General features: G+C 68.8%; 58 protein-coding genes and 1 tRNA gene (1 of these 59 cut by a window edge). 40 read left to right on the forward strand and 19 right to left on the reverse strand.

Features of this window, described 5'->3' with window-relative positions; all coding sequences use genetic code 11:
* Window positions 1–194: 194 nt before the first annotated feature.
* Window positions 195–734, reverse strand: a complete 540-nt coding sequence (locus ACFU9P_RS33105; protein WP_384088151.1) for a PH domain-containing protein — start codon at window positions 732–734, stop codon at window positions 195–197.
* A gap of 82 nt (window positions 735–816) precedes the next feature.
* On the opposite strand from ACFU9P_RS33105, the gene ACFU9P_RS33110 reads away from it, so the two are divergent.
* From ACFU9P_RS33110 to ACFU9P_RS33250, 29 genes are all read left to right on the forward strand, one after another.
* The gene (locus tag ACFU9P_RS33110) at window positions 817–1344 is read left to right on the forward strand and encodes a helix-turn-helix domain-containing protein (protein WP_384088154.1); all 528 of its coding nucleotides are present in this window, start codon (window positions 817–819) and stop codon (window positions 1342–1344) included.
* Between the two features lie 3 nt (window positions 1345–1347).
* Window positions 1348–2625 carry a PBSX family phage terminase large subunit gene (locus tag ACFU9P_RS33115; RefSeq protein ID WP_384088157.1) on the forward strand — a complete coding sequence of 426 codons (1278 nt, stop codon included), beginning with the start codon at window positions 1348–1350 and terminating at the stop codon, window positions 2623–2625.
* Entirely contained in the window at window positions 2622–2780 is a 159-nt protein-coding gene (locus ACFU9P_RS33120) for a hypothetical protein (protein WP_384088160.1), read from the forward strand. Before ACFU9P_RS33115 ends, ACFU9P_RS33120 begins: the two co-directional genes overlap by 4 nt.
* Window positions 2780–4294, forward strand: a complete 1515-nt coding sequence (locus tag ACFU9P_RS33125) for a phage portal protein (RefSeq protein WP_384088163.1) — start codon at window positions 2780–2782, stop codon at window positions 4292–4294. The genes ACFU9P_RS33120 and ACFU9P_RS33125 overlap by 1 nt, the downstream gene beginning before the upstream one ends.
* Window positions 4295–4307: 13 nt before the next feature.
* Complete coding sequence (locus tag ACFU9P_RS33130; RefSeq protein WP_384088166.1) at window positions 4308–5447, forward strand: phage minor capsid protein; 1140 nt, start codon at window positions 4308–4310, stop codon at window positions 5445–5447.
* 77 nt (window positions 5448–5524) lie between these two features.
* Window positions 5525–6310 (forward strand): hypothetical protein, encoded by a 786-nt coding sequence (locus ACFU9P_RS33135; protein ID WP_384088169.1) that lies wholly within the window; start codon window positions 5525–5527, stop codon window positions 6308–6310.
* Window positions 6311–6331: 21 nt separating this feature from the next.
* A complete protein-coding gene (locus ACFU9P_RS33140) occupies window positions 6332–7285 on the forward strand; it encodes a P22 phage major capsid protein family protein (RefSeq protein ID WP_384088171.1) in 954 nt (317 codons plus the stop codon).
* Between the two features lie 88 nt (window positions 7286–7373).
* Window positions 7374–7643 carry a hypothetical protein gene (locus ACFU9P_RS33145; protein ID WP_384088174.1) on the forward strand — a complete coding sequence of 90 codons (270 nt, stop codon included), beginning with the start codon at window positions 7374–7376 and terminating at the stop codon, window positions 7641–7643.
* Window positions 7644–7653: 10 nt separating this feature from the next.
* Window positions 7654–8067, forward strand: a complete 414-nt coding sequence (locus tag ACFU9P_RS33150) for a hypothetical protein (RefSeq protein WP_384088177.1) — start codon at window positions 7654–7656, stop codon at window positions 8065–8067.
* Window positions 8064–8381: a hypothetical protein gene (locus ACFU9P_RS33155; protein ID WP_384088179.1), complete on the forward strand. Its 318-nt coding sequence runs from the start codon at window positions 8064–8066 to the stop codon at window positions 8379–8381. Before ACFU9P_RS33150 ends, ACFU9P_RS33155 begins: the two co-directional genes overlap by 4 nt.
* Window positions 8378–8728 carry a hypothetical protein gene (locus ACFU9P_RS33160; protein ID WP_384088182.1) on the forward strand — a complete coding sequence of 117 codons (351 nt, stop codon included), beginning with the start codon at window positions 8378–8380 and terminating at the stop codon, window positions 8726–8728. The genes ACFU9P_RS33155 and ACFU9P_RS33160 overlap by 4 nt, the downstream gene beginning before the upstream one ends.
* A gap of 60 nt (window positions 8729–8788) precedes the next feature.
* Entirely contained in the window at window positions 8789–9220 is a 432-nt protein-coding gene (locus tag ACFU9P_RS33165; protein WP_384088185.1) for a minor capsid protein, read from the forward strand.
* An 8-nt stretch (window positions 9221–9228) separates the two neighbouring features.
* A complete protein-coding gene (locus ACFU9P_RS33170) occupies window positions 9229–9711 on the forward strand; it encodes a phage tail tube protein (protein ID WP_384088188.1) in 483 nt (160 codons plus the stop codon).
* Entirely contained in the window at window positions 9660–10226 is a 567-nt protein-coding gene (locus ACFU9P_RS33175; protein ID WP_384088191.1) for a hypothetical protein, read from the forward strand. The genes ACFU9P_RS33170 and ACFU9P_RS33175 overlap by 52 nt, the downstream gene beginning before the upstream one ends.
* 237 nt (window positions 10227–10463) lie before the next feature.
* Window positions 10464–13427 carry a hypothetical protein gene (locus ACFU9P_RS33180; RefSeq protein WP_384088194.1) on the forward strand — a complete coding sequence of 988 codons (2964 nt, stop codon included), beginning with the start codon at window positions 10464–10466 and terminating at the stop codon, window positions 13425–13427.
* Window positions 13428–14405 carry a phage tail protein gene (locus ACFU9P_RS33185; RefSeq protein ID WP_384088197.1) on the forward strand — a complete coding sequence of 326 codons (978 nt, stop codon included), beginning with the start codon at window positions 13428–13430 and terminating at the stop codon, window positions 14403–14405. It abuts the gene before it with no gap.
* 9 nt (window positions 14406–14414) lie between these two features.
* On the forward strand, window positions 14415–15569 hold the full coding sequence (locus ACFU9P_RS33190) for a siphovirus ReqiPepy6 Gp37-like family protein (protein WP_384088200.1): 1155 nt from the start codon (window positions 14415–14417) through the stop codon (window positions 15567–15569).
* 50 nt (window positions 15570–15619) lie between these two features.
* Window positions 15620–16516, forward strand: coding sequence for a hypothetical protein (locus ACFU9P_RS33195; RefSeq protein WP_384088203.1), 897 nt, complete (start codon window positions 15620–15622; stop codon window positions 16514–16516).
* On the forward strand, window positions 16516–18312 hold the full coding sequence (locus tag ACFU9P_RS33200; protein WP_384088205.1) for a glycosyl hydrolase family 28-related protein: 1797 nt from the start codon (window positions 16516–16518) through the stop codon (window positions 18310–18312). The genes ACFU9P_RS33195 and ACFU9P_RS33200 overlap by 1 nt, the downstream gene beginning before the upstream one ends.
* A 72-nt stretch (window positions 18313–18384) precedes the next feature.
* Complete coding sequence (locus tag ACFU9P_RS33205) at window positions 18385–18606, forward strand: hypothetical protein (protein ID WP_384088208.1); 222 nt, start codon at window positions 18385–18387, stop codon at window positions 18604–18606.
* Window positions 18606–18818 (forward strand): hypothetical protein, encoded by a 213-nt coding sequence (locus ACFU9P_RS33210; RefSeq protein ID WP_384088210.1) that lies wholly within the window; start codon window positions 18606–18608, stop codon window positions 18816–18818. The genes ACFU9P_RS33205 and ACFU9P_RS33210 overlap by 1 nt, the downstream gene beginning before the upstream one ends.
* Window positions 18796–19677, forward strand: a complete 882-nt coding sequence (locus ACFU9P_RS33215; protein WP_384088213.1) for a peptidoglycan-binding protein — start codon at window positions 18796–18798, stop codon at window positions 19675–19677. The genes ACFU9P_RS33210 and ACFU9P_RS33215 overlap by 23 nt, the downstream gene beginning before the upstream one ends.
* A 78-nt stretch (window positions 19678–19755) precedes the next feature.
* Window positions 19756–19977, forward strand: coding sequence for a holin (locus tag ACFU9P_RS33220; RefSeq protein WP_384088217.1), 222 nt, complete (start codon window positions 19756–19758; stop codon window positions 19975–19977).
* Window positions 19974–20225 (forward strand): hypothetical protein, encoded by a 252-nt coding sequence (locus tag ACFU9P_RS33225; protein ID WP_384088219.1) that lies wholly within the window; start codon window positions 19974–19976, stop codon window positions 20223–20225. The genes ACFU9P_RS33220 and ACFU9P_RS33225 overlap by 4 nt, the downstream gene beginning before the upstream one ends.
* A gap of 169 nt (window positions 20226–20394) precedes the next feature.
* The gene (locus tag ACFU9P_RS33230; RefSeq protein WP_384088222.1) at window positions 20395–21606 is read left to right on the forward strand and encodes a helix-turn-helix domain-containing protein; all 1212 of its coding nucleotides are present in this window, start codon (window positions 20395–20397) and stop codon (window positions 21604–21606) included.
* A 114-nt stretch (window positions 21607–21720) separates the two neighbouring features.
* Window positions 21721–22344 carry a hypothetical protein gene (locus ACFU9P_RS33235; protein WP_384088224.1) on the forward strand — a complete coding sequence of 208 codons (624 nt, stop codon included), beginning with the start codon at window positions 21721–21723 and terminating at the stop codon, window positions 22342–22344.
* Window positions 22345–22439: 95 nt separating this feature from the next.
* Window positions 22440–22592 (forward strand): hypothetical protein, encoded by a 153-nt coding sequence (locus tag ACFU9P_RS33240; RefSeq protein ID WP_384088227.1) that lies wholly within the window; start codon window positions 22440–22442, stop codon window positions 22590–22592.
* 177 nt (window positions 22593–22769) lie between these two features.
* Complete coding sequence (locus tag ACFU9P_RS33245) at window positions 22770–23501, forward strand: hypothetical protein (RefSeq protein ID WP_384088229.1); 732 nt, start codon at window positions 22770–22772, stop codon at window positions 23499–23501.
* 352 nt (window positions 23502–23853) lie between these two features.
* Entirely contained in the window at window positions 23854–24309 is a 456-nt protein-coding gene (locus tag ACFU9P_RS33250) for a hypothetical protein (protein ID WP_384088232.1), read from the forward strand.
* Window positions 24310–24312: 3 nt separating this feature from the next.
* Here the strand turns inward: ACFU9P_RS33250 and ACFU9P_RS33255 are convergent, their stop codons facing one another.
* Window positions 24313–24588, reverse strand: coding sequence for a helix-turn-helix domain-containing protein (locus ACFU9P_RS33255; RefSeq protein WP_384088235.1), 276 nt, complete (start codon window positions 24586–24588; stop codon window positions 24313–24315).
* Window positions 24589–24944: 356 nt separating this feature from the next.
* Window positions 24945–25895, reverse strand: a complete 951-nt coding sequence (locus ACFU9P_RS33260; protein ID WP_384088238.1) for a LuxR C-terminal-related transcriptional regulator — start codon at window positions 25893–25895, stop codon at window positions 24945–24947.
* Window positions 25896–26045: 150 nt separating this feature from the next.
* Here ACFU9P_RS33260 and ACFU9P_RS33265 point away from each other — a divergent pair, with 150 nt between their 5' ends.
* A complete protein-coding gene (locus ACFU9P_RS33265) occupies window positions 26046–26291 on the forward strand; it encodes a hypothetical protein (RefSeq protein ID WP_384088241.1) in 246 nt (81 codons plus the stop codon).
* Window positions 26292–26534: 243 nt separating this feature from the next.
* On the opposite strand, the gene ACFU9P_RS33270 is transcribed toward ACFU9P_RS33265, so the two are convergent.
* The 9 genes from ACFU9P_RS33270 to dnaA form a co-directional block, all read right to left on the reverse strand.
* Window positions 26535–26608 (reverse strand) — tRNA-Ile (locus tag ACFU9P_RS33270).
* A gap of 58 nt (window positions 26609–26666) precedes the next feature.
* On the reverse strand, window positions 26667–27299 hold the full coding sequence (locus ACFU9P_RS33275; RefSeq protein ID WP_384088244.1) for a DUF3566 domain-containing protein: 633 nt from the start codon (window positions 27297–27299) through the stop codon (window positions 26667–26669).
* An 87-nt stretch (window positions 27300–27386) separates the two neighbouring features.
* Entirely contained in the window at window positions 27387–30050 is a 2664-nt protein-coding gene (gene gyrA, locus ACFU9P_RS33280) for a DNA gyrase subunit A (protein WP_384088247.1), read from the reverse strand.
* An 86-nt stretch (window positions 30051–30136) separates the two neighbouring features.
* A complete protein-coding gene (gyrB, locus tag ACFU9P_RS33285; RefSeq protein WP_376383113.1) occupies window positions 30137–32215 on the reverse strand; it encodes a DNA topoisomerase (ATP-hydrolyzing) subunit B in 2079 nt (692 codons plus the stop codon).
* A gap of 532 nt (window positions 32216–32747) precedes the next feature.
* Window positions 32748–33326 (reverse strand): DUF721 domain-containing protein, encoded by a 579-nt coding sequence (locus ACFU9P_RS33290; RefSeq protein ID WP_384088250.1) that lies wholly within the window; start codon window positions 33324–33326, stop codon window positions 32748–32750.
* The gene (gene recF, locus ACFU9P_RS33295; RefSeq protein WP_384088253.1) at window positions 33323–34543 is read right to left on the reverse strand and encodes a DNA replication/repair protein RecF; all 1221 of its coding nucleotides are present in this window, start codon (window positions 34541–34543) and stop codon (window positions 33323–33325) included. Before recF ends, ACFU9P_RS33290 begins: the two co-directional genes overlap by 4 nt.
* 96 nt (window positions 34544–34639) lie before the next feature.
* A complete protein-coding gene (gene gnd / locus ACFU9P_RS33300; RefSeq protein WP_384088256.1) occupies window positions 34640–35527 on the reverse strand; it encodes a phosphogluconate dehydrogenase (NAD(+)-dependent, decarboxylating) in 888 nt (295 codons plus the stop codon).
* 78 nt (window positions 35528–35605) lie between these two features.
* Window positions 35606–36736 (reverse strand): DNA polymerase III subunit beta, encoded by a 1131-nt coding sequence (gene dnaN / locus ACFU9P_RS33305; RefSeq protein ID WP_046494338.1) that lies wholly within the window; start codon window positions 36734–36736, stop codon window positions 35606–35608.
* Window positions 36737–37610: 874 nt separating this feature from the next.
* On the reverse strand, window positions 37611–39371 hold the full coding sequence (dnaA, locus tag ACFU9P_RS33310; RefSeq protein WP_384088259.1) for a chromosomal replication initiator protein DnaA: 1761 nt from the start codon (window positions 39369–39371) through the stop codon (window positions 37611–37613).
* A gap of 360 nt (window positions 39372–39731) precedes the next feature.
* On the opposite strand from dnaA, the gene rpmH reads away from it, so the two are divergent.
* The 9 genes from rpmH to ACFU9P_RS33355 all read left to right on the forward strand — a co-directional run bounded on the left by rpmH (window position 39732) and on the right by ACFU9P_RS33355 (window position 46468).
* The gene (gene rpmH / locus ACFU9P_RS33315; RefSeq protein WP_003949374.1) at window positions 39732–39869 is read left to right on the forward strand and encodes a 50S ribosomal protein L34; all 138 of its coding nucleotides are present in this window, start codon (window positions 39732–39734) and stop codon (window positions 39867–39869) included.
* An 18-nt stretch (window positions 39870–39887) separates the two neighbouring features.
* Window positions 39888–40259, forward strand: coding sequence for a ribonuclease P protein component (rnpA, locus tag ACFU9P_RS33320; protein ID WP_376383122.1), 372 nt, complete (start codon window positions 39888–39890; stop codon window positions 40257–40259).
* Window positions 40256–40615, forward strand: a complete 360-nt coding sequence (gene yidD / locus ACFU9P_RS33325; protein ID WP_079022858.1) for a membrane protein insertion efficiency factor YidD — start codon at window positions 40256–40258, stop codon at window positions 40613–40615. The genes rnpA and yidD overlap by 4 nt, the downstream gene beginning before the upstream one ends.
* A 3-nt stretch (window positions 40616–40618) precedes the next feature.
* A complete protein-coding gene (gene yidC / locus ACFU9P_RS33330; RefSeq protein WP_376383124.1) occupies window positions 40619–41899 on the forward strand; it encodes a membrane protein insertase YidC in 1281 nt (426 codons plus the stop codon).
* Between the two features lie 14 nt (window positions 41900–41913).
* Window positions 41914–42423: a R3H domain-containing nucleic acid-binding protein gene (locus ACFU9P_RS33335; RefSeq protein ID WP_046494331.1), complete on the forward strand. Its 510-nt coding sequence runs from the start codon at window positions 41914–41916 to the stop codon at window positions 42421–42423.
* Window positions 42424–42528: 105 nt separating this feature from the next.
* On the forward strand, window positions 42529–43245 hold the full coding sequence (gene rsmG, locus ACFU9P_RS33340; RefSeq protein WP_384088264.1) for a 16S rRNA (guanine(527)-N(7))-methyltransferase RsmG: 717 nt from the start codon (window positions 42529–42531) through the stop codon (window positions 43243–43245).
* 264 nt (window positions 43246–43509) lie between these two features.
* Window positions 43510–44586, forward strand: a complete 1077-nt coding sequence (locus tag ACFU9P_RS33345; RefSeq protein ID WP_376383129.1) for a ParA family protein — start codon at window positions 43510–43512, stop codon at window positions 44584–44586.
* Window positions 44583–45686: a ParB/RepB/Spo0J family partition protein gene (locus ACFU9P_RS33350; RefSeq protein WP_384088267.1), complete on the forward strand. Its 1104-nt coding sequence runs from the start codon at window positions 44583–44585 to the stop codon at window positions 45684–45686. Before ACFU9P_RS33345 ends, ACFU9P_RS33350 begins: the two co-directional genes overlap by 4 nt.
* A 164-nt stretch (window positions 45687–45850) precedes the next feature.
* Complete coding sequence (locus ACFU9P_RS33355; protein ID WP_376383133.1) at window positions 45851–46468, forward strand: GNAT family N-acetyltransferase; 618 nt, start codon at window positions 45851–45853, stop codon at window positions 46466–46468.
* A gap of 130 nt (window positions 46469–46598) precedes the next feature.
* Here the strand turns inward: ACFU9P_RS33355 and trxA are convergent, their stop codons facing one another.
* The 7 genes from trxA to ACFU9P_RS33390 all read right to left on the reverse strand — a co-directional run bounded on the left by trxA (window position 46599) and on the right by ACFU9P_RS33390 (window position 56147).
* Window positions 46599–46931, reverse strand: a complete 333-nt coding sequence (gene trxA, locus ACFU9P_RS33360) for a thioredoxin (RefSeq protein WP_376383135.1) — start codon at window positions 46929–46931, stop codon at window positions 46599–46601.
* Window positions 46932–46973: 42 nt separating this feature from the next.
* Complete coding sequence (gene trxB / locus ACFU9P_RS33365; protein ID WP_046494327.1) at window positions 46974–47945, reverse strand: thioredoxin-disulfide reductase; 972 nt, start codon at window positions 47943–47945, stop codon at window positions 46974–46976.
* 118 nt (window positions 47946–48063) lie between these two features.
* Window positions 48064–49032, reverse strand: coding sequence for an anti-sigma factor family protein (locus ACFU9P_RS33370; protein WP_384088272.1), 969 nt, complete (start codon window positions 49030–49032; stop codon window positions 48064–48066).
* Window positions 49029–49733, reverse strand: coding sequence for an RNA polymerase sigma factor SigM (gene sigM, locus ACFU9P_RS33375; protein ID WP_376383140.1), 705 nt, complete (start codon window positions 49731–49733; stop codon window positions 49029–49031). Before sigM ends, ACFU9P_RS33370 begins: the two co-directional genes overlap by 4 nt.
* A 43-nt stretch (window positions 49734–49776) precedes the next feature.
* Window positions 49777–51489, reverse strand: coding sequence for a protein kinase family protein (locus ACFU9P_RS33380; RefSeq protein WP_376383142.1), 1713 nt, complete (start codon window positions 51487–51489; stop codon window positions 49777–49779).
* Between the two features lie 119 nt (window positions 51490–51608).
* Entirely contained in the window at window positions 51609–53777 is a 2169-nt protein-coding gene (gene murJ, locus ACFU9P_RS33385; RefSeq protein WP_384088275.1) for a murein biosynthesis integral membrane protein MurJ, read from the reverse strand.
* Window positions 53778–53822: 45 nt separating this feature from the next.
* Window positions 53823–56147, reverse strand: coding sequence for a DUF6049 family protein (locus ACFU9P_RS33390; protein ID WP_376383146.1), 2325 nt, complete (start codon window positions 56145–56147; stop codon window positions 53823–53825).
* A gap of 213 nt (window positions 56148–56360) precedes the next feature.
* Between ACFU9P_RS33390 and ACFU9P_RS33395 the strand changes: the two genes are divergently transcribed.
* Window positions 56361–57348, forward strand: partial view of a CCA tRNA nucleotidyltransferase gene (locus tag ACFU9P_RS33395; protein WP_384088278.1) — the 5' portion only. 479 nt of this gene lie beyond the right edge of the window; the window shows 988 of its 1467 coding nt (coding positions 1–988); its start codon is at window positions 56361–56363; its stop codon lies beyond the right edge, outside the window.

Below are 57348 nucleotides of genomic sequence, written 5' to 3' on the forward strand. Positions count from 1 at the left end.
CCGTCCGCTGTGCCGGGGGCGCCGGGGGGAGCTACCCCCGGGGGGGGCCCCGCGCCTGCCACCACCGCCATGTAGTTGCGCGATCGGCCCTTCGTGTCGCACTATGAGCCGACGGATCCGGGCTGCCCGGAAACGCCCACACACCACCGAAGGCCCCGACCACCAACGCTGGTCGGGGCCTTCGACGTGCCGCGTCAGATGCTGTTCAGGATCGCCGTACGACGCTCCTGGTACTCCTGGTCGCTGATCGCCCCGACCGCCCGAAGCTGGTCGAGTGTCGCCAGGCGGCTCGCCGGATCCTGCTGCTGTGGCACCGCTGCGGCGGCGGCAGGAACGCCCGGAGCAGCGCCGCCCCGCGCGAGCACCATGCGGAGCTTGTCTGCCAGAGCCTTACCGTTGTCCTTCGGCATGCTCTTGATCTCGGCTTTGTTCCCCGAGGCGAACACGGTCATCGTCCCCATGATCATGCCGCCCTGCCACTGGACCGAGCTGATCTTCGGGTACGGGAAGTCCTCCAGTTGCTGCCCCATGATCCCGTGCTTCAGGAAGATCAGGCGCATATTCGTCATCACGACCAGCCCGTTGCCCTTGCCGTAGATGCCCGTGGCGAGCATGTCGACAGTCTCGCCCTCCCACAGCACCTCGGGCAGCTTGGCGATCTCTCGCTTTGAGCCGAGCGTGCCGCTCAGCTTGGCCACAGCGGCGTCGATGTCCGGGCGCACATTGGTAGACATGGGTTCCCCTCCCTAGTGGTGTCCGGATCGTACCGATCGGGCCCGACGGAAGGCGTTCAAACGCCGAAGGGGGCGACGCCATATGGCCAAGGGCAACCCCGTCACCGAAGCCGAACGGAAACGCGTCCGCGAGCTGCACGCCGAGGGCATGGGCCGGAATCAGATCGCCAAGGAGCTGAAGCGCAGCGGCCGGACGATCAGCGACATCGCCACAGACCTCGGCATCAGCTTCGCCGCCCGCGCCGGCCAAGTCGCCGCCGCCACCGAGGTCAGGCAGATGGACCTCGCAGAACGCCGCGTACGCCTCGCCGAGAACTTCCAGGCGGACGCCGAGCGGCTCCGCGAGCAGATGTGGGAGCCCACCACCGTGTGGTCGTTCGGTGGCAAGGAGAACACCTACGAGGAGCACACCTTCCCCGAGGCGCCGGCCGACGTGAAGCGCACGCTCATGAGTGCTGCCGGTACCGCCATTGACCGGTCGCTCAAGTTGTCGCCACCGAAGGACGAGACCGGCACCGAGGAGGGCCTGGCGCTCATCACCAAGCTCATGTCCGGCCTGACCTCGGTCTACAAGGCCCAGCAGGACCAGGAGGCCGACGAGGGGGCATGACGCATGCTCCAGAACGTCGAGCTGCCGCTGAGCCGGAAGCAGATCGCATCCATCGTTGAGGCGACGGCCCGCATCAACATCTGGCACGGCGCGATCCGGTCCGGGAAGACGATCGCGAGCCTGATCGCGCTGCTCGCCGCCATCGCAACCGCGCCGCGCGCCGGCCTCATCCTCATCACCGGCCGCACGCTGGACACCATCGGCCGCAACATCATGGAGCCCCTGGTCGACCCCGGCATTTTCGGCTCGCTGGCCAAGCTGATCGTGTGGACGCCCGGGGCGAAGACCGCGGTCATCCTCGGCCGTACGGTCCACCTGATCGGCGCCAACGACCGCCGGGCAGAGGGGAAAATCCGAGGCGCCACCGTCTCCCTCGTCTACTGCGACGAAGTGTCGCTGCTCCCGAAGGACTTCTTCCGACAGCTCCTCGGCCGACTGTCCGTCAAGGGCGCGAAGCTGATGGGCACCACCAACCCGGACAACCCCGGGCACTGGCTGAAGAAGGAATACATCGACCGCGCGGGCGAGCTGAACCTCCGGTCGTGGCACTTCAACCTGGACGACAACCCCTCGCTGGACGAGGACTACGTCACCTCGCTGAAGAAGGAGTACGTCGGGCTCTGGTATCGGCGCTTCATCCTCGGCGCCTGGGTGCAGTCCGAGGGCGCCGTCTACGAGATGTTCGACCCTGCGGAACACGTCGTGCGGGACCTGCCGCGGATCGACCGCTGGCTCTGCGATGCCGTCGACTACGGCACGGTCAACCCCTTCGCGGACGTGCTGCTCGGGCTCGGATCCGACCGACGGTTGTACGTGGTCAGCGAGTACCGGCACGACTCGCGCATGGCCCGCCGCCAGCTCACCGATGCGGAGTACTCACGGGCCCGTCGCCAGTGGCTGGCGAAGGTTCCCGTCCCGCACTCGCCGTCCGTCGGTGTCAGCCCGGAGTGGACGGTCGTCGACCCGTCCGCGTCCAGCTTCATCGAGCAGCTCCACCGCGACGGAGTCACGGGCGTGACGACCGCTGACAACGCCGTCCTCGACGGCATCCGTACGGTCTCCAGCCTCTTCGCCACCGGCAACCTGCTGATCCATGAGTCCGCGACCGGCGCCATCGAGGAGCTGCCCGGCTACTCCTGGGACGACACCGCGGCGGAGGCCGGCAACGACGCACCGATCAAGGAAAACGATCACTCCTGCGACGCGTTGAGGTACGGCGTCCGTACGACCGAGTCGCTGTGGCGGCCCTACATCCCGACCCGGCTGGAGGTCGCCGCATGATGCCCACGGCTGATCAGGCGATCGCCAACGCGGCGCGGCTCCTGGAGCGGGCCGAGATCGAGCTCACGAACCTGCCGCTCATGGGGCAACTCGACAGCATCGCATCTTCATGGCTTCAGATGGCCGGGCTGCTGATGGAGAAGGAGCGCGACTGATGCCCCTGCCTACCGGCAACATCCCATGGCCTCCGAAGGACCTCAGGCCCGCCCTCGAATCCATGGCCCGCTGGGACACCTGGTGGTCCGGTGACCCGGATCGCCTGGAGCAGCTCTACGGCGGCGGCTCAGGCATCGGACTGGACGCTAAGCGCTACCAGTTCGCCGGCGGCGTGGTCGGCCGTGTGGCCCGCTGGTGGTGGGGCACCCCAACAGCCCCCGGCGAACGCCGTACGAAGCTCCATGTCCCGATCGCGGGGGACATCTGCTCCGGGTCGGCTGACCTGCTCTTCTCCGAGCCGCCGAAGATGACCGTCACCGACGATTCGACCACGAAACGCCTCGACACCCTGGTCGACGACGGCATGCTGGCCACGCTCCAGACTGCGGCCGAAGTGGGCGCCGTGCTCGGGGGCGTCTACCTGCGGCCCGTCTACGACAAGGACATCACCGATCAGCCCTGGCTCGACGCCGTGCATGCGGACCGCGCCCTGCCGGAATTCCGGTGGGGCAGGCTCGCCGCGGTGACGTTCTGGCAGATCGTGCACGAAGAGGACGGGCTGGTCTGGCGGCACCTGGAGCGCCACGAGCCGGGCGGCATCCAGCACGGCCTCTACCTGGGCACGAAGGAGAAACTCGGCCGCGCGGTGCCACTGGAGGACCACCCGAAGACCGCGGAATTCGCTGCCCTCGTCGACGATGAGGGCTGGCTGGAGACAGGGTTCGCCCGGCTCGATGTGGCACACGTCCCGAACGCCAACTCCCGCCGCTGGCGCTGCGAACCCGACCTCGCGGACCTGGGCCGGTCGGACCTCGACGGGGTCGAGCCGCTGATGGACGCCCTGGACGAGACCTACGCGTCATGGATGAGGGATATCCGCCTCGGGAAGGGCCGGATCGTCGTCCCAGACTCCTACCTGCAAAGCAACGGGCCGGGCCGGGGGGCGTCCTGGAATCCGGATCAGGAGGCTTTCGCGGGCATCAACATGCTGGCGCGCGCGGACTCCGGCCAGCAGCTCACCGTGGCCCAGTTCGCAATCCGTGTGGCCGAGCACCAGGGGACGGCAGAGGACCTGGTGAACCAGATCCTGAGATCGGCCGGCTACTCGGCGCAGACGTTCGGGCTCGGCGGGGACGTCGCGGTCACCGCGACCGAGGTCGTCTCCAAGGAACGTCGGAGCATGACGACCCGGGGCCGGAAGATCCTCCGCTGGCGCCCCGCGCTCGCCCACGCGACCGAGGCCCTGCTCGCCGTCGATAAGCACGTCTTCGGCGGCTCGGCGATCCCCCAGCGGCCAATCATCGAGTTCGAGGACTCCGTTCAGGAGGATCCGCTGACGCTCGCCAATACGACGGACGTCCTCCGGCGGGCTCAGGCTGCGTCCACGGACACGCTCGTACGGATGACGCATCCGGACTGGGACGACGCCGCGGTCCAGGCCGAGGTGGCCCGTATCCAGCAGGAGAACGGGACGGCTGTCCCGGATCCGACACGGATCGGCGCCATGGCGTAGGTGAGGGGGCGTCATGCCGGTGTCCCCAGCGATGGCGGAGGACCTGGCTCGCGAGGTCCGCGAGCTGTACGAGAGCGCCGAGACGGCGCTCCTGGAGCGTCTGGCGGCGGCTCTTGAGGCGGGCATCGATAGCCCTCGGTGGGCGGAGCTGAAGCTGGCAGCGGTGGGGAACCTGCGGAGCGCTGTCGAGATCATCTCGGCGGCGCTCCAGCAGGACGCCGACGGTGCGACCGCCCGCGCACTGATCGCCGCCTACAACCGGGGCCGGCAGGCGGCCGTGGCGGAGATGGGCGGGCTGGACATCGGCCGGGAGCTGGTGGCGCGCGACGTCCTGCCGAACGCCCCGGTGGTCGACCGCCTGGCCGCGAGCCTGGCCGAGGACACGCGCCCGCTGTACGTACGCATCACGCGCGCGATCATCGACACGTACCGGCGAGTCATCGCGCGCGCGTCCGGAACGGTCCTTCTGGGCGCCATGACGCGTAGGCAGGCCGCGCAACAGGCGCTCAACGAGTTCGCCAACAAGGGCATCACGGGTTTCGTGGATGCTGCCGGCCGCTCCTGGAACCTCGCCTCGTACGCGGAGATGGCCGTGCGCTCGGTCACCGCGCGCGCCGCGGTCGAGGGACATACAGACGCTCTCACCGAGCTGGGCTTGGCGCTCGTCATCGTCTCGGACGCCCCGCTGGAGTGCCCGCTCTGCCGCCCGTGGGAGGGCGAGATCCTCACGATCAACGGGCAGTCGGGCCCGCACACGGTGCGCGTGGATCACGCGGTCCAGCCGACCCGGCTGCTCGCTCGCCGCCGCACGGTCGCCGTGCACGTCGCCGGGTCGCTCACCGAGGCCCGTGCCGCCGGCCTGTTCCACCCGAGCTGTAGGCACTCCCTCGCGGCGTACCTGCCCGGGGTGACGACTCGTCCGCCGCATCACGCGACGCCAGGCACGACGTACGCGGACACTCAGCGGCAGCGCCAAATCGAGCGGCACATCCGCGCGTGGAAGCGGCGCCAGGCGGTCGCGCTCGACGAGGTCACGCGCCGCAGAGCCGGGGCGTACGTGCGGAAGTGGCAGGCCGCCCAGCGCGCGCACGTCGCAGCGCACCCCGATCTCCGGCGGAAGCCCGCGCGCGAGCAGATCGACCGCGCCATCTGACTTCGGCCCGCCAGGCGCGGGCCGGGAACACCGGTCGGCCAGGCGCCGGCCTTCCCTCAGCACCAGGAGTGCACGACATGCAGAAGCGAACCCTCCCTCGGCTGGCTGGTGCCGGCTGGGTACGCCCCTACGCCACGGGCCCTTTCGACCCGTACCTGTACGCCAACGGCGGGGACGGAGGCGACTCCGGATCCGACCGCGACGACAACGACGGCGGGAATGACGACGGCCAGGACGACGACGATGCCGGCGGGACCGGGGACGACGACGGCCAGGACGACGACGCGGGCAAGGACGACGGCAAGCAGAAGCCCAAGCCCCCAGCCAAGGCCGAAGAAGACCCGGCGGCTGAGTTGGGCCGACTCCGTAAGGAGCTGAAGTCCGCGAACGCCGAGGCTGCGAAGGCCAGGACGACGGCGAAGAAGGCTGCTGCTGACGAGGCCCGATCCGAGATCACGAAGGAGCTGGGCAAGGTCCTCGGCCTGATAAAGGACGACGACACGGCTCCGCCGGACCCGGCCGCGCTCACCGCGCAGATCGAGAAGGCGACCGCGGCTCACCGTGAGACGGCGGTCGAGCTGGCGGTGTACCGGGGTGCGGCGAAGTTCGGCGCTGACCCGGACGCCCTCACCGACTCCCGCACGTTCCTGCGGTCGATCAAAGACCTCGACCCGGCCGACGAGGGTTTCGCGAAGGCCGTGAACGCCGCGATCAAGACGGCTGTCGAAGCCAATCCGAAACTCAAAGCCGCAGGCCAGGCGCCCACACGCACATCCGCCAACTTCAGCGGCAAGACCGAGAAGCCCAGCCGGACCACCGGTGTCGACGCCCAGCGCGAAGCACGCCGCAAGGCCCGCCGCTGAGCCACACAAGAGAGGGCCCCGATGGCCAACAGTTTCCTGACCCCCGACATCATTGCGCAGCGGGCGCTCGCCACCCTGTACGAAGAGACGCACATGGCGCAGCTCGTGCACCGCGACTACGAGGCCGACTTCGCCGGCCGCGTGGGCGACACGATCACCGTGCGGAAGCCCGCTACCTTCGTTGCGACCGAGTTCAACCGCGGCACGGGCATCGTCCCGCAGAACGCCACCGAGTCCGGGGTCGCCATCACCCTGAACCACTTCCCAGACGTTTCCTTCACGGTGACGACGGAGCAGCTCAACCTGGAGATCCAGGACTTCGGCGAGCAGCTCCTCGACCCGGCGATGGAGGCGATGGCCCAGAAGATCGACCGGGACCTTCTCTCGCTCCGGGACGACATCGTGCAGGAGGTCGGCGGGGTCGCCGAAAACACCGGGGGCGAGGAGTACAACTACCCGAACGGGGCGTACCCCTGGAGCGACTCCCGAGTCCTGATCCAGGCCGGCGCGCTCCTCGACACGAAGAACGTGCCGCCCCTCTCCCGGAACGTCGTGGTGGGGCCGCGCACGAAGGCCCGCTGGATGGCGGAGAAGGTATGGAGGACGGCCGACCAGCGGGGCGACACCGAGGGCCTCCGCGAGGCCAGCTTCGGCCCGCGGACGTCCGGCTTCGACCCGTACATGACGCAAAACATTGCGGGCCCGGACGCCGACCCGGACGCGGGCGAACCGACCACCGAAGTGAACGTCGCCTTCCACCGGACCGCGTTCGCGCTGGTCACCCGGACGCTGGAGGTTCCGCCAGGAGCACAGGACGCGGCGATCATGGACTACAAGGGCTTCGCGCTGCGCGTGGTCTACGACTACGACATCAAGTACAAGCAGACCGTCGTCTCGGTCGACTGCCTGTACGGCACCAAGACGTTGGACGCGAACCGCGCCGTCCTGATCAAGGGCGCGGACGCGACCTCCTGACCCGGCAATGGGCGACGGGATGGTGGGGCGCCGGAGGTGGTCCGGCGCCCCACCGCACACCTCCGCCGAGACACCCCAGGAGGGGCCAATGACGCAGTACAAGAACGAGAACACCGGGGACATCGTCACCCTGCCGGCGCCGCGCGGGCGCCTGGAGCGGCTGGCGAACTGGACCCGCCTCGACCCAGAGGAGCCGACCCCGGCCGGGCCTGTGCGTCCGGCGCGGTCCGCGAAGAAGGACGAGTGGGTGGCCTACGCGCGCACCCGCGTGCAGAACTCCGACGAGGAGGCCGCGATCGACGGCCTTACCCGCGACGAGCTGATCGCCCGGTACGGCGACGACGGCACGAGCGCATAGGGGGGTGGCCGTGGCCCGCGTCTACGCGACGGCCGCCGAGTACCTGGCGTTCACCGGGGAGGAGGTGCCCGACGAGGGGGCGCTCGCCCGCGCGTCGCGGTTCCTCGACAGCCGGGTCCTCCGGCTGTGCTGGTACAAGGTGGATGGCTTCGGGATGCCCACCGATCCAGTCGTGGCAGAAGCGTTCGCGGCGGCGGTGTGCGAACAGGTCAGATGGTGGGAGGAGACCGGCGACGAACTCGGTGTCGCCGGACGGTGGGGGACGGTGAAGCTGGGCTCGGCCAGCCTGTCGGGTCCGGGCGGCGCATCGGGGTCCTCCGGGCCAGTTGGCGGCCGAGAGGTTGCGGACGCTGCGATGGAGGCGCTCCGCGGGCCGGACATGACGGCCGACCGGTTCGTCCTGGGGCTGGTGTGCTCATCATGAAGCTCCCGAAGATCTGGCTCCAGCACACGATCACCGTCGAGCCGTACGAGGGCTCCGGAGCGTACGGCCCCGTCTACGGGGCACCGGTCGACGTCGAAGGCTTTCTGGAGCAGACGGCACGCCTAGTCCGCGCCCCGGGCGGGGACGAGGTGGTCGCCTCGTCGACGTTCTACTGCCGGCGCGGCGCCGTGAATGCTCCGACGAAGTCCAAGGTCACACTGCCCGACGGCACGAAGACCACGGTCATCGTCGCGCACGACCGCGCGGCCGGGCGCCTGCCGCTCCCCGAGCACCTGGAGGTGATCCTCCAGTGACGCAGTACGCACGCATGTCCTGGGAGGGCCGACGCCTGTGGACGTCCCGAGGGCAGCGTCTCGCGGGCGAGGGGCTCCAGCGGGCGCTGGAGCACACCCTCGGCGTCTCGAACGACCACGTGCCGCTGGAAGAGGGCACGCTGGAGCGCTCGGGCCGCGCAACCCGCGACGGCCTGAACGGCGCGATCACCTACGACACCGTGTACGCCGTTGTGCAACATGAGCGGTTGGACTACAAGCACCTGCCCGGCCGGACCGCCAAATACCTTGAAAACGCCATGAATTCGGAGCGTGAAGTCATGCTCCGGCTCATGGCCGTACCGCTGCGGGCCTGGCTCCGCGGCTGACCCGTCCGCCCTTCCTGGCCCCGCTCGTACGGGGCCTTTCGCCTGTCCGGAGGGGGTGCCGTGGGCTTCACCAGCGATCTCCTGTCCGGCCTCGCCGTGCTCATGGATGGCGAAGGGCTGGGCGTGTACCGGCCGTCCGGTGTCTACGCGGCGGACGAGACCGGCATCACAATCGCCAAGGTCCCCGAGGCGCCGGACCGGATCATCTCCCTCACCCCCTACCCGGTCGAAGACACCGGCGGCACAGACGTGATCACCGCCGTGCAGATCCGGATGCGTGCCGGTCCGGACCCGCGCGAGGTCCTCGACCTGGCCGACAGCGTGCGCGACCTCCTGCACGGCCGGGAGGACGTCTACCTCGGGCCGGTCCGGGTCGCTCTGGCGTGGCGTCAGTCGCAGGCCTTGATGGGCCAGGACGTGCACTCCCGCGAGGAGCTGTCCGCCAACTACTACCTGCGGACGAGTCGGTCCGCTCCCTACGTGTACGAATAGGAGGGGCCATGACGACGCCCCCACAGACCGCCACAGAAACAGCGCTGGCCCGCCGCTGGAAGCTGGAAATCAACATGGGCACGGCGGACGAGCCCGATTGGCAACTCTGCCCCGGAATCACCGAATTCCAGTGGACCGCGGCACCCAATCATGAGGACTCGTCGGAATATGACGGTGAGGGCTGGGCTGGGAACGACAAAACCGGCCAGGCGTGGGAGGTCGTGGCTACTTTCAACCGGAAGGTCTCGCCCGACTCCACCGTGTACTCCCCGGTGCACGAGGCAATCAGGCTCGCCTTCTTCGCCAACGGTGACGCCTCGCGGAATCACCTGCGCTTCCTGGACCGCAAGGGCGGGCCCGAGGCGTACGAGGGGCGGGCCCTGCCGGTCTGGGAGCCGCAGGGCGGCCCGTATACGGCTCTTGACCAGATCCAGTGCACATGGACTGGTACGGGCCCGCTCACGCCGATCACGAATCCGCTGGCCGTTTGATGGGGCGCTTTCAGGCGCTGGACGACTTCCAGGACGACAGCCTCACTCTCCCGGTCAAGTTCCGGGACGGCACGATGCGCGACGTGGTCATCCCCGGCCCCTCAGCCGAGAAGGGCCTGAAGATCCAGACCGTCATGGAGAGCGGCCTTGCACTGGCCGCCGGCGGAGCTGAACCGAGCGAGGAAGTCCTCGATGATGCGCGCGAGCTGGACCTGTACAAGGACGCGCTCGGGCCGCGGTACGACGAGCTGCTGGCCGGGCTGGACTGGCCGCGCTTCAAGCACGTCGCAATCACCACTGTCCTGTGGATCGCACACGACAGTGAAACCGCCGAGAAGTACTGGACCTCGGGCGGCGACAGCGACCCTTCTCCCCAGGCCCCGAATCGGGAGACGCGCCGGGCGGCCTCATCGGCTGCGGCGAAGTCGACCCGCACACGGGGCTCCACGAGTGGTACGAGTACCCGCCCGGCCAAGCCCCGCGCCGCCAAAAAGGCGGCGGCCGACCCGACCTGAACTGGGGCCTCCTGCTGGAGCAATGGCCGCTGATCGAGGCTGATCTCCACGAGGTCTACGGCATCGACGTCGGTGCCCCATTGCTGCTGGCCGAGCGGTCCTGGCGCTGGCTGAAGATCCGGATCTACGGCCTCCTGAGTTCCGAGTGCCGTCTCTCCCGACACTTCGCACCTCCCGAGCCACGGTAGACCGCACCTCCACCTCCACCCCTGAACTACGGCCGAAAGGGGTGCGACGGTGCTCAACCTTGGTGAGCTGGTCGCCGGGCTCCGCCTGAACGACAGGCCGTACACCAGGACGCTGACCTCTGCCGAGCTGCGCCTGCGCGGCTTCACGCGCGATGCCGACGGCCGCCTGAGGGATCTCCACGGTCGGTTCACGACCGAGTCGGAGGCGATGGGGCGCTCCCTCTCCCGGCGCATTGGCGAGGGCGCCCGCGGAGCGCTATCCGGTCTCCAGCGGCTCGTGCCCGCGGTTGCGGCTGTCGAGCTGGGCGTGCCTGCGGTCGCGGCAGTCGCGACCGCCTTGGGAAGCGTTGCCGCAGGTGCGGTCGCGGCCGGTATCGCGGTGAAGGCATTCACCCTGGCCGCGCAGCCGCAGCTCGACGCGGTGAAGGACGCGGCTACGGCCGCCGAGGCGGCGGACGCTGCTCACGAGAAGGTGCTGCTGAAGAAGCAGCTCGCGACGAAGCTCGCCGCGAAGGGCGGGAAGGAGTACAAGCGGGCGCTCGCCGAGGTCGAGGCCGCGACGAAGGCCGCGACGGAAGCCGACGCTGCTGCTGCGGTGGCGATGCAGGACCTGCCGCCAGCCACCAGGGCGACGGCGAAGGCGTTCGCTGCGCTGAAGGGCGACTATCAGGACTGGTCTGACAGCCTGTCCGGCACGACGATGCCTCTTTTCACCCGCGGCATCGAGATCCTGCGTGCTCTGCTGCCGACGCTGACGCCCTTCGTACGGGCCGCAGCGTCGGCACTGGGCGACCTGCTTGACCGGGTCGCGGTCGGGGTGAAGAGCGCCAACTTCAAGGGGTGGGCGGCGGATATGGCTGCCGCGTCCGGGACCGCCCTGCGCGATTTCGTCCTGATCATCGGCAACCTCGCCAGGGGTTTCGCTGGGTTGCTCCAGGCTTTCCTCCCGACCTCGGCCGCAGTGACCGGCGGCTTGGTGGGGATGACGGCCGCCTTCGCGGCCTGGGGCGTTGGTCTCAAGAACACCGAAGGCTTCGCGAGCTTCTTGGAGAAGGCGGACGAGGGCGGCGCAACGCTGGCCGTGCTCGCCGAAGCCGCGCTCGCGGTCCTGACCGCCGCCGCGCCGCTTCTCGGTGTGACGACACTGGTCGCGCGCGCCTTCGGCGAGGTCGTCAGCAACACCCCGGCCCCCGTCCTGACCACGCTGGTCACCGTACTGGCCGCTGTGAGGATCGGAATGATCCTGTACGGGGCCGGTTCGGCCGTAGTGGCTACCGCGAACGCGGTGATGGCCTCATCCACCTGGGCAGCCATCGCGGGCTGGACGCGGATGATGGCCGTGGGGCTGATGGTGTACGCCCGGATCGCGGGCGCTGCTGTCGTGTCGGCGGCGACAACATCGGCTGCGTGGGCGGGCAGTGCGCTCGCAGCGATCGGTACGTGGGTTGCGGCCGTCCTGCGGGCCTCAGCCGTGGCCGTGGCGCAGTTCGCGCTGATGGCCGCGCGGGCTGTGGTGTGGGCCGCGACGATGGCCGCTCAATGGCTCGTGGCGATGGGGCCTGTGGGCTGGGTGATCGCTGTGGTTGTGGGCCTGGTCGCGGTCATCGTGGCGAACTGGGACAAGATCAAAAAGTGGACCGGTCAGGCGTGGGACTGGGTCTTGGGAAAGATCAAAAGCGTCGGCGCATCGATCCTCAGCTACATCATGAACATGCCTCTGGTCAGCTTCTTCCTGAGGCACTGGGATCGCATCCGTACGGGCGTCGCCACCAAGGTAGTAGGGCTGATCTCGTACGTACGGTCCCTCCCCGGCCGGATCAGCAGCGCACTGGGCAACCTCGGCACCCTGCTGGTCGGCAAAGGGATCTCGATCGTCCAGGGCCTGTGGAACGGCATCTCCAGCATGGGCGGCTGGATCAGCTCCAAGCTGACTGGCTGGGCCAAGTCGATGATTCCCGGCCCGATCGCGAAGGCATTGGGGATTGCCAGCCCGTCCAAGGTGACCACAGCACAGGGCAGGTGGATCGCCCGCGGCCTGGTGGAAGGCCTCACCGGCACCTCGAAACAGGTACGGTCGGCCGCCACGAAGCTCGCGGACATCGTCCGCGATGGCCTGAACCCGGGGAAAAAGCGCAGCGCGGCGCTGGCGAAGATCAGCAGCGGGACAAAAACGCTGGCCACGCTCGCCTCCCGGGAAGCCTCGCTCGCGGCGCGGCTCAAGGCCACGACGAAAAGCCTCAGTGATCAGATCAAGGCCCGCGACAAGCTTGCCGCCGACATCGCGGGCGGCGTACTCGACGCGGCGAACATCACCGCAGGTGGAGGGGGCCCTACCACTGCCGAAGCCGTCCTCGGGAATCTCACCAATCGGCTCCAACAGGCTCAGTTGTTCGCCACTCAACTCGCGAAGCTCCGCGAGAAGGGCGTCAGAAGCGACCTGATCGCGCAGATCGCGGAGGCCGGAGTCGAGCAGGGCCTCGGCACCGCCAACGCCCTGGCCACGGCGAGTGCCGCGCAGATCAAGCAGATCAACGGCGCACAGGGGGCACTCGTCACCGCGGCCAGCCGGGCTGGCGCGGTGGCCGGGGACGCGATGTACGGAGCCGGCATCCGGTCCGCGCAGGGCCTGGTGAAGGGGCTCCAGTCACAGCAAAAGGCGATCGAGAAGCAGATGATGACGATCGCCCAGTCCATGTCCAAGGCGATCAGGACGGCACTCGGGATCAAGAGCCCGTCCCGCGTCATGGCGCAGGTGGGCGCGTACACGGCCGAAGGGCTGCGGCGGGGCATTGAGTCTGGCCGACGGGCAGTCGACAGGTCCATGACCAGCCTCGTATCCCCGCCCTCGGGGTTTCAGCCAGCGAGGGGGGCGGCGGGCAGCCGTGGGGCGGCGTCGACGGACAGGCGTACGTACACCACCTACAACCTGACGCAGCGGGAGATGACGATCCGGGACCTGGAGGTGCTCCAGCGCCGCCAGGACGCCCGCGCCAGAGTGGGGAGGCCACGATAGATGCCGCTCATCGCAGCCCCCGTCGTTGCCCCGCCGGAGACCGGGGAGCCGCCTGCGGGCGGTGGCGGCGGGATCATCCTCCCGGAGCTGGGCCGGGCCACCGTCACCTACTACGACCCAACGGGGGTGGCGTGGCCGCTGACGACGCGGGCACTGGGCTGGACCACCCTCGCTGAGGGCGTGAGCGGTTTGGGGGCGGCGCCGTACGAGCTGACCACGGACGCGCGCCCGCGCGGGGGCGCGCGTCTGCGGCACGTGCAGGCACAGCCGCGGTCGATCGTGTGGCCGCTCCGAGTGTTCGGCAACACCCACATGGAGTTCGTGACCCGGTGGCGGGTGCTCGCGACCGCATTCACCAGGACGCTGCGGGAGGGCCCCGGGGTGCTGGAGATCGCCCGCCCGGACGGAACCCGCCGGCAGATCGCCGTGTTCTACGAGCAGGGTTTCGAGGGTCAGGGGTCGCGCGGTACGGGCTGGATCTCGGACACCGCCGTGATGAGCCTCTTTTGCGAGGACCCGTACTGGGTGGATCCCGTCCCGCTCACCGTGCACCGCGAACAGGGCGTCGGCCTCGACTTCCTGGCCCCGTACCCATCGGTGTCATCAAGTCAGGTCCTCGGCGCGACCACGGTCATGAACCCGGGCGACACGGTGATGTGGCCGGAGTGGACGATCACCGGTCCGGCATCACTGGTCGTCTTCACGCGCGAGGACACCGGCGAGTCCTTCACCCTCGACCCCAACGCCCCGGAGGTCGGCCACGGCAACCTGCTCGCCGGAGAGCAGGTCACGGTCAGGACCGATCCGCCGCAGGTCCGGTACCAGGACGGCGAGAACTGGGTGGGAGCCCTGGACTGGCCGACCGCCGTGCTGTGGGGCCTTGATCCCGGCACCACCCCCATCACCTTCCAGCTCGACGGCTCCGGCCCCGGCAGCGCGGTCGACATGGTGTTCAACCCGCGGTACGAGACCGCGTAAGGAGGCGCCGTGGCTATCCAACTGCTCGTCACAGACCCGGCGCTGAGGGTCCAGGGCGACCCGCTGGCCGACTGGCTGGCCCTCGACGCGACAGTGCGGTTCAACGAGCCGGGCACCGGCAGCGTCGAGTTGGTCGCTCACCCGCACGTCATGGCCCAGCTCCAGCCCGGGAACAGGCTCGTCGTGATCCGCGACAAGCAGATCTGGATGGCCGGGCCGATGGAGATCCCGCAGGATTTCTCCTGGGGGATCGGTGGCGAGGGGGAAGCCCCACCGGGGAAGGTGACCGTCAACTTCAGCGACGACTTGGCGCGGCCGGCAGGGTACCTGACGTGGCCCGCGCCAGCGTCGTCCTGGTCAGCGCAGCCGGACACAGCCCGGCAGATCACATCCGCCAGCGGCGAGACGATCATTCGTACGCTCGTGAACGAGAACTGCGGTCCGGGCGCGCTCGCCGCGCGGCGGATCCCCAACTTCGCGCTCGGACCGGCGGCCGCGGTCGGTACAACGACCAGCGTGAACACCCGCCTTGAGGGTCTGCTCGCCACATGTCGGCGGGTGGCGATCGACGGGGGCGGGCTGGGGTTCCGCACCCGCCAGACGAGCAGCCAAATCCTGTTCGAGGTCTACGAACCCGCCGACCTGACCGCGACAGCCCGCTTCTCAGCGGGGCTCGGCAACCTGCGGGCCGTCACATACCGGCAGTCCGCGCCGACCGTGACACACGCCCTGGTGACCGGCTCGGACCAAGCCGTCCCGCGCGCCTACGTGGAGGTCGCCGACGCGGGCGCCGCAGAAGCATGGTGGCGGGTGGAGCAGCTCGTCGACGGCACCGCCGACAGCGACGCTACGGGCGAGCTGACGCAGGAGGGACGGCAGGCCCTGGCTGAGGGCGCGGCTCCTGTGGAGCTGGCCACCGTGACGGTGGACACCGAGGACCTGAAGGCCGGCCACGACTTCCGCCTGGGTGACCGAGTCACCGTGGCTCTGCCGACCGGCGTTGAGGTAGCCGATCTGGTGCGGTCGATGCACCTTCAGGCCACCCCGGGCGTGGGCGAGCACGTCACATCGCTGATCGGCTCCCCTGAGGCGACGACGGATCCGCAGATCGTGCGGGTGGTACGCGAGCTGGGCCGACGGCTCGGCAGAATCGAAGCGAGGTAGCAGCAGTGGCCCAGGACTCTTGGCCATCCCCCGAGCACAACAGCCGGGAGGTGACCGACGCCGAATACGAGCAGCTTGCCGCGCGTTTCAGCGGCGACGGGATCTATGGCTCCCCGGCAGGTACACAGGTCGTGGCCGCGGGGGTCGGCCTGGCCGTGACCGTCCGCTCCGGCGCGCGCGCCAGCCTCAGGGGCCATAGCTGGTACTCCGGCACCACCGCCGTCAACCTGGCTGTCACCGCGAACACTTCGGGCCAGACACGTACCGACCGTGTGGTGCTGCGCCTGGACCGGGACGACTGGACCGTACGGGCCGTGGTGAAGCAGGGCACCCCCGGCAGCGGCGCCCCCGCACTCACCCAGAACACAGGCTCCACAGGCGTCTACGAGATCCCCCTCGCCCTGGTCACGATCCTGTCCGGGGCCGGGTCGGTCACCGTCGCCCGCGGGGAACTGTACGTCGGGGCACGCATCCGCCCCGGCCTGTCCACCGCCCGCAACCCGGAGCCGGAGCGCGGCGAGTTGCTGTTCGAGACCGACACCGGGCGCGTGCGGCTGTGGACGGGCAGCACCTGGCAGGGCGTCGTATCGTCCTCCGGCACCGTAGTGGTGGACTCGCCGCTGACGGGCTGGAGCATCGGCACCACGTCCGTACTGGAGGAACGGAACGGCGTGGTCAACCTGCGTCTTGGATCGTTCACGCGGACAGCGGGAACCCTCTCCAACACCACCCCGTCCCGTCTGCCGGTTCTCATCCCGGCCGCCTACCGGCATCCCACGCGGGACCAGTACGTGATCTGCTACGTCACCGGCGCCCAGATCGGACGCCTCACGGTCTACAGCAGGGTTGCTGACACTCCCGGACAGGTCTGGCTCACCCAGCACCCCGCCATCAGCACCGGCGAAAACGTCCTGGCCAGCTCCGGAATCAGTTGGGTGGTGGACTGATGCGGCACGAATACGGCGCAGGCGTCGCCGACTTCGTCGTCACCCCGGCCGACGGTCTATGGACCGTGGCCGTTGGCGCCGTGGTGACTTTCTGGGACTCGCCCACCGGCGGTACCCAGTACGTCGACCTGCTTGACGCCGGCAGCACCCCCATCACCTCCGTCACCGCTACCGAGTACGGGGCGCTGCCCCGGTTCTTCGGCCCCGATGGCGTCGTTGGGATGTGGGCGGACGCTGGCGGCGCGAGCCGCGCATGGATGCAGGCACACAGCACCGGCACCGACGAGGCCGCCGCCGGCAGCGTGCGCGACTGGCTCAACGTGCGCGACTACGGCGCGCAGGGCGACAACACGACCGACGACACCGCGGCGATCCAGGCCGCACTCGCCGCCTGCCAAATGGGCGGCATCGTCTACCTCCCCGCCGGCGCCTACCGCACCAGCGCGCCCCTGACCATCCCGCCTGCGGTCACCCTCATGGGCACGCACAGCAACCTGATGACGGTCCCGAACCTGACCGATCCGCCCTGCTACATCAAGCCGCTGCCGAGCTTCGTCGGTGAGGCGGTCATCATGCTGCTCGACGAGCTGCTCGGCGGCTACAGCACCATCAGCGCTGAACACCGGATTCTGTCCGTGATGATCGACGGCCAGGACCTGGAGGTCACAGCCGACGGGCTCCAGGCCAAGGGCAACATTCAGAACGTCGTACTGAGAGACCTAACAATCCGGCAGGTCACCGGCAACGGCATCTACACCGGCGAGAACGGCGGGTTCTTCCCCTATAGCTGGCGCTGCCACCGGGTGATGCTCGACAACAACGCTGGCCACGGGCTGAGCGTGCAGGTTATGACGGACATCAGCCTCATCGACTGCCAGGCCATCGGGAACTTCGCAACCGGCTTCGAGATCAACAACGCCGCGAACTCCCAGATGATCGGGTGCCGCGCGGAGTGGAACGGGAACCACGGCATCCACCTGACGGGCGACTGGGCGACCGGCACCGGCTCCGGCGGGATGCTCGTGGGTGACTGCTCGACCGACCGCAACGGCTTCAACGGGCTGTTGGTGGACGCAACGGGCAACCCGCCGATCCAGATCTCCAACCTGCACACCAGGCGCGACGGCCGCAACGGCGGCGCGGGCGGGGGGAACTTCGCCGGCCTCGCCTGCGACGGCGCCACCGTGCCCATCCTCGTCGAGGCGGTCACCTGCTACCCGGGCACCGACGACAACGGCAGCATGGCCAACAGCCCCCAGTTCGGCGCACGGTTCAGCGACTGCGAGTACGTCAGCGTCACCTCCGGATTCCTGCACGCGAACGATGCGGGCTGGAGCGACGGCGGCGGGAACGCGGTCCTGCGCCGAGGTATGAACATCGGCGAACGTACGGGCACCACCGCGGCACCGGTCGACGCGTTCGCCGTACCGTCCGGGGCCGGCGGGAACTTCACCGTGGGCGGCTACCTGGCCGCGGCATCGGGCCAGTCAGACGGGCAGTGGACCGTCTGGGACGGACAGGCCAAGGCCCTGCGCCTGGGTTCCGCCGGCGGGGGGCTCGCGATCGCCGAAGGAGCGAACGCCCGCATGGGCGCGGCCACCCTCGCGGCCGGCACAGTCACCGTCGCCAACACGGGGGTCACCGCCAACACGCGCATCGTGCCGTTCCGGCAGGCCGCAGGCGGAACGCTGGGACATCTGTCCGTCAGCCGCACCCCCGGCACGTCCTTCACCATCACGTCCAGCAGCAACACCGACACATCCGTCGTCGCCTGGCTGCTCGTCGAGCCCGCGTAAGAAGCGGCTCCACCCCGTACGCCCCGCGCCTCTCCTGGCCGGGGCTTCCTTCATTCCCCTGCGGAGGGCTTCATGGCCTACGACCTGAACATCCAGACCCGCTTCACCTACCAGCCGCCGCAGCCCGGCCAGCCGGAGCGGTACGAGCAGATCCGCGCCGCCGGCCGTGCGTTCGCCGAGCTGCTCGCCGAGCAGTGCCCTTCCTCGCCCGAGTTGAGCCGCGCGATCACACACATCGACGAGGCAGTCATGAACGCCAACGCCGCCGTCGCGCGTCACCCGGAGCACGGCTGATGTCCGCCGATATCGATCCGGCCTACTGGGCTTACCCCTACGACCACCCCGGGCTCACCCCCGTGGAGGCCTACCACCTGCCGGTCCAGTCCCTGGACGGCACGCCGCTCCCGCTCCCACCCGCGCTGCCGGAGCCAGCCGAGATCCCCGCTGCCCTGCGCGGCCCCAACTGGAAGCCGAGGCAGGAACATGGCCACACCGCTCACCGCTGAGAAGCTGCTCCAGGCCCTCACGGGCGAGGGCCTCACGGTGGTCGAGGTCGGCAACTGGCGCACCCACAACCGCAATCACAAGGGGCCGTGGGGACCGGTGCACGGGGTGATGATCCATCACACCGTCACGCGCGGCACCGAGGCCACCGTCCGCCTGTGCCAGCACGGGCACGCCGCGCTGCCCGGCCCGCTGTGCCACGGCGTCATCGCCAAGGACGGCACGGTCTATCTGGTCGGGTACGGCCGGACCAATCACGCCGGGCTCGGGGACGACGACGTCCTCCAGGCCGTGATTTCCGAGCGCGCGCTGCCCGCGGACACTGAGGCCGACACCGACGGCAACCGCCACTTCTACGGCTTCGAGTGCGAGAACCTCGGCGACGGCCAGGACCCGTGGCCTGCCGTCCAGTTGGAGGCGATCGAGAAGGCCGCGGCCGCGATCTGCCGTGCGCACGGCTGGACCCACCGCTCGGTGATAGGGCACAAGGAGTGGCAGCCCGGCAAGATCGACCCGCGTGGCTTCACCATGGACTCGATGCGCGCCCGGATCGGCGAGCGGCTCGCTGCCCCGAAGCCCCAGGCGCCCAAGCCCACCACGCCGAAGCCCCAGGCCTACGAGCCGTTCCCCGGGGCCGCGTTCTTCGCGGTCGGCCGACGCAGCGCGATCATCACGGCGATGGGCAAACGGCTGGTCGCGGAGGGCTGCGGCCGGTACGAAGTCGGGCCAGGACCGGCATGGTCCGAGGCCGACCGGACGTCGTACGCCGCCTGGCAGCGCAAGGTCGGCTACTCCGGATCCGCCGCCGACGGCATCCCTGGCCGCGCGAGCTGGGACAAGCTCCGCGTCCCCAACTCCTGACCCTTAGCTCTGGACGTGAAAATTTCACGCCCAGAGCTAAGGCACCCGTTCTGACCAGCACCGATGAAGGGATACATCATGTCCGCTCCCGTAGAGACCAAGGTCAAGGCCGCGAGTGCGGCCAGCTTCCTGGTCGGCATCGCGATCGCCGTCCTCAACGCCGTGTCGGCTGACAGCTCGCTGCTCGGTCCGCTGCCCGCGTGGGTTCAGGCCGTCACCCTGCCGCTCGTGCCGACCGCGCTCGTGTGGCTCGCCGGATACCAGGCCCGCCACAGTCCGCGTACGGGCATACTGCGGTGACCCCGCAGGAGTCGACCCAGGTCGCGGTCGAACTGGAGCGGCTCCGCGGCACCGTCGCCGAAGGGTTCGCCACCCTCAACGGCAGGCTCGACACCACGCTCCAGCGAACCGGCCAGGTTGAGAAGGACGTAGGAGAGCTGGAGACACGCGTGGCCGCGCTGGAGCGCGCCCGCTGGCCCATGCCCACGATCGGTGTCCTTGCAGGTGTGGCTGGTACGGCGGTCGGTCTGATCGCCCTCTACCGCTGATCCGAACGCGCCGCGCCCCCTGTCTGGCCTTCGGGCCGGGCAGGGGGCGCTTTCGTCATGCCCGGAGTGTCAACGAGATGCGCCTCGGCCTCACTTGGAGGCCGAGGCGAGAGCGCCCGGAGCCGACCGGGCGTACCGTTCTGAGTGTCACCGCAGAACGGAGTTCAGCATGCCATACCCAACTGACATCGACACCGGCGGAATCGGGGCGCGGATCGCCGAACTGCGCCAGATCCGCGGCTACTCCCTCCGCCAGCTCGGCCAGCGCTCGCACGTCTCGCACGGCATGCTCGCGATGATCGAGAAGGGAGACCGGAACGCCAGCGAAGCCATCGTGGGCGCGGTCGCCCGAGCCCTGGGCGTGGGCGTTTCGGTCCTCCGCGGGCAGCCCTACCGCGAGCAGCTCCAGCAGGACCAGATCGACCAAATGCTGGAGCCTATGGGCAGCGCGCTCGACAACTGGGACGTTCCTCCTGCCGACGAGGGGCCGGCTCCCCGGTCTCTGGACGAGCTGTACCAGGCCACCATGGACACACGGGCCATGCGGGAGCGCGCTGAGCTCGGCCAGCTTTCGGCCGTGCTGCCCTCGCTCCTGGAGGAACTGGCGCACGCTGTCCACATCCACGACCGGCCTGGCCGCGACCGCGAGCGGCTGCACTGGTGCCAGGCCGAGGCCGCGCGCGGCGTATGGCGCGTGGCGTACCGGATCGGCGAGATGCACCTCGCGCGCCTGGCTCTGTCCCGCATGGGCACAGCCGCCGCCCAGTCGGGCGACCCGCGCCAGGTCGCGATCGAGCGGTGGATGCGCGCACAGACATCGTTCGAGGGGGGTAAGCCCGGCCTGGAAATTGGGCTCAGGCTCCTGCACCAGGCGCTCCGGGACCTGGACGACGACGGAGATGTGGGCACTCAGGCAGTCCGCGGGGCCCTGTATCTGAAGGGGTCGATTCTGGCCTCCCGCCAGGGTGACGCGGAGGGGTCAGACGCCTGGCTGGAAGAAGCCCGGGGTATGGCGCGGCAGACGGGCGAGACTACCTCGTACGAGCTGACGTTCGGCCCGACGAACGTAGCTCAGCACGCGGTCGCCGCCGCTGCGGACCGTGACGAGCACGGTATCGCGCTGGAACTTGCCGAGGCCGTGCACCTGCCCGAGGGCTACCCGCCTGGGCGCGCTGGGCATTACTACATCGACCTTGCGCGGGCCCAGGTGTGGACGGCGCAGCATGACAAGGCGTTCGCCTCGCTGTTGAAGGCCAAGGAAGCGGCGCCTCAGCAGACGCGGCACCATCCGCAGGTGCACGAGACGGCTGCTGCTCTCCGCCGGGCACGGGCCCGCATCCCGGATGCGTTGCGGGAGTTCTCGCTGTGGTGCGGCGTCTAGCAATTAGCTGACATGCCGTCAAGGCCTCTGGTGTTCACAGTTTGTGGACACCAGAGGCTTGCTGCTTAGCCACCATGTGATGACTGCATTACACGCCGTCACATGGAGCCGACCATGTCAGACCACGACGCCGCGATGACCGCGGCTCGACCGACGTACCGCCCCGCCCGCTCCGAAGTACCGGACACCGCCATCGCCGAGTGGCTGGTGACCGGCAGCAAGGAGCCCGAGGGCGCCTTCCGGACTTGGCGCACCGGACGGTACGCCATGGTCCCGACCGGCACCGCGTTCGACGCCGTCCGTATGCCCCAGGAGTTGGTGCACGCCGCGGTGGGCAGCTGGGACCCGGAGGTCGTGGCCGGCGCATTGTCGGAGATCCTCGACGGCCCGGTGATCAGGGACCCGGACGCCTGGATCTACGCCCTCGTCCCACCACGCACGACCGAGACATGGCGGTCACCGCACGCGGTGGTCCGGGGCCGGGGCGCCTGGCTCGCCATGCCCCGTACCGACCTGATCCACCCGACCCAGTCGCGCATCTACTGGGCCGTTCCTGTAGACACGGTCGGCCAGCTCTGTAGCCCGGCTGACGTCGCCGACCTCCTCCGTGTCGGAGAGCACCGGCTCGCCTACCAGGCGCTCCTGGAACACGCGACCAACTGCCCTGCCTGCACCGCCCACCGGCCGTGCCGGGCGGGCGACCACCTGCGCGGTGCCGAGCGGGAGTCGCGGCAGTGACCGTCCGGCTGCACCTCTCCGCAGACGCCCAGCCCGTGATGGGCGACTGCTTCCGCTGCCCCCGCCGCGGGCTCCAAACAGTGTGCGTCGGCGTGATGACCGGCCCTTCCGGGCCGGGCCACTCCGATATCGAGGTGCCGCTGTACGCCTGCGGCGCCTGCACGCAGGCGCTCATGGCCCAGCGTGCCGCCGCGCTGCTGGACCCCGTCCGGCCGTACGTCGGTCCCGGCCTGCACCACCCCCATTGACCCCCGTCTCGGCCGGATGCATCCGGCCATGGAACCCCCGGCCGGGACGGGTCGCCACCTATCCGAGAACAGGAAGCGGCATGACCATTACCACCCAGGCGTCTGCCAGTTGGGACGCCCGATCCCTGAGGGCGGACTCGGGGGCCACCGGGTCCTCGGCAGATGGGGAGCTGGGGCGTGGCTGACCTGTCGGCGGCGGGTGAGGGTGAGCGGCCTCCGCTGGGTGCGGTACGGCGGCCGGACATCGTCCCGTACATCGCGTGCTGGTCTTCGGAGCACCGGCCTCAGGGCGCGTTGGTCGTCCGGGGCGGTGGCATCGCGTACGTCGATGAGGGGCCGTACGAGCGTGACGACCTGGGTGTGCTGTGGAAGCGGGTCGGCATCAGCCCTGGTAAGGGGCGGCCGGAGTTCGGGAATGTGCACTTCCTGCGGCAGCGGCGGGCCATGCGGAAGCTGCTGTGCCAGATCTGCGGCGGGCCGTCGGACCGTACCGACGACGGCACTTTGTGGGTCGTGGGTGAGGACGCGGACTATCCGGAGCTGCACAAGCCGGGTTTCGTCACCACGCACCCGCCGCTGTGTGTGCCGTGCGCGGTCACTTCGGTGGGGGCGTGTCCGCACTTACGCAAACGGTATGTCGCCCTGCGGGTGCGGACGTTCGTGGTGGCGGGGGTGCACGGAGCGCTGTACCGGCCGGGCGGGCTGGTCCCGGTGGCGTACGACGCGGGCGGCGTGGCCTTCGAGAGCCGACGGCTCCCCTGGGTACTCGCGGGCCAACTCATCATGGAACTCCAGGAGTTCACCATCGTGGACCTGAAAGCGGAACACGCCGCGCACCTGAAGCGGACGGAAGGGCGGGCCAAGATCTTCGGCGGTCAGCTCGGCGCTGGCTGCCCGCATCCCTCGTAGGACGGTACGAAACCCATGAACGCCTGCCCCGGCCAGCGGCCGGAGCCCTGACCAGGGGCAGGTCTGCAAGACCGGCACGGCGCCGGTACAGGAAGGTCGGCGCCGCGCCGGGCACCACTCCATGCACCACCCGATCGAGAGAAAGGGAACGGCATGCAAGGAACCCAGCGTTGGGCGGTAGTCCAGGGCGACGAGGAGAACAGCGGCGGCGAGACCGGCGACGGTTCCGACGGCCAGGAGGGCAACCCCAACCAGGGCTGCGGCGACAACTAGTCCTGCCGTCTGAGGAGTAGCGCGAAAGGCGGCCCCGCCCTGGAAGACTGGCGGGGCCGCCCACGACGAGGAGAGCACTTTGGCACGCACGATTACCGGCACCAGCCGGGTCACCATCTTCCCCCTGCTCCACACGTGGCCGGACGTATGGGGTCTCGTTGCCTACACGACGACCGGGCGCTTCGGCATCGAGGCCGCCATCGGATACATCCCGGTGCCGTCCGTTCCGGACGTGTACATCCTGGACGTCGCGGCTCGCCACATGAACTCGCCGAACCGCGGGGACCACACGGACTGGGCTCTCTGCACCGGCTGGTCAGCCCGGCTGGTCCCCAAGCCCGGCAGCCTCGACATCCCCGAGGCCGCCTGGTCACTGGAGATCGACGCCACCACAGAGCCGACCGCCGCCTCCAAGTACGGTCACGCCAAATTGCACGTCGGCCGGTTCTCCCTGGACGACGCCGCTCTCATGGAGCAGGCCAAGCTCCTGCTGCCCGAGGGAAGCGTGCACGCGCGCCGCGCTGCCGCAGCTTGATCCCTACCGCCCCGGCCGGTCCGCTTCCCCAGCACCCGGCCGGGGCCCCTCCCGCACGAGGTCACTCAGCGGCCGGCCGATCGCGTCCGCGACGCTCAGCAGCGTGTCGAGCGTGGGGGATGACTGGCCACGCTCGATCCGCCCGTAGTTGTCGAGCGTGATCCCGGCCCGATCAGCCACAGCGAGCTGGCTGAGGTTGGCGTAGATGCGGGCTGCCCGGATCTGCTCGCCAATGGCCCGACGCCGTTCGAGGCGGGCGGGATTCGGCGGAGCGGGCACATGCTCACGCTGGCGGGATCAAGATCTTTTGTATGCACTGTTAACAGTGCAATTGGTGATCTCTACTGTGCCTGGACAGGCGTACAGCAGAGGCCGCGCCCGATCAGCTGATGGTCGCCACGACTCCGTCCGGAGGCCCCCATGCCCGCCCCCGATCCACTCGACTGGCGTAGCCGCATCAGCCAGCCCATCGTCGTCGACACCCGTACGGGCGCTGTCGGCCGACGCCTCAGAGTGGATTGCCAGGGGGCCGTTCTCCAGCCACTGACTGGCGGCCAGAAGTGGACCGCGCCGGCGGACGCGGTCCGGCCGGCGACACCTGCGGAGGTGGACGCCGCACTCGCGCCACCGGCCGACTAGTCGCGCTGCTGCCGCCCCCACCACGCCATGATCTGCGCAACAGACTTCATCCCGAGCGTCGTCTTCATCGCTGCCAGCTCCTTGGCCACGGTCCGCTCGGCTAGACCGAGGGATACCCCGACCTGCGGTTGCGACTGCCCCGTCTCCAATTCCCGGAGGATGGCCTCCTGGCGGGCCGTCAGGCCGCTGGTCGTCCGGCGGAGGTCCTCCCATCGGGTGCTGCGCTCCCATACCAGCCGGTAGGTCTCCCGGGCCGAGGCGACCGAAGCCCGGTCGAAGACGTGCCAGCCGCTGTTGCTTTCGGCATCGGCCACGACGAAGTTGTCAACGAAGAGATGCGTCCGGTCGACGATGACCATCCGCTGAAACGGCAGCGCATTGACGCGTGTCTGGCCGCCGGCTGCGGAGATCTCCGCCACGGACGTGCGGGTCTGCTCGTCGCTGGCGGCGAGAGCGGCGTACAGGGTCATGATCTCGACCCCGCGCCGCAACGCGGCTACGGTCCGGTCTACGCCCAGCCGCACTATGGCTGGGTCTCTCTCCCCGGGGGCGCCGGGCTGTGCAGCGCATACCTCCTGGCTCGCGGAGCCCATCACCTCGCCGATCCGGGCGTTCATCTCGGCCGGAGATCCAAGGAATTCGCTGCCTGGCCCGCCGTACCACCTGTGTGGATCGAAGTGGACATGCAGGCCTGCCAGGTCGGGGATGAACGCCATCTGTTCTACGGCTTGGGTGAGGTCCCGCTGGCGGTCGGCCAGGAGGCGTTCAGCGACTCCGCGCGGGTCGTGGGGGATCCACTCATGCGGCTGGTAGGGGTCGCGGGAGATGAGTCCGATGCTGAGCAGGCGGTCTACCGGTCGGTCTCCGGGGTCGCCCCCCGATGCGATCAAGCGGTAGGTGTCGAGGTCGTCTTCTGACAGCGGTAGTCCTGTGTCCAACTCGCCCACGTGAGCCCCCATTTGCCGTACAGGATTCTGCCCGTACAGCTTCCCGCACGGGCGAACCTCTTGGATATCACCCATCACACATGGCACGCTGACTTTCAGTCACTCGCCGGATGTGCGTTCGAAATGCCCTCGGCCGAAAGGATCGCCGCCATGTCCAGAACGGTCCGCCGCCTCGCGGTCGCATCTCTGCTCGCACTCGCTGCGGTCATCGTCCCTGCCGCCACCGCGTCGGCCGATGACCACGCCCCCGAGACCGTCACTACAGACGTCGGGTGGGGCTCCGCGTCGACCACCGCCCCGGCCACCGCCTCCACCCAGGGCGATGTGGGCTGGGGCTCCACTGAGGCCAACACCCCCGCGACCGCCCTCACCCAGGGCGATGTCGGCTGGGGCTGATAGACGGCCGACTGGGTTCGGGAGGCCCCAGTCGGCAATGTGAGGCCCCCCTGCCGCTGTTTTCGGCAGGGGGGCTTTGCGCGAAAGGGTAGACCGCGGTGACGCCAAGAGCGATAGGCCAACGGGAGCAGGAAGTTACAAAGCAAGTTACGGGGCAGTAGCGGGGTAGCAGGCCCTGGAAATGTAGATGGCCCTGTAGACGGATTCCGTCTACAGGGCCTCTGACCTGCTACGCGGTCGCGGTGGGGCTAACAGGATTTGAACCTGTGGCCTCATCCTTATCAGGGATGCGCTCTAACCAACTGAGCTATAGCCCCGCGCTGCCCCTGAAGATTAGCGCACTTCAGGGCCAGCCCCAAAATCGATACCCGCTGCTCACTCGTCCTCGGCGAGCGTCAGCTCGACACCGCCCACGAAGCCCGCCGACAGGTTGTAGATGAAGGCTCCGAGCGTCGCCAGGGCGGTCGCCAGAACCACATCGATCACCGCGATGACCGAGGTGAAGACAAGCACCCTCGGCAGCGACAGGAACGACTGCAGATCGAAACCATTGCTCTCGTTGGAGCCCGTGGCCTCGCTGATCGTCCCGCCGACCGTCGAGAAGACGCCCATCGCGTCCATGACCATCCACAGCACCGCGGCCGCCACGACCGTGCAGACGCCCAGCGCGATGGAGAGCAGGAAGCTGACCTTCATCACCGACCACGGATCGGCCTTCGCCACCCGCAGCCGTGCCTTGCGGGTCCGCGGAGTCGTCCGTGCGCCGGTCCTCGGCCTGCGTACCGCCGTGGCCGCGGCCGCGGTCCCGGTCATGACTCCGGGACCACCGGGACCACCGGGACCGGCACCCGGACCGGCCATGCCCTGCTGGGGCCCGGGCTGTCCCGCCTGGGTCCCCCCGCCCGGCGCGGGATACGCCTGCGGCGGGTGATACGGCTGCGCGGCCGGCTGCGGCTGCTCAGCGCCATAGGTTTCGTACGGGGGCTTGTGCCCCCGGGTATCGGTCACCGTTACCCCCTGGGAGTCCGTGGCAGGGCCACGGGCACCGTTCGCTCCGGAAGCGGCCGATCCGGCGCCCGTGGCTCCACTCACGCTTTACTCCTCGTGCTCCCCGGCCGAGGACGGATTGCCCCCGGCGACGACCTCGGCCGCGCCCGCCTCATCGGCCCCCGGGTCATCTGTCCCGTCGACCTCTTCCGCCTCGCGGCCCGCCTCGGCGTTGCGCGCGATACCCACGACGGCATCGCGCTTGCCCAAATTGATCAGTTGGACGCCCATGGTGTCACGGCCCGTCTCCCTGACTTCGTTGACTCGCGTGCGAATCACACCGCCGCCGAGGGTGATGGCAAGGATCTCATCCGTTTCCTCGACCACCAGCGCGCCGACAAGAGATCCACGGTCCTCCACAATCTTGGCGGCCTTGATTCCGAGACCACCACGACCTTGGACGCGATACTCGTCCACCGCGGTTCGCTTCGCGTACCCGCCATCCGTGGCGGTGAACACGAACGTACCGGGCCTGACGACATTCATCGACAGCAGTTCGTCGCCCTCGCGGAAACTCATCCCCTTGACACCCGATGTGGCTCGCCCCATCGGACGCAGGGCGTCGTCCGTGGCGGTGAAGCGGATCGACTGCGCCTTCCTGCTGATGAGCAGCAGATCGTCGTCCGCCGACACCAGCTCGGCGCCGATCAGCTCGTCGTCCGCGCCCGCCTCGCTCTCCCGGAGGTTGATCGCGATGACTCCGCCGGACCGCGGCGAGTCGTAGTCCTTGAGCGGGGTCTTCTTCACCAGGCCCGCCTTGGTCGCCAGGACCAGGTACGGCACGGCGTCGTAGTCGCGGATCGCCAGGATCTCGGCGATCCGCTCGTCCGGCTGGAAGGCGAGAAGATTGGCCACATGCTGACCCCGGGCGTCCCGGCCGGCGTCCGGCAGTTCGTACGCCTTCGCCCGGTAGACCCGGCCCTTGTTGGTGAAGAACAGCAGCCAGTGATGGGTCGTCGAGACGAAGAAGTGGTCGACGATGTCGTCTTCCTTGAGCTTTGTGCCCCGTACGCCCTTGCCGCCGCGCTTCTGCGAGCGGTAGTCGTCCGTCTTCGTACGCTTCACATAGCCGCCACGCGTGATGGTGACGACGATGTCCTCCTCGGCGATCAGGTCCTCGATGGACATGTCACCGTCGAAGGGCACCAGCTTGGAGCGCCGGTCGTCGCCGAACTTGTCGACGATGACGGCCAGTTCCTCGCTGACGATCTGGCGCTGCTTCTCCGGCGAGGCCAGGATCGCGTTGTACTCGTTGATCTTCTGCTGGAGCTCGTCGTGCTCGGCGACGATCTTCTGCCGCTCCAGGGCGGCCAGCCTGCGGAGCTGCATCTCCAGGATCGCGTTCGCCTGGATCTCGTCGATCGTGAGCAGGCCCATCAGGCCCGTACGCGCGGTCTCGACCGTGTCGCTGCGCCGGATCAGCGCGATGACCTCGTCGATCGCGTCGAGCGCCTTGAGCAGACCGCGCAGGATGTGCGCCCGCTCCTCGGCCTTGCGCAGCCGGAACCGGGTCCTGCGGACGATGACCTCGATCTGGTGCGTGACCCAGTGGCGGATGAACGCGTCCAGCGAGAGCGTGCGCGGTACGCCGTCGACCAGCGCCAGCATGTTCGCGCCGAAGTTGGTCTGCAGATCGGTGTGCTTGTACAGGTTGTTCAGTACGACCTTGGCGACCGCGTCCCGCTTCAGGACGACGACCAGCCGCTGTCCGGTACGGGAGGACGTCTCGTCGCGGACGTCCGCGATGCCGCCGATCTTTCCGTCCTTGACCAGATCGGCGATCTTCTGAGCGAGGTTGTCCGGGTTGGTCTGGTACGGAAGCTCCGTGACGACCAGGCACTGCCGGTTCTGGATCTCCTCGACCTCGACCACCGCGCGCATGGTGATCGAGCCGCGGCCCGTACGGTACGCGTCCTCGATGCCCTTGCGGCCCACCACCAGGGCGCCGGTCGGGAAGTCCGGGCCCTTGATCCGCTCGATGAGCGCGTCCAGCAGCTCCTCGTGCGTGGCCTCCGGGTGCTCCAGCGCCCACTGCGCGCCGGCCGCGACCTCCCGCAGATTGTGCGGCGGGATGTTCGTGGCCATGCCGACGGCGATCCCGGCCGAGCCGTTGATCAGCAGATTCGGGAACCGGGACGGCAGGACCGTCGGCTCCTGGTTGCGGCCGTCGTAGTTGTCCGTGAAGTCGACGGTCTCCTCGTCGATGTCGCGGAGCATCTCCATCGACTGCGGCATCATCCGGCACTCGGTGTACCGCATGGCCGCGGCCGGGTCATTGCCCGGAGAGCCGAAGTTGCCGTTGGAGTCCACCAGCGGCATCCGCATCGACCACGGCTGCGCCAGCCGGACCAGGGCGTCGTAGATCGAGGAGTCGCCGTGCGGGTGGTACGTACCCATGACGTCACCGACGACACGGGCGCACTTGTAGAAGCCCTTCTCGGGCCGGTACCCGCCGTCGTACATCGCGTACAGCACCCGCCGGTGGACGGGCTTGAGACCGTCCCGTACGTCCGGCAGCGCGCGCGACACGATGACGGACATCGCGTAGTCGAGATACGAGCGCTGCATCTCGGTCTCGAGCCCGACCGGCTCCACGCGCAGTGCCAGGCCCTCCGCCGCGGTGGCGGTCTCCGGGGCCGAGGCGTCGGGCACGGCGGGCGTGCCGGGGGCGGCGGGGTTGCCAGTGTTGTCAGGGGTGTTCTCGTCGGCCATTGCTGGTCAGTGTTCCTTTCGGCCTTTTCGAATCCGTCGGCTGAGATCGCGGATCCGTCGGCTGGGATCCGTCAGCGGTGACCGACTCAGATGTCGAGGAAGCGGACGTCCTTGGCGTTGCGCTGGATGAAGGAGCGCCGTGCCTCGACGTCCTCGCCCATCAGCACCGAGAACAGGTCGTCGGCCTGGGCCGCGTCGTCCAGGGTGACCTGGCCGAGCACCCGGTGGTCGATGTCCATGGTGGTGACGCGCAGCTCCTCGGCGTTCATCTCGCCCAGGCCCTTGAAGCGCTGGATCGAGTCCTCGCGGATGCGCTTGCCGTTCTGCTTGCCCAGCTCGACCAGGGCGTCGCGCTCGCGGTCGGAGTAGGCGTACTCGAAGTCGTCCCGGCCCCACTTGATCTTGTAGAGCGGCGGGCGCGACAGATAGACGTGCCCGGCCTCGACCAGCGGCCGCATGAAGCGGAACAGGAAGGTCAGCAGCAGCGTGTTGATGTGCTGGCCGTCGACATCGGCGTCCGCCATCAGGATGATCTTGTGATAGCGGAGCTTGTCGATGTCGAAGTCCTCGTGCACACCGGTGCCGAACGCCGAGATCAGCGCCTGGACCTCGGTGTTCTGGAGGATCTTGTCGATCCGCGCCTTCTCGACGTTCAGGATCTTGCCGCGGATCGGCAGGATCGCCTGGTACATCGGGTTGCGGCCTGACTTGGCCGAGCCGCCGGCGGAGTCGCCCTCGACGATGAAGATCTCGCACTTCGACGGGTCGTTCGACTGGCAGTCACTCAGCTTGCCGGGCAGCGACGCGCTCTCCAGCAGGCCCTTGCGGCGGGTGAGGTCCCGCGCCTTGCGGGCCGCGACCCGGGCCGTGGCGGCCTGGATCGACTTGCGGATGATGTCCGCGGCCTCGTTCGGATTGCGGTCGAACCAGTCCGTGAGGTGCTCGTGGACGACCTTCTGGACAAAGGTCTTCGCCTCGGTGTTGCCGAGCTTGGTCTTCGTCTGGCCCTCGAACTGGGGCTCGCCCAGCTTCACCGAGATGATCGCCGTCAGACCCTCGCGGATGTCCTCACCGGTGAGGTTGTCGTCCTTCTCGCGCAGCAGCTTCTTCTCGCGCGCGTACCGGTTGACCAGACCGGTCAGCGCGGCCCGGAACCCCTCTTCGTGCGTACCGCCCTCATGCGTGTGGATCGTGTTCGCGAACGAGTAGACACCCTCGCTGTACTGCGCGTTCCACTGCATCGCGATCTCGACCGAGAGCAGCCGCTCCTTGTCCTCGGCCTCCACGTCGATGACCGTGGGGTGGATCAGCTCGCCCTTGCGCGAGTTCAGGTACTTCACGAAGTCGACGATGCCGCCCTCGTAGTAGTACTTGACCGTACGCGCGGACTCCGCCTCCGGGCCCTCCGTGACATCCGCGCCCGCGACATCGGCGCCCGCGACGGCCTTGGCCGACTCGCGCTCGTCCGTCAGGGTCAGGGTGAGCCCCTTGTTGAGGAAGGCCATCTCCTGAAAACGGCGTGACAGCGTCTCGAAGGAGTACTCGGTGGTCTCAAAGATGTCCGGGTCGGCCCAGAACGTCACGGACGTACCGGAGTCGCCCGTCTCCTCGTTGCGGAGCAGCGGAGCCGTCGGCACACCGAGCTTGTAGTCCTGCGTCCAGCGGTAACCGTCGGTCCTGACCTCGACCGCGACCTTCGACGACAGCGCGTTGACGACCGAGACACCCACGCCGTGCAGACCGCCGGAGACGGCATAGCCACCACCGCCGAACTTGCCGCCCGCGTGCAGCACCGTGAGCACGACCTCGACGGCCGGCTTGTTCTCGGACGGGACGATGCCCACCGGGATACCGCGCCCGTTGTCGATCACCCGCACCCCGCCGTCGGCGAGGATGGTGACGTCGATGGTGTCCGCGTGCCCCGCCAGGGCCTCGTCGACGGAGTTGTCGACGACCTCGTACACCAAGTGATGCAGTCCACGCTCACCCGTCGAGCCGATGTACATGCCGGGCCGCTTGCGAACCGCGTCAAGGCCTTCGAGAACGGTGATGGCACTGGCGTCGTACGAGGCGGTGACCTCGCCGTTCTCACCAGTGGCGGTGGACGGAGTCTTCTCATTGGGGTTGCCGGAATCGGCCACGAAGCGCCCTTTCTGGCACAGCACAGGCCGTTCTCCGAGCTAGCGGGAGCGGCTGCGTCGTTCGGCTTGTGACAGCATCTGTTGACGGTTCCCGCAAGCGCAGCGGGATTTCCCATCAGTCTACCGGTAGCGCCGACCCGAATGGGGGTTTGCCGGTACCTGAGTCCGCATGTGCCGCCCCGAATGAGCCCCTGCCGACTCCCCATATTCGGGAAGGGGCTCCAAGAGGCTCACACGGGCATTGAGCGCTTCGGGCTGTCAACCTCCCGCTACGGTGAGGGACACCTCGGGCCGCGGGCGAGCTTTCGCAGGTCACAGGCGCGTTCGGAGGGTCGCTGGGGGTGACGGAGGCGCGGGCCGAGGGCGCACGCCCGGTCAAGGCCGGTGAGGCTGGTCACCTGTACGGGTGGGGGTGTGTACGGGGCGGGCGGGCGCGGGCGTACGGGCCCCGGTTCGGGCGCCGCGGGTGCTACGGGCGATTCGGGCGCTACGGCTCCGCGGGTTCGGACGCGGGCTGCCGTGAGCCGGGGGCTCGGGGGCGCGGTACGTGCGGACCTCAGCCGTACGTGTCGCCCGGCCCCTTGCTCCCGGGGGCGCGCAGCCGGCCGTACCGCTGCGGCGGGCCGCCGGGCGCCAGCACCTTGATCATCCGTACGGTGCCCTGCCCCAGATCCTCGTTCAGCCGGGCCACCAGCCGGGGCGCCAGCAGCCGGAGCTGGGTCGCCCAGGCCGTCGAATCGCACTGGACCGTCAGGACCCGCTCGTCCTTGCCGTCGTCGTACCGCTGCGGCACACAGTGCTTCGCCACGTCCTCGCCGACGATCTGCGGCCAGCGGCCCATCACCCCGCCGACGGCGGCCGGTGTCTCCCAGCCCCGCTCGGTGATCAGCCGGTTGATCGCCGCGCCGAGCGGCAGCGGATCGCGGCCGTCCGCACCGGCTCCCGAACGCAGCCCGCCGCCCCGCCTGGCCTGCTTCTTCTGCTGTACGGCGGCCCCGCGGGCGCGCGCCTGCTCCTTGGCGGCGCGCAGGGCGACCCGCGCCAGATCGACACCCGACGACTCGGGGACGGCCGGGCGCGCCGCCGCCCCGGCGGGTTCCACAGGCCGCTGCTCGGCGCCTCCGAAGCCGGTCATACGCGCTCCACCGCGCCGTCCGCCACCAGGAATCTGGCCCCCGCCAGCACCCCAGGAACGTCATCGTCCACCGCCGCGGTCACCAGCACCTGCTCGCCCGGAACGACCAGTTCCGCGAGCCGCTCCCGGCGCCGCGCGTCCAGCTCGGCGAACACGTCGTCCAGCACCAGCACCGGCTCATTGCCCTCGGCGCGCAGCAGATCGTACGAGGCGAGCCGCAGCGCCAGCGCGTACGACCAGGACTCGCCATGGCTGGCATAGCCCTTCGCGGGCATCCGGCCCAGATTCAGCACCAGATCGTCGCGATGGGGACCGACCAGCGTCACGCCCCGCTCGATCTCCTGCTTGCGCACCCCGGCCAGCGCGGCCAGAAGCTGGGCGTACAGCTCGTCACGGGTATGGGCGGACGATGCCGCGTCGGGGCCCGCGGCCGGCCGGGGGCCCTCGGCGGAGGTGTCGGAGATGGTGTCGGAGGTGGCGAGGACAGAGACGTCCAGAGCGGAAGCGTCCAAGGCGGAGGAACGGTACTCCAGCGCCACCGGGCCGCCCCCGGGCGCCAGTTGCTCGTACGCCTTGTCCGTCAGCGGCTGAAGCGTCGCGATCAGATCCACCCGCTGCGCCAGCAACTCCGCGCCCGCGCGCGCCAGATGCTGGTCCCACACATCCAGCGTCGACAGATCCATCCCGCGCCCGCCGTGCCGCCGCGCCATCGCCGCGGATTTCAGCAGGGTGTTGCGCTGCCTCAGCACCCGGTCGTAGTCCGAGCGCACGCCCGCCATCCGGGGCGAGCGGGCCGTGATCAGCTCGTCCAGGAACCGGCGGCGCTCGCCCGGATCGCCCTTCACCAGGGCCAGATCCTCCGGCGCGAACAGCACGGACCGTACGATCCCCAGCACATCACGCGGTCTGGCCTGCGAGGACCGGTTGATACGGGCCCGGTTGGCGCGGCCGGGATTCAGCTCCAGCTCGACCAGTTGCGACCGCTCGCCCTGGGTGACCGCGGCCCTGATCACCGCACGGTCCGCACCCATCCGTACCAGCGGCGCATCCGACGACACCCGGTGGCTGCCGAGGCTCGCCAGATAGCCGACCGCCTCGACCAGATTGGTCTTCCCCTGTCCGTTCGCCCCCACAAAAGCGGTCACGCCCGGATCGAGCGGGACCTCGACCCGGGCGTAGGAGCGGAAGTCGGCCAGCGACAGATGCGTGACGTGCATGGGTGTGCGTGGGCCTCCCCCGGTGCTCTGCTTCTTCGACTCGTCCGTCGTTTCCGCTGCTTCTCGTGCCTATGTGCTACTACCTGCGTGCGACTGCTACTTGTTCGGTTCGCTCGACTCGACCGAGTGCCCGCCGAACTGGTTGCGCAGCGCCGCGATCATCTTCATCTGCGGCGAATCGTCCTGCCGGGACGCGAACCGCGCGAACAGCGACGCGGTGATCGCGGGCAGCGGCACCGCGTGGTCGATCGCCGCTTCGACCGTCCACCGGCCCTCGCCGGAGTCCTGCGCGAAGCCCCGCAGCCGGTCCAGGTGCTCGTCCTTGTCCAGCGCGTCGACCGCGAGATCCAGCAGCCACGAACGGATGACCGTGCCCTCCTGCCAGGAGCGGAAGACCTCGCGGACATCGGTGACCGAGTCGACCTTCTCCAGCAGCTCCCAGCCCTCGGCGTAGGCCTGCATCATGGCGTACTCGATGCCGTTGTGGACCATCTTCGCGAAGTGGCCCGCGCCGACCTTGCCGGCGTGTACGGCGCCGAAGTCGCCCTCGGGCTTGAGCGCGTCGAGGATCGGCTGCACCTGCGCCACATGCTCGGGAGTGCCGCCGTACATCAGCGCGTAGCCGTTCTCCAGGCCCCAGACACCGCCGGAGACACCGCAGTCGACAAAGCCGATGCCCTTGATGCCCAGCTCCACCGCGTGCTTCTCGTCGTCCGTCCAGCGGGAGTTCCCGCCGTCCACCACGACATCGCCGTGCGAGAGCAGGGCCGCCAGCTCGTCTATGGTCGCCTGGGTCGGAGCACCCGCCGGCACCATGACCCAGATCGCCCGGGGCGCCTTCAGTTTGCTGACCAGCTCCTGGAGGCTGTGCACATCGGCGAGGTCAGGATTGCGGTCGTATCCGATGACGGTATGGCCGGCGCGACGGATGCGCTCGCGCATATTGCCGCCCATCTTGCCGAGACCGATGAGACCGAGCTCCATCAGGCATTCCTTAAGCGTTGAGGCGATTTCGTACCCGGATCCGAGCCTACGCCCGGACCCGGCCACTCAACTGTGGGGTCAGCCGCTCAGCCGTACCGGCATGATCAGGTACTTGTACGCCTCGTCCGCCTCCGCGTCGACGGCCGGCCTGCCGCTGAGGAGCGCCGGCTTGGTGGAGGTGGTGAAGGAGAGCTGGGCCACCGGGGAGTCGATCGCGCTCAGACCGTCCAGCAGGAAGGTCGGGTTGAAGGCGATGGAGATGTCGTCGCCTTCGAGCTGCGCGTCGACCCGCTCCACAGCCTGTGCGTCGTCGCTGGAACCGGCCTCCAGGATGAGGACGCCCTGCTCGAAGCTGAGCCGCACCGGGGTGTTCCGCTCGGCGACCAGGGCCACACGCTTGACGGCCTCGACGAACGGGGCGGTCTCGATCACCGCGACCGAGTTGAACTCGGTGGGGAACAGCGTGCGGTACTTCGGCAGATCGCCTTCGAGCAGCCGCGTGGTGGTGCGCCGCCCGGCGCCCTCGAAACCGATCAGCCCCTCACCGGCACCGGCTCCGGCGAGCGCCAGCGTGACCGTGTCGCCGTTGGTGAGCGCCTTGGCGGTGTCCAGCAGCGTCTTGGCGGGGACCAGGGCGACCGCGGAGATGTCCGGGGACTCGGGCTTCCAGAGGAACTCACGGACCGCGAAGCGGTAGCGGTCGGTCGAGGCCAGGGTGACCGTGTCGCCCTCGATCTCGATCCGTACGCCCGTCAGCACCGGCAGCGTGTCGTCGCGGCCCGCGGCGATGGCGACCTGGGAGGCGGCGGAGGCGAAGACCTCACCGGGGACGGTGCCGGTGGCCGTCGGCATCTGCGGCAGCGCCGGGTACTCGTCCACGGGGAGCGTGTGGAGCGTGAAGCGGGAGGAACCGCAGACCACCGTCGCCCGTACACCGTCGGTGGAGATTTCTACGGGGCGGTTGGGGAGCGCGCGGCAGATGTCGGCGAGGAGCCGGCCGGAGACCAGGACCGTGCCGTCCTCCTCGACCTCGGCGTCCACCGAGACCCGTGCCGAGACCTCGTAGTCGAAGCTGGAGAAGCTGAGCGCGCCGTCCTCGGCCCTCAGCAGAAGGCCCGCAAGTACGGGCGCCGGCGGACGGGCCGGAAGGCTGCGGGCCACCCAGGCCACCGCCTCCGCGAGTACATCGCGCTCCACCCGGATCTTCACCGGAACCGCCTCCTGCTGTTGCTGGCTCGCCCTGCTGGCCTTCGTCGTCGGCTGTGATGCCGGGGACCAGTCTGACGTACGGCACCGACAGTCGGTGCGGTCGCGGGTCAAGTCGGTGCCGGAGGCGGCGGGGGCTCCGGGGCCGAGTTGTGCACAGGCCCTGCTTCGAAACGGATCCCGAGCTAACTCTAAGTGGGAGTAGTAGTAGGGCCTGTGGAAACCGTGGATAACGTCGTTTGCGCAGGTCAGGCCCGATTTTTTATCCACCGGCCCTGTGGGCCGCGCCGTGGACAACTCGGCGATTCTGTGGACAGCCAAAAGTTGTGCACATCCCATGCACAGGACACAGGTAGTTCTCCCCAGTCCTGTCCCCAGCTTTACCCAGGTTCCCCACAGGCCAACCCGCCTTCCTGGTGTGACGCCTTTCACTCGATCCGGCGACGCCGGGTGTTTCGTTGCCGAACAGTGGACAGGGGTGTGGACAGGTTGTGGGCAACGCGGGCCGACCTGTGGGTTGCCGGTGGACAACCTCGGGCCCGTCCTGTGGAAGATTGTTCTGTCCACAGTCTGTGGAGCGGCGTCACGCACAATTCCACAGGGGGCTGACCTGGCCCGATGATTCCAGGGCGGCTGCGCCTGTGGACAGGATCTGGACAACTTCGCAGTCCCCAGGCTGTGGACGGAAAATTTCTCCCCAATCTGTGGAGAACACCCGTGACCTGCTCCGTAATCGAACGGCCCTGAGGCGGCGTGGGTGGCGTCGGTGGGTGCTGAGCCGCTCGGCGTACGGCTCGGCGTACGGCTCGGCGTACAGAAAAGGGCGCCCGGGGAGGTGTCCCCGGGCGCCCTTCGCAGCCGCTGCGCGTCGGCCGTGTCAGCCGTTCTTGATGCGGTTCGTCAGTTCGGTGACCTGGTTGTAGATCGAGCGCCGCTCGGCCATCAGCGCGCGGATCTTCCGGTCCGCGTGCATCACGGTCGTATGGTCGCGGCCGCCGAACTGCGCACCGATCTTCGGCAGCGAGAGATCGGTCAGCTCACGGCAGAGGTACATCGCGATCTGGCGCGCCGTCACCAGCACCCTGCTCCGCGAGGAGCCGCAGAGGTCCTCCACCGTCAGACCGAAGTAGTCCGCGGTCGCCGCCATGATGGCCGCGGCGGTGATCTCCGGGGCCAGGTCCTCCCCGCCCGGGATCAGATCCTTGAGCACGATCTCGGTGAGCCCGAGGTCCACCGGCTGCCGGTTCAGCGAGGCGAACGCCGTGACCCGGATCAGCGCGCCCTCCAGCTCGCGGATGTTGCGGGAGATCCGGGAGGCGATGAACTCCAGCACCTCGGGCGGCGCGTTGAGCTGCTCCTGTACCGCCTTCTTACGGAGGATCGCGATACGCGTCTCCAGCTCGGGCGGCTGGACATCGGTGGTCAGCCCCCACTCGAAGCGGTTGCGCAGCCGGTCCTCAAGGGTGATGAGCTGCTTGGGCGGCCGGTCCGAGGACAGCACGATCTGCTTGTTGGCGTTGTGCAGCGTGTTGAAGGTGTGGAAGAACTCCTCCTGCGTCGACTCCTTGCTCGCCAGGAACTGGATGTCGTCGACGAGCAGGATGTCGACATCGCGGTACCGCTTGCGGAAGGTGTCGCCCTTGCCGTCACGGATCGAGTTGATGAACTCGTTCGTGAACTCCTCGGAGCTGACATATCTGACGCGTGTGCCCGGATAGAGGCTGCGCGCGTAGTGCCCGATGGCGTGCAGCAGATGGGTCTTGCCGAGCCCGGACTCCCCGTAGATGAAGAGCGGGTTGTACGCCTTCGCGGGCGCCTCGGCGACGGCGACGGCCGCCGCGTGCGCGAAGCGGTTGGAGGCGCCGATCACAAAGGTGTCGAAGAGGTACTTGGGGTTGAGCCGGGGGTGCGGCTCACCGGGGCCCGGCGCCGGGGCGGGCTGGGCGCCGAGCGGTCCCGGCACCCCGCTGCGCGGACCGCCGGGCGCGCCGCCGTGCCGGGGGCCCGGGGGCTCCGGGAGGTCGTGCCGGTCGGGGCGCTGCTCGTACGGTGAGGAATCGAGCCCCTGCGGCTGCCGGTAGTCGTGCTGCTGCTGCGGGTGGACGGTGGCGTACGGGTCGTGCTCCTGGTAGCCGCCGAGCCGGGGCTGCTGCCAGGAGAGGTCCTCCTGGGTACGCGGCCAGGAGCCGGCGTCGGGACGCTGCTGCTGGTAGTCCGGGTAGGCCGGGCGTACGGAAGGCATGCCGTCGTCCGAAGGCCGGGGTCCGTAATCGTTGTACGCGTCGCTCTGCCGCTGCTCGTCGTGCGACGGTCCCTGGTACCGGTGCTGCTGCGGTACGGCGGGGGCCGGCGGTACGGGATCCGCCGCGGAGTCGTCGACGGTGATGGCGATCCGGATGGGCCGGCCGCACTCATGGCTCAGTGTTTCGCTGATGAGAGGGGCGAGCCGGCCCTCCAGGACGCGCTTTCCCCATTCATTGGGGACGGCCAGCAGCGCGGTGTCGGCCACGAGCGCGAGCGGCTGGCAGCGTTCGATCCACTGCTTGTCCTTGGGCTCGACGCCCTGCTGGCCCTCCCTGAGGAGCTGCTCCAGCACTCGTGGCCACACTGCGGCAAGATCGGCAGGTACATCAGCCACAGGGCACGCTCTCTCGCAGGTCCCACGAATATGCGGTTCTCGGGACGGGATGGGAAGACCGGCAGGAAAGGAAGCCGGAGTCACGCCACGGTAGTCAGGGCACCCACGTGGTTCAAGTTGTTGTCCACAGCCTGTGCACAATGGGGCCGGGGCACGAGCTGGTTTGACCGGATGGCGTAGCCGCGCGTACCGTGACCAGGTCGAGTTGTCGATGGCTGCTGCCGCCTGCCTCCGATGGGCAAAGATCACGATCTGTGGTTGTGAAGCGGTGCACTCGGGCGTAAACGCGAGCTACTCGTGGGCGCACGGTGACAGCCAGGCGATGTCCCGCCATCACACAATCATTTCTGGAGCCCCCGAGTGAGCAAGCGCACCTTCCAGCCGAACAACCGTCGTCGCGCCAAGACCCACGGCTTCCGGCTGCGGATGCGTACCCGCGCCGGCCGCGCGATTCTCGCGTCCCGCCGTGGCAAGGGTCGCGCCCGACTGTCCGCCTGATCGCCATCAGGTCATGACGTGCTGCCTACCGAGAATCGGCTGAGGCGGCGCGAGGAGTTCGCGGCCGCGGTTCGCCGAGGACGCCGGGCCGGACGCCCGCTTCTTGTCGTCCATCTACGCAGCGGTGCCATGGACCCGCACGCGCCTGGGGAGAGCGCCTCCCCGCCGCGTGCGGGTTTCGTCGTAAGCAAGGCCGTGGGCGGCGCCGTCGTCCGTAACCAGGTGAAGCGCAGACTTCGTCATCTCATACGCGACCGACTGCCCGAGCTGCCCCCCGGTAGCCTGGTTGTCGTACGGGCGCTGCCCGGAGCGGGTGACGCCGATCATGCACAACTGGCCCAAGACCTGGATGCCGCTCTCCGGCGGTTGCTGGGAGGGGGCGCGCGATGAAATACCCGCTGCTGGCTCTGATCAAGCTGTACCAGTGGACGATCAGCCCCCTGCTCGGGCCCGTCTGCCGGTACTACCCGTCGTGTTCGCACTACGGATATACGGCCATCGACCGGCATGGCGCGGTGAAAGGAACGGCGCTGACCGCCTGGCGCATTCTGCGGTGCAATCCGTGGTCGCCGGGTGGTGTGGACCATGTCCCACCCCGCAAACGCCCACGGTGGCACGAACTGCTGCGCAATGCGTGGCGCGGCAGTAAGGACGGGCACTCCGCCGCTGGCGTGCCTTCCGGGGGATCGGCCCCCGACACTCCCAGTCCAGCCGCAGAGACCTCGCCCAACGCTCAAGGAGCCTGATTAGTGGACACGATTGCCAGTCTCTTCAGTTTTATCACCACGCCTGTTTCGTGGGTCATTGTCCAGTTCCACACGGTGTACGGGGCGATCTTCGGCCCCGACACGGGCTGGGCCTGGGGACTGTCCATCGTGTCCCTGGTGGTGCTGATCCGGATCTGTCTGATTCCGCTCTTTGTGAAGCAGATCAAGTCGACCCGGAATATGCAGGTGCTCCAGCCCAAGATGAAGGCGATCCAGGAGCGCTACAAAAACGACAAACAGCGTCAGTCCGAAGAGATGATGAAGCTGTACAAGGAGACGGGTACCAACCCGCTCTCCTCATGTCTTCCCATTCTGGCGCAGTCCCCCTTCTTCTTCGCGCTCTACCACGTGCTCTCCAGCATCGCCAGCGGCAAGACGATCGGCGTGATCAACCAGTCGCTGCTGGACAGTGCGCGCCAGGCGCATATCTTCGGCGCCCCGCTGGCCGCCAAGTTCACGGACAGCAGTGACAAGGTCGCCTCCCTGAGCGCCTCGCTGACCGACGTACGGGTCGTCACCGCGATCATGATCGTTCTGATGTCGGCGTCGCAGTTCTACACCCAGCGCCAGCTCATGACCAAGAACGTCGACCTGACGGTCAAGACGCCGTACATGCAGCAGCAGAAGATGCTCATGTACATCTTCCCGCTGATCTTCGCCGTCACCGGCATCAACTTCCCCGTCGGTGTTCTCGTCTACTGGCTGACCACCAACGTGTGGACCATGGGCCAGCAGATGTATGTGATCAACCAGAACCCGACGCCGGGCAGCAAGGCGCAGGACCACTATCTGGAGCGTCTGCTGAAGAGCATCACGGCCCATGGCGAGGTCCGGTCGCGTCGTAAACGCAATGTCGTCAAGGCGATCGTGGCCAAGGGGCCCGACCGCAATGACAACGAGCGCAAGTTCACGATGGGCCTGGCCAAGGCGGGTTTGGCCGCGCAGGCCGACGGCACGGTGACCAAGAGCGAGACCGTCTCCGCCGAGGCCGAGTCCGGCGCCGCCGCGCGGAGGCAGCAGCCGAAGCGCCAGACCAAGGCACAGCGGCAGGCCGCCGCTGCCGCCCACCCGGGTACGGACAAGCCGGCCGAGGCCAAGGACTCCGAGACCGCCGACCTGGCGAAGACCTCGCTGCAGAAGAAGGACGAGCCGCAGGACACCAAGTCCAAGCCGGCGGGCAAGCCCGCCGCCGGTTCCGCACGCCAAGCCAAGCCGGGGCAGCGTAAGGGCCAGCAGCGGCCCAAGCACCCGTCCAAGAAGTAAGAAGGAGTCCATCCGTGACGGAAGGCACCATCTCCGCCGCCGAGGGGGGCGACACCCTGACCCGCCTGGAGCAGGAAGGGGAGATCGCGGCCGACTACCTCGAAGGTCTGCTCGATATCGCCGATCTTGACGGCGATATCGACATGGACGTCGAGGCCGACCGGGCCGCGGTCTCGATCATCAGTGACTCCGGTGCCCGGGATCTGCAGAAGCTGGTGGGGCGTGATGGCGAGGTCCTGGAGGCGCTCCAGGAGCTGACCCGGCTCGCGGTGCACCGGGAGACCGGGGACCGCAGCCGGCTGATGCTGGACATCGCCGGGTTCCGCGCCAAGAAGCGCACCGAGCTGGCCGAGCTGGGGGCCAAGGCCGCGGACGAGGTGAAGAGCACCGGCGAGCCGGTAAAGCTGAATCCCATGACACCCTTTGAGCGGAAGGTCGTGCATGACGCGGTCGCCGCCGCGGGTCTGCGCAGCGAATCCGAGGGTGAAGAGCCCCAGCGCTTTGTTGTGGTCCTCCCGGCCTGACCGGTCCATCGCTTTCCGGCCCCGTCTGTTCCGCAGGCGGGGCCGATCCTTGTCAGCCTGTGAGTCAGCCACCGTGCGGTGGCTCGGTATGGAAGGACGGTTCCCGTGACGGAGGCAGCAGAGCTTCCCCCCGCACCGGACGAGGCACGCGCTGTCTTCGGTGAGCTCTTTCCGGAGGCTGTCCGCTACGCGGAGCTGCTGGCGGACGCGGGGGTCAAGCGTGGCCTGATCGGTCCACGCGAGGTGCCACGGCTGTGGGAGCGGCATCTGCTGAACTGCGCGGTGCTCTCCGAGGTCGTGCCCGAGGGCGTGATGGTCTGCGATGTCGGCTCGGGCGCGGGCCTTCCGGGGATCCCGCTGGCGCTGGTACGGCCGGACCTGAAGATCACTCTGCTGGAACCGCTGCTGCGCCGCACCAACTTTCTCCAGGAAGTGGTCGAGCTGCTGGGCCTGGACCATGTCACGGTGGTACGCGGCCGGGCCGAGGAGGTCCTTGGCTCGCTCCAGCCGGTCCATGTGGTGACCGCCCGCGCGGTGGCTCCGCTGGACCGCCTGGCGGGCTGGGGGGTGCCGCTGCTCCGTCCGTACGGCGAGATGCTGGCGCTCAAGGGCGACACCGCCGAGGAGGAGATCAAGGGGGCCCGGGCGGCACTGAGCAAGCTCGGTGTGGTGAAGACCTCAGTGCTCCAGGTCGGGGAAGGCATTGTCGATCCGCTGGCCACCGTGGTGCGGGTCGAGGCCGGGGAGAGCCCCGGCGGGGTCCGGTTTGCGACAAAGAGAGCCAAGGCCGCCCGGGCGGGGCGTGCGAGGCGTCGCCGCTGAGCCGTAGGGGCCCTGTGCCCATGGGCCATGCTCCATACAAGCTGCCATAGCCACGCATTGCGGAGTGTCGTGACGGTCCGGGCCTCCGGCCCGTGCATCGTGTTTCACGTGAAACGTCGCTCACTGCTGCAAGGAATCATCAGCCGTGGCCGCGCGGCTTCGACCCCACGCGGCCGAAAGCCCCTCGTAAGGGGCACGGGGTTGTCCACAGAGGCGGATTCATCCACAGAACCACCAGCCTCGCTGGTTCATGACCCCGAAAGCATGGCAGGCTCTGTTCATTGCGAGTCTGAAGTCGAGGAGAGTGAATCCTTGCGGTCCGACGCCAACATCGCGGGACCGATGACCGATCCGGTCCCCGGTCCCCGCACCGAGTCGGCGGGGGAGGATGTTTCACGTGAAACACCGCCCCCGATGGACGACACCCCCATTGGCCGTGCTGCCCAACTGGCGGTGGAGGCACTGGGCCGAGCCGGAGAAGGTCTGCCCCGCCCTGAGCAGACGCGTGTCATTGTCATTGCCAACCAGAAGGGCGGCGTAGGGAAGACGACCACCACGGTCAACCTTGCCGCCTCGCTTGCGCTCCATGGCGCGCGCGTGCTGGTGATCGACCTCGATCCGCAGGGCAACGCGTCCACGGCGCTCGGCATCGACCACCACGCCGAAGTTCCCTCGATTTATGACGTCCTGGTGGAGAGCAAGCCCCTCTCTGAGGTGGTCCAGCCCGTCCCGGATGTCGAAGGCCTCTTCTGTGCCCCGGCCACCATCGATCTCGCCGGTGCGGAGATCGAGCTGGTGTCGCTGGTGGCACGGGAGAGCCGACTGCAGCGGGCGATCGAAGCGTACGAGCAGCCTTTGGATTACGTCCTTATCGACTGCCCGCCGTCGCTCGGCCTGCTGACCGTCAATGCGATGGTCGCCGGCGCAGAGGTGCTGATCCCCATCCAGTGCGAGTACTACGCGCTGGAAGGGCTGGGGCAGTTGCTGCGCAATGTCGACCTGGTGCGGGGGCATCTCAACCCCACGCTCCATGTGTCGACGATCCTGCTCACCATGTATGACGGCAGGACCCGGCTTGCCTCGCAGGTGGCCGAAGAGGTGCGGAGTCACTTCGGCAAGGAGGTGCTGCGGACGAGCATCCCTCGCTCCGTACGTATCTCGGAGGCACCGAGCTATGGGCAGACGGTGCTGACGTACGATCCGGGATCCAGCGGATCCCTGTCCTATCTCGAAGCTGCCCGCGAGATCGCGCTCAGGGGGGTCGGGGTGCACTATGACGCCCAGCACGCCCATATGGGCAGCCAGAACAGTCAGCAGAGTATGTCGGAGGGGATCCAGTGAGCGAGCGACGTAGAGGGCTGGGGCGCGGGCTCGGTGCGCTGATCCCTGCCGCTCCGCAGGAGCAGCAGGTGCCCTCCCCCGGAGCGGGACCGGGGGGCCCGGGAGTGGCTCCGGTGCTGACCGCGGAGCGCGGTGTGGCCGCCGCCAAGGTGACCTCGCTGCCGCAGGCCGCTGCCGTACCGGAGGCGGAGACGGTCGTACCCGAGACCGAGGTGGCGCCGGAGCCGGCGCCGATGGCCGGGGCGCACTTCGCCGAAGTGCCGATCGGCTCCATCACGCCCAACCCCCGCCAGCCGCGTGAGGTGTTCGACGAGGACGCCCTCGCCGAGCTGATCACCTCCATCAAGGAGGTGGGGCTGCTCCAGCCCGTTGTCGTACGGCAGGTGGGGCCGGAGCGCTATGAGCTGATCATGGGCGAGCGGCGCTGGCGGGCCTGCCGGGAAGCCGGTCTGGAGCGCATTCCGGCGATCGTCCGCGCGACGGACGACGAGAAGCTTCTGCTCGACGCGCTCCTGGAGAATCTGCACCGCGCTCAGCTCAACCCGCTGGAAGAGGCGGCAGCCTACGACCAGTTGCTCAAGGACTTCAACTGCACCCATGACCAACTGGCCGACCGGATCGGGCGCTCCCGGCCACAGGTCTCCAATACGTTGCGGCTGCTCCGGCTCTCTCCTCCCGTACAGCGCAGGGTCGCTGCCGGGGTGCTCTCGGCCGGGCATGCGCGGGCGCTGCTCTCGGTGGACGACTCGGAGGAGCAGGACCGGCTGGCGCATCGCATTGTGGCCGAGGGCCTTTCGGTGCGTGCCGTCGAGGAGATTGTGACCCTGATGGGGTCGCGCCCTCAGAGCACCGCCAAGGCGAAGGGGCCGCGGGCCGGTGCCCGGCTGTCCCCGGCGCTGACCGATCTGGCGTCGCGGCTCTCGGACCGCTTCGAGACCCGGGTGAAGGTCGATCTGGGGCAGAAGAAGGGAAAGATCGTCGTCGAGTTCGCCTCGATGGACGATCTGGAGCGCATTCTCGGCACGCTTGCCCCCGGCGAGGGACGGGTCCTGGACAAGGGTCTTTCCGGGGACGCCGGAGAGGACGACGACGAGAGCTGATGTTCTCGCGCTGGAGGGCGGGCTGTGTTCCATGCTTACCGGAACACAGCCCGCCCTTTGCTGTCCCTCGGTGTGCCAGGTAGCTCTGGGTGGATACGATGCGTTCTGGTATGGCGCATCCACCTTGATCACCTCAGAGGAGAAGGAAGTGGGGAACAGCCTTCATGGGGCGTCGGCTCGTACCGCTCACGCTGGACAACCTTGCGGATCTCCCCAAGCGCTGCCGTGCGTGTGTCTTCTGGGAGCTTGATCCGGTCAGCGGGGAGGCCGCGGTAAAGACCGGCAGAGCCGAGGCGGAGAAGGAGGCCTGGATCTCGGCCGCTCTGCTGGAGTGGGGATCCTGCGGCCGCGTCGTCTATGTCGATGATCTGCCGGTGGGCTTTGTGCTGTACGCGCCTCCGGCGTATGTACCGCGCTCCCTGGCCTTCCCGACGAGCCCGGTCTCCCCGGACGCGGTCCAGTTGATGACCGCCTGGATCAAGCCCGGCTATCGGGGACAGGGGCTGGGGCGGGTGATGGTACAGACCGTGGCCAAGGATCTGCTGCGGCGGGAGTTCAAGGCCATCGAGGCGTTCGGTGACGCGCGCTGGAAGGAGCCGGCCTGTGTTCTGCCCGCTGATCATCTGCTGGCGGTGGGCTTCAAGACCGTACGTCCCCATCCCCGGCATCCGAGGCTGAGGCTGGAGCTTCGGACCACGCTCTCCTGGAAAGAGGATGTGGAGCTGGCGCTGGACCGGCTGCTGGGCGCGGTGAAGAAGGAACCGGCCCTGCGCCCCCTCTGAGCCGGGCTGACACAGGCTGACTCGGGGTGGCACGGCCGGTACGGAGCTGAACTTACGAAGACGGGCCCGTTCCCCCAGCCGGGGGAACGGGCCCGTTTCACGTGAAACATTGGCGCCGGCAGTCGCCGCCTTACTCGCCGATGAAGCTCTCCAGGTCACGCACCAGCGCGGCCTTGGGCTTGGCACCGACGATGGTCTTGGCGACCTCGCCGTTCTGGTAGACGTTCAGCGTCGGGATCGACATGACGCCGTACTTGGCTGCCGTGGCCGGGTTGTCGTCGATATTGAGCTTGACGATCTCGATCTTGTCGCCGTGCTCGGCCGCGATGGCTTCGAGCGACGGGGCGATCTGGCGGCACGGTCCGCACCAGGCGGCCCAGAAGTCCACCAGTACGGGCTTGTCGCTCTTGAGGACATCCCTCTCGAACGACTCGTCGGTCACATGCTTCAGGTTGCCGGCCACGGCGGCCTCCTTCGGTTTATGGGGTGTGGGTCGGTCAGCGGATCAGACAGTGAGGGTCTTCTCCGCCTCGGCGTTCTCCCGGTCGCTCAGGGCCGAGAGGAAGCGCTCGGCGTCGAGAGCCGCGGAGCATCCGGTGCCCGCGGCGGTGATCGCCTGGCGGTAGGTGTGGTCGACGACATCGCCGGCCGCGAAGACACCGGAGAGGTTCGTCCGGGTCGACGGGGCGTCGACGGTGAGGTAGCCCTCGCTGTCCAGATCGAGCTGGCCCTTGAACAGCTCGGTCCGCGGGTCGTGGCCCACCGCGATAAAGAGACCGGTCACCGGGAGAGCCGAGGTCTCGCCGGTCTTGGTGTTGCGCAGGGTCAGACCGGAGAGCTTCTGATCACCCTGGATCTCTGCGACCTCGCTGTCCCAGGCGAACTTGATCTTGGGGTCGGCGAAGGCGCGGTCCTGCATGGCCTTGGAAGCACGCAGCGTGTCCCGGCGGTGGACGATCGTGACCGACTTGGCGAACCGCGACAGGAAGGTGGCCTCCTCCATCGCGGTGTCACCGCCGCCGATCACGGCGATGTCCTGGTCCTTGAAGAAGAAGCCGTCACAGGTGGCACACCAGGAGACACCGCGACCCGAGAGCTTGTCCTCGTTGGGCAGGCCGAGCTTGCGGTGCTGGGAGCCGGTCGTGACGATCACGGCCTTGGCGCGGTGCACCGTACCCGCCGTGTCGGTGACCGTCTTGATGTCACCGGAGAGGTCGACGGAGATGACATCGTCGGGGACCAGCTCGGCGCCGAAGCGCTCCGCCTGTGCCCGCATGTTGTCCATCAGGTCCGGACCCATGATGCCGTCGCGGAACCCAGGGAAGTTCTCCACATCGGTGGTGTTCATCAGCGCACCACCAGCGGTGACGGCGCCCTCGAAGACCAGCGGCTTCAGCGATGCGCGCGCGGTGTACAGCGCGGCCGTATAGCCGGCGGGCCCGGAGCCGATAATGATCACATTACGGACGTCGCTCACGGGTTTCTTCCTCGTCTCTGCAGACTGCCTACTGGGGCCGGATCATCGACTGTCACCCCATCCAACGGATCCTAAGGGTCTCGCATTCCCGAGGGATCCGGCGGCGCGGAAGGCGTCGTCAGTGGCGCGGGTAGGAGTGCGTCAACAGGACCTTCCCCTTGTCCGCGGACTGGCTGTCGACACAGGTCGCATCGACCACATAGGCCTGGACCCGGCTGCTGTCCACAGGGTGCGACAGCACCACAAGAAAGGCCCGGCTGCCCTTGTACATGCCCTGCTGAGAGGCGAGAACGGGCTCGGTGCGGCCGATCCCCTCCTCGATACAGGGCGGCAACTGGGAGAGGGGCTGGATCAGGGGCGTATTGGAGCCGCTCCGGTCCCGGGGGCCGACGTCGAGCTCGCCGTCCTGCTGGGTCTTGGGCTCCTTGGCCGTGGAACCGGAGGCCAGCAGCGCGTCCACACTGCTCTGGAGCCGGGCCTCCGAGAATTCTTCGCTACCGCTTGTCGTGGAGTTGACGGTTGCGTCGGCCTGGTTCTCGGAGCTGCCGCTGCCCGCGTTGAGCGACTGGAGCAGCAGCACGCTGACACCGACGGCTGCTGTGCCGAAGACGGCTCCCAGGACGGCGGTACGGCGGCGACGGCGCGCCTGAGGGGTGCTGCGGCCGGGGCCGGTGGCCGCCCTTGGCCGGCCGGCGGGTCGGTCGGTCGTCCGGGAGGCGTCCGGCCCTGACGGTTCCGGTGACGGTGGTACGGGGGAGGCGTCCGGCTCGGAGGACACGGTGGAGGCAGGCGTTGTTTCACGTGAAACATGCGCGGTCTCGTCGGGCGCGGTCGCGTTCAGGAGCGCCTCCGCGGCCAGGGCGGCATCGATACGCTCGGCCACATCGGCCGGCATCCGCTGCGGACCCGGCAGAGTGCCGAGCAGTCCCCTGATCTCTTCGAGCGAGTCACGGACATCGGCGCAGAGCGCACAGCCGTTGAGATGGGCCCTTATTTCAGTGGCGCGGGGCGGCGGGAGCAGGCCTTCTGCCAGATCGGAGATCTCCGAGACATCCGGGTGCTGAGCCATATCGGTCGTCGATGTCATGCGCGCCCACCTCCGCCCTTCACTCCAGCAGGATCACTTGGTCCTGAATCCCTAGGTCCTGATGCCGGTGGGACGGATACCCCTGGCGTCCGGTTCCTTCCCCTGCCGAGACCGCTGTTATCCCCGGCGTCCCCGCGTAGGTGGGTGAGCATGGGGAGCAGTCTGGCCCGGCCGCGTGCACAGCGGCTCTTCACCGTTCCGGTGGGTACGCCCAGGACGGCGGCGGCCTCGGCGACGGGGTAGCCCTGCATATCGACAAGCACCAGGGCCGCCCGCTGATCGACGGGGAGCTTGGCCAGGGCGGCCAGCAGCTCGCGATGGAGGTCCTGGCGCTCGGCAGGGGCCTCCGCCGACTCATGCGGCTCCAGGAGCTGCTCCAGCCGTTCCGTGTCGTCCACGGGGGAGGTCTTGCGGGAGGCGGCCTTGCGGGCCCGGTCGAGACAGGCGTTGACGGTGATCCGGTGCAGCCAGGTGGTCACCGCGGACTGGCCACGGAAGGTATGGGCGGCGCGGAAGGCGGAGACCAGCGCGTCCTGCACCGCGTCCGCCGCCTCCTCCCGGTCGCCGAGCGTCCGCAGGGCGACGGCCCAGAGCCGGTCACGGTGGCGCCGTACCAGCTCGCCGAAGGCATGAGGGTGCCCCGAGACATGAGCGCTCAGCAGATCCTGGTCGCTGGTGTCGCCGAGTGCGACGTCGTCCAACGATGAGCCCCCTCCCCTGGTCCGGTCGGCTCGCATGGTCCGGTCAGCCGGTGATCTTGATCTCCGAGATACCGCCCCGGAAGCGGATGGAGGATCCGTCCTCGGGCAGTTCGGTGATGTGGATCAATACGTACCGGGTTCGCACGGGCTTGTCGAGCGTGGTCTTCAGGGTCTTACCCACCGATTTCAGCTTGGTGAGGCGCTGGGGGAAGTCCGAGAGATCAGTGGGATCGGATGCGTCGGGACCGGCGGCTAGTACTTCCGCCGTGTGACCGGAGCGGTACATGTCGATGTCGATGCCGGAGACTTCCTTCACGCTGCCGAGATCAACGACTATTCCGCTGCCCTGCTTGCGGTCCGAGCGATTGCCGAAGTTCGGGAAGTTCAGATACTGCGCTGTGATCCAGGCGGTGCTGGAGTCGCCGTCCACGGAGTTCGGTGCGAGTTCGGGCTTTATCCCGGACCCACTGGGCATGAACTCAGCCGCGTCGGTGATCCGGAGCGGCTTGGCGGGCTGGGCCGCCTTGTTGTCGTCGGTCGTCGACTGAGTGGGAGGGGTGTCGTTCCCCTCGCTGCTCTGGTCGAGGAGCCGGTCGGCGACCTGCCAGCTTCCCAGGCCCAGGGCCGCGATGAGGAGTGCGGCGACGGTCCACTTGAGGGCCTTGCCCGTACGCCCCTGGAGCGGGGGCGGCGGAGGCGCCACCGGCGGGACGGGAGGCGCCCCGAGGCCCGACTGCGCGCGTCCGTACGTGCCCTGCTGGTAGGTGGTGCGCTGGTACTCGGGCGGAGCCGTGAAGGTGGGCTCGGGGCGCCGGATACGGGGCATCGCGGCCACCGCGGCGGCCAGCTCGTCCGGGGTGGTGCAGGGGGGCTCCTGGCGGGACGCGGTGGCGCCGTCGTTGATCAGGGCCCGCATGGCGAGTTCCGAGAGACCGCGGTGCACTCCCGCGCGTACCTGGTCCGGGGCGATCAGCCCCACGCCCCTGGGCAGGCCGGAGAGGCCGTACGCATCGGTCTCGTACGGCCAGCGCTGGGTCAGCGCGGCGTAGAGAAGCGCGCCGATCGCTTCCGTATCGGTGCGCTGCGGCCGGTCGGCGCGGATTCCGCGCAGGGCGGCGTTCACGGCGAGACCGCGGATCCGGTACTGGCCGGTGGAGGTGCGCAGTACGGCCCCGGGGGTCAGCCGCAGATGGGCGAGCCCTTCCCTGTGGGCCGCCGCCATGGCCTGGGAGACCTGGCTCACGAGCTGATAGGCGTCATGGGCCTCCAGCGGGCCCGACGCGAGCAGCGCGGTGAGTTCCACGGCGTCCGGCAGCCATTCGTGGACGACATAGACGAGGTCGTTCTCCTCGACGGCGTCCAGGACCTGCACGAAGCGCGGATCGCCGAGGAGGGCGGCGGAGCGGGCCGCGGCCAGGACGGAGCGGGCCCGTGGATGGTCGGCGGGCAGGAGATGGACGCCGACGGCGCGGCGCAGCTTCTCGTCCACCGCACGCCAGCTGCTGAAACCGTCCAGACGGGTGACGCACTCTTCCAGCCGGTAGCGTCTTGCGAGTTTGTGGCCGCTGTGCAGCTCGGGCGTCACGATGGGCGGCACGGTGCCCTGCCGTTCGCCGCCCGTGCCCGGTGCGGACGCGTCCGCCGTGTCCTGGGCTTTCGCCAACCCGTCGGCCGTGGCCTTGTCCGCCTTGGCGGCCAGCGGTTCATCACCGCTGTTGTCGGCCACGTCGACGGCAGCCGTGCTACGTTCCGCCACCGTCGCTCCTGCCTCCCCATCCGTTGCGCGCTATCCAACAGCCAAGCCAATTGTGCCCACAGTCGGACGCTATGCACGACACGCGGCAGCCGACGATGGTTGCGCTCGGCCGCGCCGGCCTATCGGCCGAGACGTCCGCGCACCATGCCGACCATGGAGTTCAGCTCCTCGATCCGCATCTTCTTCGCCGCGACGAAGAAAAGGCCGAGCAGGGCGATACCGCCGCCGACCAGTGCCACCAGGGAGGCGAGAGCGCCGCCGCCCAGGCTTTGAAGTACCAGATACGCGATGCCGCCGGCCACGAGGGCCCCGGGCACGGACGCCAGACAGAGCCTGGCGTAGGTCCGCATGACACGGCCGCCGTCCAGATCCCCGCCCAGCCGCTTCCGCAGCCGACGCCAGGCGATACCGACACCGACCGCGTAGGCCAGTCCGTACGAGGCGGCCATGCCGACCACGGCCCAGCGGGCCGGCAGGACCACATAGCAGCCCGCCGAGGCCGCGGCGTTGACCACGGCGACGATGACGGTGTTGTAGAAGGGCGTCCGGGTGTCCTCGTACGCGTAGAAGCCGCGGAGCACGACGTACTGCACGGAGTACGGGATCAGCCCGAGGGCGAACGCCATCAGGATGAAGCCCATGGACCGCGCCGACTCCAGGCCGCTGGACGAGAACATCAGGATCGACATCGGGACGCCGAGCGACAGGAACGCGAAGGCGACCGGGACGATGGCGACCGCCGAGTTGCGCAGCCCCTGGGAGATGTCGTCGCGTACCGCGCCCGGGTCTCCGTCGTGGGCCGCCCGGGAGATCCGGGGCAGCAGCGCGGCCATGACCGAGACGGTGATGATGGCCTGCGGCATGCCCCAGATGAGCTGCGCGTTGCTGTAGGCGAGGATGCCGGTGCCGTCCTTGCCGGAGGCCTCACCGGCGGCGGTCGCGAGCTGCGTGACGACCAGTACACCGGCCTGGTTGGCGAGGACGAACAGGACGGTCCACTTGGCCAGCTTGACCGTCTTGCCGAGGCCGTGACCCTTCCAGTCGAACCGCGGGCGGAACCGGAAGCCGGTGTCGCGGAGGTACGGGATCATCGCCAGGGCCTGGACGGCGAGGCCGAGCAGGGTGCCGATGCCCAGCAGCCGCACACCGTCCGGCGGGATCGTCCGTACGGTCATGTCCGAGTCGGCGGCCGTGCCGTACACCCAGATGAACAGGCCGAACGTGCAGATCATCACGATGTTGTTGAGGACCGGGGTCCACATCATCGCGCCGAACTTCCCGCGGGCGTTGAGGATCTGACCCATCACCACATGCACGCCCATGAAGAAGATCGTGGGCAGGCAGTAGCGGGCGAAGGTGACGGCGACATTGTTGGCGGCGGGGTCGCCGGCGATCGTGTCCGACATCAGGCGGACGAGCTGTGGCGCCCCGAACACGGCCAGCGCCACGATCGCGCCGAGCGCCACCATGACGAGGGTCAGCAGCCGGTTGGCGTACGCGACGCCGCCGTCCTCGTCGTTCTTCATCGCCCGTACGAGCTGCGGTACGAAGACGGAGTTGAGGCCGCCGCCGACGGTGAGGATGTAGATCATCGTCGGCAGGGTGTAGGCGACGGTGAACGAGTCACCGAGCAGCGCGGCGCCCAGCGCGGCGGTGATCACCAGGCTCCGTACGAAGCCGGTGAGCCGGGACACCAGGGTGCCCGCGGCCATCACCGCACTCGACTTGAGCAGACCTGCGGCCTTGCTCTGCTTCTTCGGGGCGGCCGGCGGCGCGGGGGCCGTCTTGGGCTCCGGGTCGGTGAGCATCTGTCCTGTGCCCTGCTGGTCGCGGTAGAGGTGGGCGAACGCGTCCTGCTGCGGGGCCTCGTCGCCGGCCCAGGAGACGAGATCGTCGACGCCCGTGTACTGGGTGGTCCTCGGGTCGTCGCCGTACGGGAGGCGGCGGGACGGCCCCGAGGGCTCGGGCGGCGGGGTCTGGGCCCAGACGCGGGGGTCGGGGGCGTACTGCTGTGCGGGCGGCTGATCGTACATGCGCTGCGGATCCGGATACGTGCCCGGCGGAGGCGGCGGATGCGAGGCGCGGTCGTACAGCGCCTCGGTCACCGGGTCCTGTGCGGAGAGGTCCTGGGACCAGTAGGGGTCCCGGTTGTAGGCGTCCTGGACATAGGGATCCTGTGCGGGGGGCTGGGCATAGGGATCCTGGGCAGGCGGTGCGGAAGGCGGAACCTGGCCTGCCGGATCGCCGCCCGCGCTCTGTCCGCGGTCACCGTCGTACGGCGCGTTCATGGTTACCCCACCTCATCGTCCCCGGCCGACCGGCCACGACATCGCTCAACGGTCCACTTTCTCACCCGGGCCCGACGCGTCCGCGCTTTCCGGTGCGGTGTCCGGTGTCGGGTCACTCGGCTGCTCGGGTTCCGTCTGCTCCTGCCCCGGTTCCGTCCGTTCAGCGGCCGCCTTGCGCGCCACCGCCCGCTTCCGCTGGCTGTACATCTTGACACCGGCCAGCACGAGCAGCAGCACACCGCCGGCGATGACGAGCATCACGGTGGGCGTGATCTCGGAGACCTTCACCTGGAAGGTCATGGAGCTGCCGTACGGCTTGCCGTCCTGCGTGTAGAGCTGCGCGGTCACCTGGACCGGGCCGTTGGCGTTGCCCGCGCCGGTGAACTTCACCGACTGGCTGTGCCCGCCGTCGATCTTGATGGGCCGCTCCGCGACGGCGTCGCCGTTGTCGAGCTTGAGGCGGCTCGGCTTGTCGGACGTGAGGCGCAGCACCAGGTTCTGGACGCCCTGCACCAGCTTGTTCTGCACGGTCACCGGGATGGTCGCGCTGCGTCCGGACAGGGTGAGGACGGACTTCGGGATGAGCTGCACCTCGGTGGTGAGGCCCAGCAGGTAGTTGTCGACCGTGTCGCGGTACTGCTGGGACTCGCCCTGGTTGCCGCGCCACGACGTCGACATCGCGCGGCCGACCGCGTTGCCGAAGGGCGCCGCCACCCGGTCCGGCGAGCTGAGGATGGCCTTGAAGTTGTCGAGCCGGTTCTGCGTCCGCTTGATGTCGAGGAACGCCTGGGTGGGCAGCTCCCGGTCGCGCAGCTTCTTCGGGTACCGCGAGGCGGCGGGGATCTTGGTGCTGGCCTCGGTGTCGGGCGTGGCCGCCGCGGCGGTGAGCAGATCGGACGGCTCGGTCCAGCGCTCCGCGTCCAGACCGCGCAGCGCGCGCGCCATCGACTGCGCCTGCGCCGCCGTCGGCATCCGCTGCGGGGCGACGACGATGCTGCGCTGGTTGTCGGGCTCCTGGAGCGTCAGGGCCAGCGACTGTGCGAGGAACTTCTGTACGGCGAGGGTGGAGCTGCCCGCGGCCGTCATATCGCCCTGGAAGGCGGTGGAGAGCCGGGTGTCGGCGACCACGGCCGTCGTACCGCCGCCGATCGGCCGTGCGGCGCTGGCGGTGTACGAGAGATTGTCCTGGAGGCTGTCGCTGCGGGTGATGACGTTGTGGGCGCCCGCGGAGGTCGCGACATCAACGATCGAGGGGTCGATCGCGCCGTCCACGGGCCAGGCGAAGTCGACGGACGGTTTCACGTGGAGCACGGTCTCCACCGTCTTCCCCGCCACGTCCGTGGCGGGCTGGAGGTGGCTGAGCGCGCCGGAGACGTCCTTGCCGCGATGGGCCAGCGACGCCAGATCCGGGTCCGCGAACGGCAGGGCGACGACCTTACGGCCCTGTACGGCCTTCTCCAGGGCGTTGAGCCACTTGATGGCCACGGCCTGGTTGGTGCCCGCGACCGTGGTGGTCCCGCTCCTGACGCGGTAGCTACGGGTCATCGCGTCGGCGGTCGCGAGCAGATCGGGGTCGATGACCCAGGTGACGGGGAGCTGGTTGCCCAGCGAGACCATCTGCTCCAGCCGCCCGCCGGGGGCCAGCTCCTCGGCGAGACCGTCGTTCTCGAAGACCGGTGTCTGCTGATCGTCCGAGCCGGTCTCCGCGGAGAGGTGCGTCGACGAGATCAGCGGCCAGAGATAGGTGAGTTCGGTCCGCTTCTCGGTGGCCTCGGGCTGCCAGGGCAGGAAGGTCCGCTGGATGCCCAGCGTCTGCGCGTACGGGGCGGACGAGGTCTGGCCGGTCAGTGAGACGGCGAGCTGGTAGACGCCCTCGTCGTCGAGCCCGAGCTTGTTGACCGGTACGGCGAGGGTGAAGTCCTGGGGGATCCCGGAGGCGAGCTTCGGGAGGGTGACCTTGTACTTGCCGCCGAGCGGAGCCGCGTCGGACGAGGAGCTGCCGGAGCGTGCCGCGGCGTCATCGATGGCGGTCCTGCCGTACAGCTGCGGGCCCACCCGCAGATCCACCTGGGCGTCGGTGATGGTCTTCTTGCCCTTGTTGGTCACCGTGCCGGAGATGGTGAGGGTGTCGCCCTGCACCGGCGCTCCGGGGGTCAGCGTGTCCAGCGCCACGGCGACCGTACGGGAGCCGGTGGGGGCCGCCGTGGTGGTCGGTGTGGTGACCGGGGACATGGCGTGGGCCGTCGGCGCCGCCGTGCCGGCCAGGAGGCCCGCCAGGAGCGGCGCTCCCGCGATCAGGCAGGCTCTGCGCCGCAGCCACCGGCGGGCAGGAGAGTGACCCATCCCCTGGAAGTCTGCCGCCTCCGCCACGCGCTCGCCCGTCCCTCGTCATCGTTTGCTGCCGTCGGTGGTCTGTCTGTTCCTGCGTCCACGCATGGTAACGATGTGCGCTGTGGCGAAGTGCTGGGGACTGCTCCACATGATCGGAAGAATCTCATGCGCCGCCGGAAACCCGTGCATCGGAGGCCGGGGAGCCCGAAACCGGGGAGCCGGCACCAGCCGCGGCACGTACCCTTTTCTGTTGTGCCGAATGCCAATGAAGTCAGTCCCAGCGCACTGAGCCAGGTGCAGCGCCGCGCGGTCAGTGAACTGCTGCGGGTGTCCCCCGTCGCCGATGAGCTGGCGCGCCGGTTCCAGGATGCCGGATTCGGCCTCGCTCTGGTTGGCGGCTCGGTCAGGGACGCCCTGCTGGGCCGGCTCGGCAATGACCTGGACTTCACCACCGACGCCCGCCCCGAGGACGTTCTGAAGATCGTCAGGCCCTGGGCGGACGCGGTCTGGGAGGTCGGGATCGCCTTCGGCACGGTCGGGGTCCAGAAGGATGCCCGTGTCGGGGACACCGACCAGCGTTTCCAGATCGAGGTGACGACGTACCGCTCGGAAGCGTACGACCGGACATCGCGCAAACCCGAGGTGTCGTACGGGAACTCCATCGAGGAGGACCTGGTACGCCGGGACTTCACGGTGAACGCGATGGCCGTCGCGCTGCCGCACAAGGAGTTCATCGATCCCCATGGCGGGCTGGAGGACCTCTCCGCCCGGGTGCTGCGCACGCCCAGCACCCCCGAGGAGTCCTTCTCCGACGATCCGCTGCGGATGCTCCGGGCCGCGCGGTTCGCCGCGCAGCTCGACTTCGAGGTCGCCCCGGAGGTGGTCGCGGCCATGAAGGCCATGTCCGGCCGGATCGAGATCGTCTCCGCCGAGCGGGTGCGGGACGAGCTGAACAAGCTGGTGCTCTCCGCGTACCCGCGCAAGGGGCTTGCGCTGCTCGTCGACACCGGGCTCGCCGACCGGGTACTGCCGGAGCTGCCGGCCCTGCGGCTGGAGAGCGATGAGCACCACCGGCACAAGGATGTGTACGAGCACTCGTTGACCGTGCTGGAGCAGGCCATCGACCTGGAGCAGGACGGGCCGGACCTGGTGCTGCGCCTGGCCGCTCTGCTGCATGACATCGGCAAGCCCAGAACACGGCGCTTCGAGAAGGACGGCCGGGTCTCCTTCCATCACCATG

Origin of the sequence: Streptomyces sp. NPDC057617 (genome assembly GCF_042800555.1) — a bacterium.
In the GTDB taxonomy this organism is placed as follows: Bacteria; Actinomycetota; Actinomycetes; order Streptomycetales; family Streptomycetaceae; genus Streptomyces.

Excerpts from the sequence above, each read along its gene's own strand:
- ACFU9P_RS33105 (WP_384088151.1), bottom strand. The coding sequence starts at position 734 with ATGTCTACCAATGTGCGCCCGGACATCGACGCCGCTGTGGCCAAGCTG.
- ACFU9P_RS33110 (WP_384088154.1), top strand. The coding sequence starts at position 817 with ATGGCCAAGGGCAACCCCGTCACCGAAGCCGAACGGAAACGCGTCCGC.
- ACFU9P_RS33115 (WP_384088157.1), top strand. The coding sequence starts at position 1,348 with ATGCTCCAGAACGTCGAGCTGCCGCTGAGCCGGAAGCAGATCGCATCC.
- ACFU9P_RS33120 (WP_384088160.1), top strand. The coding sequence starts at position 2,622 with ATGATGCCCACGGCTGATCAGGCGATCGCCAACGCGGCGCGGCTCCTG.
- ACFU9P_RS33125 (WP_384088163.1), top strand. The coding sequence starts at position 2,780 with ATGCCCCTGCCTACCGGCAACATCCCATGGCCTCCGAAGGACCTCAGG.
- ACFU9P_RS33130 (WP_384088166.1), top strand. The coding sequence starts at position 4,308 with ATGCCGGTGTCCCCAGCGATGGCGGAGGACCTGGCTCGCGAGGTCCGC.
- ACFU9P_RS33135 (WP_384088169.1), top strand. The coding sequence starts at position 5,525 with ATGCAGAAGCGAACCCTCCCTCGGCTGGCTGGTGCCGGCTGGGTACGC.
- ACFU9P_RS33140 (WP_384088171.1), top strand. The coding sequence starts at position 6,332 with ATGGCCAACAGTTTCCTGACCCCCGACATCATTGCGCAGCGGGCGCTC.
- ACFU9P_RS33145 (WP_384088174.1), top strand. The coding sequence starts at position 7,374 with ATGACGCAGTACAAGAACGAGAACACCGGGGACATCGTCACCCTGCCG.
- ACFU9P_RS33155 (WP_384088179.1), top strand. The coding sequence starts at position 8,064 with ATGAAGCTCCCGAAGATCTGGCTCCAGCACACGATCACCGTCGAGCCG.
- ACFU9P_RS33170 (WP_384088188.1), top strand. The coding sequence starts at position 9,229 with ATGACGACGCCCCCACAGACCGCCACAGAAACAGCGCTGGCCCGCCGC.
- ACFU9P_RS33175 (WP_384088191.1), top strand. The coding sequence starts at position 9,660 with ATGGACTGGTACGGGCCCGCTCACGCCGATCACGAATCCGCTGGCCGT.
- ACFU9P_RS33185 (WP_384088197.1), top strand. The coding sequence starts at position 13,428 with ATGCCGCTCATCGCAGCCCCCGTCGTTGCCCCGCCGGAGACCGGGGAG.
- ACFU9P_RS33200 (WP_384088205.1), top strand. The coding sequence starts at position 16,516 with ATGCGGCACGAATACGGCGCAGGCGTCGCCGACTTCGTCGTCACCCCG.
- ACFU9P_RS33205 (WP_384088208.1), top strand. The coding sequence starts at position 18,385 with ATGGCCTACGACCTGAACATCCAGACCCGCTTCACCTACCAGCCGCCG.
- ACFU9P_RS33210 (WP_384088210.1), top strand. The coding sequence starts at position 18,606 with ATGTCCGCCGATATCGATCCGGCCTACTGGGCTTACCCCTACGACCAC.
- ACFU9P_RS33215 (WP_384088213.1), top strand. The coding sequence starts at position 18,796 with ATGGCCACACCGCTCACCGCTGAGAAGCTGCTCCAGGCCCTCACGGGC.
- ACFU9P_RS33220 (WP_384088217.1), top strand. The coding sequence starts at position 19,756 with ATGTCCGCTCCCGTAGAGACCAAGGTCAAGGCCGCGAGTGCGGCCAGC.
- ACFU9P_RS33230 (WP_384088222.1), top strand. The coding sequence starts at position 20,395 with ATGCCATACCCAACTGACATCGACACCGGCGGAATCGGGGCGCGGATC.
- ACFU9P_RS33235 (WP_384088224.1), top strand. The coding sequence starts at position 21,721 with ATGTCAGACCACGACGCCGCGATGACCGCGGCTCGACCGACGTACCGC.
- ACFU9P_RS33240 (WP_384088227.1), top strand. The coding sequence starts at position 22,440 with ATGACCGGCCCTTCCGGGCCGGGCCACTCCGATATCGAGGTGCCGCTG.
- ACFU9P_RS33265 (WP_384088241.1), top strand. The coding sequence starts at position 26,046 with ATGTCCAGAACGGTCCGCCGCCTCGCGGTCGCATCTCTGCTCGCACTC.
- gyrA (WP_384088247.1), bottom strand. The coding sequence starts at position 30,050 with ATGGCCGACGAGAACACCCCTGACAACACTGGCAACCCCGCCGCCCCC.
- ACFU9P_RS33290 (WP_384088250.1), bottom strand. The coding sequence starts at position 33,326 with ATGACCGGCTTCGGAGGCGCCGAGCAGCGGCCTGTGGAACCCGCCGGG.
- recF (WP_384088253.1), bottom strand. The coding sequence starts at position 34,543 with ATGCACGTCACGCATCTGTCGCTGGCCGACTTCCGCTCCTACGCCCGG.
- gnd (WP_384088256.1), bottom strand. The coding sequence starts at position 35,527 with ATGGAGCTCGGTCTCATCGGTCTCGGCAAGATGGGCGGCAATATGCGC.
- yidD (WP_079022858.1), top strand. The coding sequence starts at position 40,256 with ATGAAATACCCGCTGCTGGCTCTGATCAAGCTGTACCAGTGGACGATC.
- ACFU9P_RS33345 (WP_376383129.1), top strand. The coding sequence starts at position 43,510 with ATGGCAGGCTCTGTTCATTGCGAGTCTGAAGTCGAGGAGAGTGAATCC.
- ACFU9P_RS33355 (WP_376383133.1), top strand. The coding sequence starts at position 45,851 with ATGGGGCGTCGGCTCGTACCGCTCACGCTGGACAACCTTGCGGATCTC.
- ACFU9P_RS33370 (WP_384088272.1), bottom strand. The coding sequence starts at position 49,032 with ATGACATCGACGACCGATATGGCTCAGCACCCGGATGTCTCGGAGATC.
- murJ (WP_384088275.1), bottom strand. The coding sequence starts at position 53,777 with ATGAACGCGCCGTACGACGGTGACCGCGGACAGAGCGCGGGCGGCGAT.